The sequence below is a fragment of the Pseudomonas sp. BIGb0381 genome (assembly GCF_024809815.1).
Classification (GTDB): Bacteria; Pseudomonadota; Gammaproteobacteria; order Pseudomonadales; family Pseudomonadaceae; genus Aquipseudomonas.
Map to the genome: position 1 here is coordinate 285,963 of NZ_JANUEN010000008.1, position 56,096 is coordinate 342,058.

Sequence of the window (56,096 nt, forward strand, 5' to 3'; positions counted from 1 at the left end):
TCAGGGTGGTAATCCCGAGGCGCCGTTGCAGCTGGCGCAGCTCGGTGCACAGATGTTCGCGCACGCGGGCATCGAGGGCCGACATCGGCTCATCCAGCAACAGCAACGACGGGGCCGGCGCCAGCGCACGGGCCAGGGCGACGCGCTGCTGCTGACCGCCGGAGAGTTGGCCGGGGTATTTCTTTTCACTGCCCAAAAGGCCGACCAGCTCCAGCATCTGGCCGACACGCTGGCGCACTTCATCGCGACCGCTGCCGGTGAGGCCGTAGCCGATGTTCGCTTCGACGGTGAGATTGGGAAACAGCGCGTAGGACTGGAACAAAATGCCGTAGTCCCGAGCCTGGGGCGGCAGCCGGGAAACATCGCGATCACCCAGGTAAAGTTCGCCGCTGTCCTGGCGTTCCAGGCCGGCGATGCAGCGCAGCAACGTGGTCTTGCCGCAGCCGGAAGGGCCCAGCAGGCACACCAGCTCGCCGGCAGCTACGTCCAGGGACACATTGTCCAACGCAGTAAAAGCGCCGAAGCGTTTCTGGATACCGCGCACGTTCATCGGCGCGCCGGGTTGGGTCAGGGCTGTGTTCATGGTGGCACCTCATCAAACTGATGAAGGCCATGCTAGGCAGGCAATGCGTCCCTCTTGTGGCAGAAAGGCAAAACGCGGCGATAGTGGTATTCGCAGATTTGTGTAGGACTCTAAGAGCTGAGTTGCTGGGTACATCGCCATCGGGGGCAAGCCCCCTCCCACATTTGACCGAGTTCCAACATGGAAATGCGGTCACCTGTGGGAGGGGGCTTGCTCCCGATTGGTCCCCAAAGCCACTACAAGGCTTTAGATCGGCGACATTTCCTGCGCCAACCCCAAAAACGCCGCCGGCAGGCGAGCGCCTTTTCTTTCCTTGAGGCAGTACAGGTACTCCGGAATCTGCGGCGCATTCTCGATGGTCAGCACCCGCAATTGTGGGTCATGGGGCACTTCCTGGCGGGCGATGATGCTGATGCCGATATTGCGCAGCACCGCTTCGCGGATCGATTCACGGCTGCCGATTTCCAGCAGTGGCCCGTAGCTCACGCCCGCACCTTGCAGCATCTCTTCCGTAAGCCGTCGCGTGGTTGAGCCCGCTTCACGCATCAACAACGTATGCCCGGCCAACGCACTGAGCGGTACATGGTCGAGCTTGGCCAGTGGGTGATTGCGGTGCACCGCCAACACCAGGGGATCGGTGCCCAATACGCGGCGGATCAGGCGCGGGTCTTCGAGCAACTGCGAGGACGCGGCGACATCGACGCGGTAATCGTCCAGTGCTTCGAGCACCTGCTGGGAGTTGCCGATTTCCACCGACACTTCCACGTGCGGCAGGCGTTCGCGAAAGGCTTTGACCAAGTCGAGGATGTAGTACGGCGCCGTCGCGGCGATTCTCAGCGCCCCCTGGACCTGGCCGCTGTTACGCAGGAAAAACTCGATGTCCGCTTCCTGCTGTAGCAACGTCTTGACCATCGGCAGCAGGCGCGCACCCTCGTCGCTGACGGTGAGGCGGCGCCCGCCACGGTAGAACAGCTCAACGCCGTACTGGCTTTCCAGGTTGCGAATCTGGGTGGTGACCGTGGGCTGGCTCAGGCCGAGTTTTTTCGCCGCCTGGGTGATGCTGCCCAGGCGGGCAACCATAAAAAACGCCTTCAGCTCGGCACTCAGCACACCACCCTCTCATCCTCTATTTGCGCAACAGGCGCAGGCCATTGAACACCACCAGCAGGGCCACGCCCATGTCGGCGAACACCGCCATCCACATGGTAGCCATGCCCAGGAACGTGACCACCAGGAAGATCGCCTTGATCACCAGCGCCAGGGTGATGTTCTGCTTGAGGATACTCGACGTTTGCCGCGACAAACGAATGAATGCCGGAATCTTGCGCAAATCATCGTCCATCAAGGCGACGTCGGCGGTCTCGATAGCGGTGTCGGTACCTGCTGCAGCCATCGCAAAGCCAATCTCGGCGCGCGCCAGGGCCGGGGCGTCGTTGATGCCGTCGCCGACCATGCCAACCCGGTAGCCTTGGCCGTAGAGGGTTTCGATGGCGTGCAGTTTGTCGGTGGGCAACAGGTCGCCCTGAGCCTGGTCGATGCCGACCTGAGCGGCAATCGCCTGGGCGGTGTGGGTGTTGTCGCCGGTGAGCATCAGGGTCTTGATGCCCAGCTCATGCAATTGCTGGATGGCTTCGCGGCTGCTGTCCTTGACCGTGTCGGCCACCGCGAACAGGGCCAGCGGGCCGGACGTGTCGAGCAACAGCACCACGGACTTGCCTTGTTTCTCCAGGGCAAACAGTTTTTCCTCCAGCTCCGGCGAGCATAAGCCCAGGTCTTCCACGAGGCGGTGGTTGCCCAAGTGGTAGGTCTGGCCATTGATATCGCCGCGCACGCCGCGACCGGCAAGGGCTTCGAAGTTATCCACAACGTGCACCGGCAGGTTTTTATCCACAGCCGCGTTGGCGATTGCCAGGGACACCGGGTGGTCGGAACGCCCGGCCAAACTGGCAGCCAGGGCCGGGGCGCTGTCTTCGACATGGGGGAACAGCGCCAGGTAGTCGGTTTGCACCGGCTTGCCGTGGGTAATGGTGCCGGTCTTGTCCAGCGCCAGGTAGTCCAGCTTGTATCCGCCCTCCAGGTACACGCCGCCCTTGATCAGGATGCCTTTGCGCGCCGCAGCCGCCAGGCCGCTGACGATGGTCACCGGGGTGGAAATCACCAACGCGCAAGGGCACGCCACCACCAGCAGCACTAAGGCGCGGTAGATCCAGTCGAACCAGGCGCCAGCCATGAACAGCGGTGGGATTACGGCCACGCCCAGGGCGAACAGGAACACGGCCGGGGTGTAGATTTTCGAGAAGCTATCGACAAAACGCTGGGTCGGTGCCCGTGCGCCCTGAGCCTGTTCCACCGCATGGATGATGCGGGCCAGGGTGGAGTTGTTAGCGGCCGCCGTGACCTTGTACTCCAGGGAACCGGCCTGGTTGATGGTGCCGGCGAAGACTTTATCGCCCACGGTCTTTTCAATCGGCAGGCTTTCACCGGTGATCGGCGCCTGGTCGATGGTGGATTGGCCGGCGGTGACTTCACCGTCCAGGCCGATACGCTCGCCAGGTTTTACCCGCACGATTGCGCCCAGTTCAATGCTTTTGACCTCCGTTTCAACCCAGCGGCCATCAGCCTGCTGAACCGTGGCCTGTTCCGGGGTCATCTGCATCAAGCCACTGATGGCATTGCGCGCACGGTCCAGGGACTTGGCTTCGATCAACTCGGCCACGGTGAACAGGAACATCACCATCGCCGCTTCCGGCCACTGGCCAATCAGGATCGCGCCGGTGACCGCGATGCTCATCAGCGCGTTGATGTTCAGGTTGAGGTTTTTCAGGGCAATCCAGCCCTTCTTGTAGGTGGTGAGGCCACCGCTGAGGATCGACACCAGTGCCACGATGGCGATGACCCAGGTCGGCGCGGCGTTGGTGAAATGCAGTATTTCTGCGCCCAACGCCCCCACACCGGACAACGCCAGCGGCCACCAATGCTTCTTGGCGGGCGGCTCGGCGGCCGGGGTGCCCTCCACGATCGGGTCGGCCTGCATCCCCAGGGACTTGATCGCATCGATGATCGGCGCGGTGCTCGGCAGATCATGGGTGACGCCGAGGATGCGGTTGATCAGGTTGAATTCCAGCTGCTGCACACCGGCCAGCTTGCCCAGTTTGTTCTGGATCAGCGTCTGCTCGGTGGGGCAGTCCATGGCTTCGATGCGGAAGGTGCTCAGGCGCGAACCGGCGGTGGGCGCCTCGCTCAACTGCACCAGTGCAGGCGCGGGCGTGCCGGAACAGCACGAACCGCCATGACCGTGGTCATGCACAGGCGTGAGTTTCTTCGGGCCATGATCATGTTCGTGGTCATGTTTGTGCGGGGTATGGAGGGATTCGCTCATTCTGTCGCGTCCGTAAAGGTGCCTGTTGCCAAGTAAAGACCCTGTAGCCACTATAGGGTCAAGCACCCATTTGGAGATTGCTGCGATGAAGATCGGCGAACTGGCCAAACTGACCGACTGCCCGGTGGAAACCATCCGTTATTACGAGAAAGAAGGCCTGCTGCCACCCCCGGCACGCACCGAGGCCAACTACCGCGTGTATACCCAGGCGCACACCGAGCGGCTGATCTTCATACGCAACTGCCGCAGCCTCGACATGACCCTGGAAGAAATCCGCAGTTTGCTCGGCTTAAGGGACAGCCCTCAGGACCAGTGTGAAAACGTGAATGCCTTGATAGATGAGCATATCCACCATGTGAAAGCGCGGATTGACGGGCTGTTGGCGTTGCAGGAGCAGTTGCTGGACCTGCGTCAACGCTGTGGCGGCGGGGACCACTGTGGGATTTTGCAGCAGCTGGAGGTCAGCGGAGGTGTTGCCGCCAGCGAGGCCGAGCCTTCACATGTGGGCAGAAGCCACGGGCATTAAACAGGCCAAATGTGGGAGGGGGCTTGTCCCCTTCCACACTGGACACCGTCAGACTCTAGATGGCGACATCGGCCTTGATGCTTGGATCAGCGTCATAGCCCACGATTTCAAAGTCTTCGAACTTGTAATCGTAGATCGACGCAGGCTTACGCTTGATCACCAATTCCGGCAGCTTTTTCGGCGTGCGCGCCAACTGGGTCTGGATCTGTTCCATGTGGTTGCTGTAGGCGTGGGTGTCGCCGGTGGTGACGATGATCTCGTGGGGGATCAAGTCGCATTGCTGGGCCAACATGTGGGTCAGCAGCGCCAGGGCGGCGGTGTTGTACGGCAGGCCGAGGAACACGTCGGAACTGCGGATGTACAACTGCATCGACAGATGGCCGTCATGCACGAACGCCTGGTACAGCAGGTGGCACGGTGGCAGGGCTTGCTTGCCGTTGCGCGCGTTTTCCTGCGGGCTCCTGGTTTCGTCCGGCAGGTATTCGACGTTCCAGCCGTGGAACAGGATGCGACGGCTGTTGGGGTTGGTCTTGAGCGTGTGCACCATGTAGTCGATCTGGTTGATCGTGCCGCCATCCTTGGTCGGCCAGGCGGTCCACTGTTCGCCGTACACCGGGCCCAGGTCACCTTCTTCGGTGGCCCATTCGTCCCAGATTTTCACGCCGTTTTCATTCAACCACTTGATGTTGGTGTTGCCGCTCAACATCCAGATCAGTTCATTGGCGATGCTTTTGAAGTGAAGCTTCTTGGTGGTCAGCAGTGGGAAGCCGTCGGCCAAGTTATGCCGATACTGACGGGCGAACACGGCCTTGGTGCCGGTGCCGGTGCGATCGCCCTTGGTCAATCCATTGGTCACGACGTCGTTCAGTAGTTCGAGATATTGCTTCATGTCATTACCTGTATCGTTGAAGCCGGGACCTCGCAGGCCCCGGCATTCGAATTTAAAGCGCGGTGTTCTTCAGCGGTTGCGGGCGGTTGTACGCCCACCACAGCAAGCCCAGGCCGACCAGGATCATCGGAATGCTGAGCACTTGCCCCATGGTCAGCCAGCCCCACGCCAGGTAGCCCAGTTGGGCATCCGGCACGCGCACGAATTCGACGATGAAACGGAAGATCCCGTAGAACAGCGCAAACATGCCGGAAACGGCCATGGTCGGGCGCGGTTTGCGCGAGAAGAGGTACAGGATAAGGAACAGTGCCACCCCTTCCAACGCGAACTGGTAGAGCTGCGACGGATGGCGAGGCAGTTGCGCCGGGTCGCTGAACGGCGGGAACACCATGGCCCACGGCACGTCGGTCGGCTTGCCCCACAACTCGGCGTTGATGAAGTTACCGATGCGCCCGGCCCCCAGGCCGATCGGCACCAGGGGCGCGACGAAGTCCATAAGTTGGAAGAACGACTTGCCGTTACGACGGCCGAACCACCAGGCGGCGATCATCACGCCGATAAAGCCACCGTGGAATGCCATGCCGCCTTTCCACACTTCAAAGATCAGCGTCGGGTTGGCGATGTAGGCAGAGAGATCGTAAAACAGCACATACCCCAGTCGCCCGCCGACAATAACGCCCATCGACAACCAGAACACCATGTCGGAGAGCTTCTCCTTGGTCCAGGTCGGGTCGAAACGGTTCAGGCGCCGGGAGGCCAGCAGCCATGCACCGCCGATGCCGATCAGGTACATCAACCCGTACCAGTGGATTTTCAGCGGACCGATGGCCAGGGCCACCGGGTCGATCTGCGGGTAAGGCAGCATTGCGACTCCTCGTTAAATCATTCGTTATGGCGACCGGACCATGCCCGGGCGCGATTAAGCCTGCGTTACAGCAAAAAATTCAAACCGACACAAAACAGCAAGCCGGCGAACAACCGCTTGAGCAAGCGCGGCGACAACCGGTGCGCCAGGCGTGCGCCGAAACGGGCAAACACCATGCTGGTCAGGGCAATGCCCAGCAGCGCCGGCAAATACACGAACCCTAGACTATGAGCGGGCAACAGCGGGTCATGCCAGCCCAGAATCATGAAACTTAATGCACCGGCCAGGGCAATCGGCAGGCCACAGGCGGACGAGGTGGCCACCGCCTGTTGCATCGGCACGCTGCGCCAGGTCAGAAACGGCACGGTCAGCGAGCCGCCGCCGATGCCGAAAATCGCCGAAGCCCAGCCGATCACGGTACCGGCCAGGGTCAGGCCAAGCTTGCCCGGCACCGTGCGGCTGGCCTTGGGTTTGACCTCCAGGGCCAGTTGCACGGCGATGATCAGGGCGAATACGCCGATGATCTTCTGCAAGTTGGGGCCGGAAATCGCTTCGGCGGTCAGCGCACCAAAACCGGCGCCGAGCAGGATACCCACGGTCATCCATACAAAGATCGGCCAACGCACCGCGCCACGTCGGTGGTGCTCACGCACGGCATTGACCGAGGTAAAGATGATTGTTGCCAGGGACGTGCCCACGGCCAGGTGGGTCAGCACCTGCGGGTCGAAGCCCTGCAAGGTGAAGCTGAACACCAGCACCGGCACAATGATGATCCCGCCGCCCACGCCAAACAGCCCGGCGAGCACACCCGCACACGCGCCCAGCAGCAAATACAGCAGAAATTCCATGGGAGCCCCCAAACCAAGTCCGGCATGTTAACGGATGGAAGGCATGCGACCCAACTGGATACGATGGAACGCTGCTGCCTGTGTGGGTAGAGTGGCTAAAAACACAAAAGGGAATCGCCTGATGTGCCTGATTGTTTTTGCCTGGCGGCCGGGCCATGCCCAGCCACTGATCGTCGCGGCCAACCGTGATGAGTTCTACGCCCGCCCCAGCCTGCCGCTGGCCCAGTGGCCGGATGCGCCCGAAGTCTACGCCGGCCGCGACCAGGAAGCCGGCGGCACCTGGCTGGGAGTTAATGCCGATGGGCGGTTTGCCGCCCTGACCAACATCCGTGATCCTCACCAGCCGCCTGCACGCAAGTCCCGCGGTGAACTGGTGGCGCGGTTTCTCAGTGGTTCGCTACCGATTGACGAATATTTGGCCGACGTTAACGGCCGTTCGATTGAATATGCCGGATTTAACCTGCTGGTGGGGACGCGGGAAGCGTTGTGGCATTACAACGCCAATCACACCGAGCCGACGCAGTTGAAAGCGGGCGTGTATGGGTTATCCAATGCAGGGCTGGATACACCTTGGCCGAAACTGCTTAAGGCCAAAGCCGCGCTGAGTGAGTTGCTGAACGATCCCCAGCCCGAAGCGCTACTGGAGATTCTGAGCGATCCGCAGATTGCACCGTTTGCCGAGCTGCCGGATACCGGCGTGGGGTTGGCGACCGAGAGCCTGCTGTCGAGTGTGTTTATCGCCAGCCCGAGTTATGGGACACGGGCGAGCACGGCGTTGATTGTGAATGCCGATGGCACGCGGCGGATGGTGGAGCGAAGCTTTGGACCGCATGGTGGGCGGTTGGGCGAGGTAGACATCAACCTGTAGGAGCGAGGGGGACGCCTAGTTCTTGCTCGCGAAAAACCTGAGAACGCCGCGGGGAATCAGGCACCCCGCGTTATCGTTGACGTTCTTCGCGAGCAAGAACCAGGCGTCACCCTCGCTCCTACAAGGTTTTGGCGGAAGCCGGATTGATCATCCGCGTCAGCCCCAGGTTCTTCAGCGCCAATTGCAGCGAGCTGTGGATAACCTGCGGGTTGTCGATGGTCATCAACTCCGCCAGCAGATCCTTGGCCATGCTCAGCTCAACCTGGCGCAGCATCCACTTCACCTTCGGCAGGTTGGTGGCGTTCATCGACAGGCTGTCAAAGCCCATCGCCATCAACAGCACCGCCGCCGCCGGGTCGCCGGCCATCTCACCGCAGATGCTCACCGGCTTGCCTTCGGCATGGGCGTCGCGCACCACGTGTTGCAGGGCTTGCAGCACCGCCGGGTGCAGGTAGTCGTAGAGGTCGGCCACCCGTGGGTTGTTACGGTCCACGGCCAGCAGGTACTGGGTCAGGTCGTTGGAGCCCACCGACAGGAAGTCCACCTGCCGCGCCAGCTCCTTGGCCTGGTACACCGCCGCCGGGATTTCGATCATCACGCCAATCGGCGGCATCGGCACGTCGGCGCCTTCGTCGCGCACTTCGCCCCAGGCGCGGTGGATCAGGTGCAAGGCTTCTTCCAGCTCGTGGGTGCCGGAGATCATCGGCAGCAGGATACGCAGGTTGTTCAGGCCTTCGCTGGCCTTGAGCATGGCACGGGTCTGCACCAGGAAGATTTCAGGGTGGTCGAGGGTGACGCGAATACCGCGCCAGCCGAGGAAGGGGTTGTCTTCCTTGATCGGGAAATATGACAGTGACTTGTCGCCGCCGATGTCCAGGCTGCGCATGGTCACCGGCAACGGGTGGAAGGCGGACAGTTGCTCGCGATAAATCGCCAGCTGCTCCTTCTCACTCGGGAAACGCTGGTTGATCATGAACGGCACTTCGGTGCGGTACAGCCCCACCCCTTCGGCGCCGCGCTGTTGCGCGCGGGCCACATCGGCCAGCAGGCCGGTGTTGACCAGCAGCGGTACGCGGTGGCCGTCGAGGGTCACGCACGGCAATTCGCGTAACGAATCGAGCCCGAGCGCCAGTTGCTTCTCTTCTTCCACCACCTCAGCGTATTGCTTGCGCAGGACTTCGCTGGGGTTGGTAAACACCTCGCCGCGATGCCCATCGACGATCATGTCGATGCCATCGACCTTGGAATACGGCAGGTCGACCAGGCCCATCACCGTCGGAATGCCCATGGCCCGGGCCAGAATCGCGACGTGGGAGTTACCCGACCCCAGGACCGAGACCAGGCCCACCAATTTGCCTTCGGGCACTTCGCCGAGCATGGTGGCGGTCAGTTCTTCACTGATCAGGATGGTGTTGTCAGGGTAGACCAGGTTGGTAGTGCGGTCTTCCTGCAGGTAGGCCAGCAGACGGCGACCGAGGTCACGCACATCCGAGGCCCGCTCGCGCAGGTAGGCGTCGTCCATCAATTCGAAACGGTTGACGTGATCAGTGACCACCTGGCGCAGCGCACCCTGGGCCCACTGGCCGGTCTTGATCACGGTCTTGACTTCGTTCCCGAGGGACGCGTCGTCGAGCATCATCTGGTACACATCGAACAGCGCGCGCTCTTCAGGGCGCAACTGGGTAGCCAGCTTGGTCGACAGGTTGCGCATGTCGGCGCGCACGCCTTCCAGGGCCGTCTTGAACAGTTTGATTTCAGCGTCGATGTCGTCGACGTGCTTGTCCGGCACCACATCGAGGTCGGCCGGCGGCAACATGACCACAGCAGTACCGACCGCCGCACCCGGCGAACCCGGCACGCCGACGAACTTGGCTTCCTGGATACCCTTGCCCTGGCCCCCCAGGCCGCGAATCGAGCCAGTGGCTTCGGCGTGGGCAATAACCCCGGCGAGCTGCGCGCTCATGGTCACGAGGAAGGCTTCTTCACCTTCGTCGAACTGGCGACGCTCTTTTTGCTGGATGACCAACACGCCGACGACGCGGCGGTGGTGAATGATCGGTGCGCCGAGGAACGAGGCGTAACGCTCTTCGCCGGTTTCGGCAAAGTAGCGATAACGCGGGTGATCGGCCGCGTTTTCGAGGTTCAGGGGTTCTTCACGCGTCCCTACCAAGCCCACCAGACCTTCATTGGGCGCCATGCTGACCTTGCCGATGGAGCGCTTGTTCAAGCCCTCGGTGGCCATCAGCACAAAACGGTTGGTCTCTGGGTCCAGCAGGTAAACCGAGCAGACCTGGCTGCCCATGGCTTCCTTGACGCGCAACACAATAATCCCCAACGCCGCCTTGAGATCCTTGGCGGAGTTAACTTCCTGGACGATCTTGCGCAGCGTATTGAGCATGGCTCGGGGTCGAACTCCGTCGTCAGTCGCGCGATAAAAGGCGCGGGGCAAGCTCTTTGAGAGCGCGACGATAAACCTCGCGCTTGAATGTCACCACCTGGCCCAACGGGTACCAATAGCTGACCCAGCGCCAGCCATCGAACTCCGGTTTACCGGTCAAATCCATCCGCACCCGCTGCTCGTTGGAGATCAGGCGCAGGAGAAACCATTTCTGCTTCTGGCCGATGCACAGCGGTTGGCTGTGGGTACGCACCAGGCGTTGCGGCAAACGATAGCGCAACCAGCCCCGGGTACAGGCCAGAATTTGCACATCTTCGCGCTCAAGGCCTACTTCTTCATTCAACTCACGGTACAAGGCGTCTTCAGGGGTTTCATCGGGGTTGATCCCGCCTTGAGGAAACTGCCAGGCATCTTGGTTGATTCGGCGAGCCCATAGCACCTGTCCGGCATCATTCGTAAGAATAATCCCGACATTAGGACGGAAACCATCGGGGTCGATCACGGCAACAACCTCGCAAACGCATGTCGCCGCATTGTTCCACAAAGGTTGTTCCAGCGGCAACGAGGCTTCTTACCTTATGTGCACTCTTGTGAAAAGACCGTATTCTTGACGCCTTTTTACAGACTTTTCAGCGAGTAACTGCAATGCGCCTGGCTTTATTCGACTTGGACAACACCCTTCTCGGCGGTGACAGCGACCACGCCTGGGGCGATTACCTCTGCGAACGGGGGATTCTCGACGCGGTCGCCTACAAAGCCCGCAACGACGAGTTCTACCAGGACTACCTGGCCGGCAAGCTGGACAACGCCGCCTACCTGAACTTCTGCCTGGAAATCCTCGGCCGCACCGAGATGGCACAGTTGGACGAATGGCATAACGACTATATGCGCGACTGCATCGAGCCGATCATGCTGCCCCTGGCCGCTGAACTGTTGGCCAAGCACCGCGCCGCTGGCGACAAGCTGGTGATCATCACCGCCACCAACCGTTTCGTCACCGCGCCAATTGCCGCACGCCTGGGCGTGGAAACCCTGATCGCCACCGAATGCGAGATGGAAAACGGCCGCTACACCGGACGCAGCACCGATGTACCGTGCTTTCGCGAGGGCAAGGTGACGCGCTTGAATCGTTGGCTGGAAGAAACCGGGCATAGCCTGGAAGACAGTTACTTCTATAGCGACTCGATGAATGACCTGCCGCTGTTGGAGCAGGTGACGCATCCGGTGGCGGTGGACCCCGACCCGAATCTGCGCGCTGAAGCCGAGAAGCGTGGTTGGCCGGTGATTACGCTGCGTAGCTGATGGCCCTATCGGGGGCAAGCCCCCTCCCACATTTAACCGAGTACATCCTTTGGAATGCGGTCGAGTGTGGGAGGGGGCTTGCTCCCGATGCAGCCGACGCGGTTTAAAACCCTAAACCGGCTTGGCGCCCATGAGCCCCGCAATCGCCACAAACCCCACCAGGCTCACCACCGCCAGCACCAAGGTGAAATTCAGGCTGCCGCCCTCGCCCTTACGAAGCCGGTTAAGCCGTGCCACCAGCCAGAACCAGGCCAACGCGGCCACGGTATAGAGGATGCTGGAACCCAGGATCCAGGTCTGCCCCAATGGCCAGCCGACCAGATGCACCAGCCACCAGCCGGTAAACGGCATGCTGACCATGCAAACGCCCATCAGCAACCACACGAACGCCCACGGGCGCTGCACAGTCACGGCCGGGCCGGCGCTGCGCTTGCGCCAGGCCAACAGCGCCAGGCCGAGGCCGCTGAGCAGCAGCACCACGGTGGCCGCTATGTGGATAACTTTGAGGGTGGTCAGGGTTTCCATGTGTCGTCTTCCTTAAAGGCCGCCCCAATCAGCGTAGTCGCTCAACCGAGAAACAGTTTGTAGGCCGGGTTGTCACTCTCATCCCAGTACGGGTAGCCAATGGCCTCCAGGGCCGCCGGTACCAGATGGCGCTCGTTCGCCGGCACTTGCAGGCCGGCGACCACACGGCCGTCAGCGGCACCGTGGTTGCGGTAGTGGAACATCGAGATGTTCCAGCGCCCGCCCAATTTGTTAAGAAAGTTGAACAGGGCCCCCGGACGCTCCGGGAATTCGAAGCGAAACACCACTTCATCACTGACCTGGGCCGCATGCCCGCCCACCATATGGCGGATGTGCAACTTGGCCAGCTCGTTCTCGGTCAGGTCCAGCACCGGGAAACCCTGGCTGGTGAGGCTGGCGATCAGCGCACTGCGGGGGTCGTTTTCCGGGTGGGTCTGCACGCCGACAAAGATGTGCGCTTCGCTGCCGGAGTGGTAGCGGTAGTTGAATTCGGTGATCTGGCGCTTGCCCACGGCCTCGCAGAACGCCTTGAAGCTGCCCGGCTTCTCAGGGATGGTCACGGCGATAATGGCTTCGCGACCTTCACCCAGCTCGGCGCGCTCGGCCACATGGCGCAGGCGGTCGAAGTTGACGTTGGCGCCGGAGTCGATGGCTACCAGGGTTTGCCCGGTGATGCCACGGGTTTCCACGTATTTCTTGATGCCTGCCACGCCGAGCGCGCCGGCCGGCTCGGTGATGGAGCGGGTGTCGTCGTAAATGTCCTTAATCGCCGCACAGATTTCATCGGTGCTCACAGTGATCACTTCATCCACATAGTGCTTGCAGATCTCGAAGGTGTGCTGGCCGATCTGCGCCACCGCCACGCCATCGGCAAAGATACCTACGGTGGGCAGCACCACACGCTCGCCGGCGGCCATGGCGGCTTGCAGGCAGTTGGAGTCATCCGGTTCGACGCCGATGATCTTGATCTCCGGGCGCAGGTATTTCACGTACGCCGCAATGCCGGCGATCAGCCCGCCGCCGCCCACCGGTACGAAAATCGCATCCAGCGGCCCAGGGTGCTGGCGCAGGATTTCCATCGCCACGGTGCCCTGCCCGGCAATGGTGTGCGGATCATCGTAGGGGTGAATGTAGACGTAGCCTTTTTCGTCGACCAGTTTCAGCGAGTAGGCCAGGGCCTCCGGGAAGGAGTCGCCATGCAGCACCACTTTGCCGCCACGGGAGCGCACGCCTTCGACCTTGATCTCCGGGGTGGTCTTGGGCATCACGATCGTGGCCTTGACCCCCAGCACCTTGGCCGCCAGGGCCAGGCCCTGGGCATGGTTGCCCGCCGAGGCAGTGACGACGCCGCGCGCACGCTCTTCGGTGGTCAACTGAGTCAGCTTGTTATACGCGCCGCGAATCTTGAACGAGAACACCGGCTGCAAGTCTTCACGCTTGAGCCAGACCTTGTTACCCAGCCGCTCGGAGAGCTGGCGGGCGGTCTGCAGCGGGGTTTCTACGGCAACGTCATAGACGCGCGAGGTGAGGATCTTTTTGACGTACTGTTCAAGCATCGGCGGAAATCACTGGGCGGGTTGGGCAGGGCCAAGGAGTCTAACCCAGCGTTTGGCCGGGCGACCACACGAATCCAGAGGTTTTGTTGGGTTATACTCGCGCCCCTCTTTACTCCCCGCCCGTTCCGGAGCCCGCATGACCCAGGATCAACTCAAACAGGCAGTGGCCCAGGCCGCCGTCGATTTAATCCTTCCTAAACTCGACGACAAGAGCATCGTCGGTGTCGGCACCGGCTCCACCGCCAACTGCTTTATCGATGCGCTGGCCCGGCACAAAGGCGCGTTCGACGGCGCCGTGGCCAGCTCCGAAGCCACCGCCGCGCGCCTCAAGGGCCATGGCATTCCGGTGTACGAGCTCAACACCGTGAGCGACCTGGAGTTCTACGTCGACGGCGCCGATGAAAGCGACGAACACCTGAACCTGATCAAGGGCGGCGGTGCAGCCCTGACCCGCGAGAAGATCGTCGCGGCGGTGGCCAAGACCTTTATCTGCATCGCCGACGCCAGCAAGCTGGTACCGGTGCTCGGCGCGTTCCCGCTGCCGGTGGAAGTCATCCCGATGGCCCGCAGCCACGTAGCCCGCGAACTGGTGAAGCTCGGTGGCGATCCGGTGTACCGCGAAGGCGTGTTGACCGACAACGGCAACATCATCCTCGACGTATTCAATATGCAGATCACCAACCCGGTGGAGCTTGAGACCCAGATCAACGCCATCGTCGGCGTGGTCACCAACGGCCTGTTCGCCGCGCGTCCGGCGGATGTGCTGCTGCTGGGCACCGCTGAAGGCGTCAAAACCCTCAAGGCCTGATGCAAAACCAAATGTGGGAGGGGCGGTGCGACGATTCGACTTGCCCCCTCCCACATTGGGCAGCGGTATTTTCAGGATTCTGGTTTCTTGAACACGTAGAACAGGTTCGGCTCGCTGACGAGATACAACGTGCCCTCGTCATCCATGGCGATTCCTTCGGCCTGGGGCACCCGTTTTTTCAGGCCATGGCGCCCATTGAGCAGAGATAAGCTGCTCAATGGACGACCGTCGATATCCAGCTCCAACACCAGAAACGACTCATCCGACAGCGCCAGCAGATGGCCGCTGCGCTCGTCGTATTGCAGGCTCGACAGGTCGCGCACAAACAACCCGGCATCGCGCTTGGGGTTGTTGATCACGTGCACCGAGTAGGTTTTTTCCGGTTTGAAATGGGGAAAGCCGTGGACCTCGTAGATCAGCATTGGGTCGCGCTCCTTGGCCACGAACAGGCGCTTGCCTACCGAGTCATAGGCCAACCCCTCAAACCCCTTGTTGCCCCCCACATGCAGGCCCAGGGTCATCTGTTCCGCATCGGCGGCGTCGAGGAATTGGGTATCGTCATCCACATGCACCTTGATCAGCCGCTGCTGGCGTTCGTCGGTGATGACGTAAATGTTGTCGCTGATAAATTCCACGGCCTCGGCATCACCAAATCCCACCAACGGGATACGTCGCAGGATCTTGCCCTCAAGGGACAGCTCGATCAGCTCGGCGTTTTTATTGGTAACGGTAAACAGGCTCTTGCGCACCGGATCGTAGGTGAGGGCCGAGACATCGTCGTCGAGCCCTTCGATAACCTGGGCCTCAAGGGTCACTCGGTAATCCGCCAGGCCGATGGAGCGCTCGTCCGCCGGCTGACGCCAGGCCTGCCAGTTGAACCAGGCGCGCTCGAACAGGCGAAAGTGCTGCGCTACAGCCCCGGCGCTGACCAGGGCGATCAGCACAAGCATAAAGAGAATGGGTTTGGGGCGGGCAAATCGACGCATCGGGGGGTGCTCAAAGTCAAAAGTGGCGAATGAATATCACGCCTGTCTGAATTTAAACTTAAACGCGCCCGGATGTCTGGCGAATGCCGCTGATAGAGAAATATCCGACGTAACTGGTCGATTATTTCTGCTTTTCGAAACGATAGAACAGATTCGGCTCACTCACTATGTACAGAGTGCCTTCCTCATCCATGGTCACCCCTTCCGCACGAGGAATGGTTTTGTTGAGACCATTGAAGCCGCCCAGCAAGGTCATGAAGCTGACTTGTTCGCCCTTCTCGTCCAGCTCCAGCAACAGGTGAGAGTCTGCTGAAAGCACAAGCAGGTGACCGGTGCGCGGATCGACAGCCAGGGCCGAGAGGTTGCGCATATCCAGCTCTTTGCTGGCGAGTTTTTGTTTATCACCGTTCAGGATCTGGCTGCCGTCGCTTTTCCAGGTAAACAACGCCGGCGGGCGCTCTTCGCCCAACACCATCTGCTGGTTGCGCTTATCCCAGGCCACGGCTTCGAAGGCTTTGTTCTGATCTTTGGACGGGCCGAGGTCGTAGCTGGAAAAATCCGCCTTGTTCAATTGCTGGGTGGCGGCGTCGACCTTGACGATGGTCAGGCTGTGCTGGCGTTCGTCGACCACCGCCATCAGGCCATTTTCCATCACGGTCACGCCTTCCGGATTGTCCCAGCCATTGAGCGGCATCTTACGCAGCACATCGCCCTGCAGGCTCAACTCAACGAGAAACGGGTTTTTGCCCATGACGGAAAACAGCGTTTTGGTCTGCGGGTTGTAGGCGACGTCCGAGGCTTCGTCCTTCTCCATTCCCGGCAACACCTTGGCGTCGATGACCGCGTGGTAGTCCGGCAGCCATACGCTTTCACTGCGCTCGGTGGGCGTCTCGAAGCGCTCCAGTACCCACAGCACGCCGCGGTCATCCCAATGCAGGGCCCAAGCAACGCCATAGACGATCACCCCCGCCAGAAACAGCCAGGAATACCAGCGCAGGGCAAAACGAGAACGCGGCTTGGGTGTGGCGGAAGGCAGGGGCACGGCCATTGGGGGCTTTTTCCGGAAGATCAGCGGTAGGTGATAGCACAGGATCAACAGGCCCGCGCGCTGGAGGCTGAGGATTATCCGGATGAGGTGTGAAAAAAATGCAAAAGCCAATGCACGAGATGGACTCGGACCCAATGTGGGAGGGAGCTTGCCCCCTCCCACACCAGGTGCTTAGCGAACGCTGCTTTCGAAGCGGTTCACACCTGTCAGCTCCAACACCAGCTCATCACCCACATTCAACGGGCCCACACCGGCCGGGGTGCCGGTGAGAATCACATCACCAGCCTGCAGCGAGAAGCAGCCGGCCATGTGCTGGATCATCGGGATGATCGGGTTGAGCATCTGTGAGCTGTTGCCGTCCTGGCGCACTTCGCCGTTGATGGTCAGGCGAATGCCAATGTCGGTCACGTCCGCGAAGGTGCTGCCGACCACGAATGGCGCAAGCACCGCTGCGCCGTCGAAGGACTTGGCGATTTCCCACGGCAGGCCCTTGGCTTTCAGCTCGGCTTGCTTGTCGCGCAGGGTCAAGTCCAAGGCCGGGGCGAAGCCGGAGATGGCATCCAGCACTTCTTCACGGCTGGGCTTGTTCGACAGCGGTTTGCCGATCAGCACCGCGATTTCCGCCTCGTAGTGCACCGAACCACGCTCGGTCGGAATGCTGAAACCGCCTTCCAGCGGGACGACGCAACTGCCCGGCTTGATGAACAGCAACGGCTCGGTCGGCACCGGGTTGTCCAGTTCCTTGGCATGTTCGGCGTAGTTACGCCCAATGCACACCACCTTACCCACGGGAAAGTGGATGTTGGTGCCGTCGACATACTTGTGCTGGTAGCTCATGAAACGACTCCTTCGGGGGCGGTTAAACAGCGAAGATCTTGCCAGGGTTCATGATCCCGTTCGGGTCGAACACCGCCTTCACTGCTTTCATGTATTCGATCTCAACCGGCGAGCGGCTGTAGGTCAGGTAATCACGCTTGGTCATGCCCACGCCGTGTTCGGCGGAGATCGAACCGTTGTACTTCTGAACGGTTTCGAACACCCACTTGTTCACGGTGGCGCACTTGGCGAAGAACTCATCCTTGCTCAGGTTTTCCGGCTTGAGGATGTTCAGGTGCAGGTTGCCATCGCCGATATGGCCGAACCAGACAATTTCGAAGTCCGGGTAGTGTTCGCCGACGATCGCGTCAATTTCCTTCAAAAATGCCGGCACTTTCGAGACAGTGACCGAAATATCGTTCTTGTACGGCGTCCAGTGGGAAATGGTCTCGGAGATGTACTCGCGCAGTTTCCACAGGTTGTGCAGCTGGGTTTCGCTCTGGCTCATCACGCCGTCCAGCACCCAACCCTGCTCGACGCAGTGCTCGAAGGTTTCCAGGGCGTGGTTGGCGACTTCTTCGGTGGTGGCTTCGAATTCCAGCAGCGCGTAGAACGGGCACTCGGTTTCGAACGGCGCGGGCACGTCACCGCGACCGAGGACTTTGGCCAGCGCCTTATCGGAGAAGAACTCGAAGGCGGTCAGGTCCAACTTGCTCTGGAAGGCGTGCAGCACCGGCATGATCGAGTCGAAATCGGTGGTGCCGAGCACCATCGCCGTGAGGTTTTTCGGCGCACGGTCCAGGCGCATGGTGGCTTCGACCACAAAGCCCAGGGTGCCTTCGGCGCCGATAAACAGTTGGCGCATGTCATAGCCGGTGGCGTTCTTGATCAGGTCGCGGTTCAGCTCCAGTACGTCACCCTTGCCGGTGACGACTTTCATGCCGGCCACCCAGTTGCGGGTCATGCCGTAGCGAATGACCTTGATCCCGCCGGCATTGGTGCCGATATTGCCGCCAATCTGGCTGGAACCGGACGACGCGAAGTCCACCGGGTAGTACAGGCCTTTTTCTTCGGCGACGTTCTGCAATTGTTTGGTGACCACGCCCGGCTGGCACACCGCGGTGCGGTCGGTGAGGTTCACGTCGAGGATCTGGTTCATATAGTCGAACGAAACGACCACTTCGCCATTGGCCGCCACGGCAGCAGCCGACAGGCCGGTACGACCACCGGATGGCACCAGCGCCACCTTATGCTCATTGGCCCAACGGACAATGGCCTGCACCTGTTCGGTGGTCTTGGGGAACACGATGGCGGTCGGCGCGGGCGCGAAGTGCTTGGTCCAATCCTTGCCGTAAGCCTCCAGGGAGTCGGCGTCGGTCAGCACTTTGCCGGGCTCAACCAGGGTCTTTAGCTCATCAATCAGGGCAGGATGGGTCATCGACAGAACTCTCGAACAATTCATGGTCATCCTGAGAACGCTTCACGTCGCAGGAATAGGTGTTTAGCGGGGCGCGTATGCTAGCATACCGCCCCCGCAGGACAGAGCCCAAGGGCGTTTCTGCGGTGACGGCTTTCCTGCCGTCCGGGTCAGCTTGCGCTGCTCGATTCCCTGCCATTTTTCTCCGGGATACAGGTTTACGCAGATGAGCAAGACTTCTCTCGATAAGAGCAAGATCAAGTTCCTTCTTCTGGAAGGCGTCCACCCATCGGCCGTCGACGTACTGAAGGCCGCCGGGTACTCCAGCATTGAGTACATCACCAGTTCTCTGCCGGAAGCCCAGCTCAAGGAAAAGATCGCCGACGCGCACTTTATCGGCATTCGCTCCCGCACTCAGCTGACCGAAGAGATCTTCGACCACGCCAAGAAACTCGTGGCGGTCGGCTGTTTCTGCATCGGCACCAACCAGGTCGACCTCAACGCAGCGCGCGAGCGCGGCATTGCAGTGTTCAACGCGCCGTACTCCAACACCCGTTCCGTGGCGGAGCTGGTGCTGGCCGAGGCCATCCTGCTGCTGCGCGGTATCCCTGAGAAGAACGCCTCCTGCCACCGTGGCGGCTGGATCAAGAGCGCGGCCAACTCCTTCGAAATCCGGGGCAAGAAGCTGGGTATCGTTGGTTACGGCTCGATCGGTACGCAACTGTCGGTACTGGCCGAAGGCCTGGGCATGCAGGTGTTCTTCTACGACACCCTGACCAAGCTGCCATTGGGCAACGCCACCCAGGTGTCGAGCCTGACCGAACTGCTAGGCATGTCCGACATCGTCACCCTGCACGTTCCGGAAACCGCTGAGACCCAGTGGATGATCGGCGAGAAGGAAATCCGCGCCATCAAGAAAGGCGGCATCCTGATCAATGCTGCACGCGGCACCGTGGTCGAGCTGGACGCCCTGGCCGACGCGATCAAGGACAAGCACCTGATCGGCGCCGCAATCGACGTGTTCCCGGTGGAGCCACGCTCCAACGACGACATCTTCGAAAGCCCGCTGCGTGGCCTGGACAACGTGATCCTGACCCCGCACATCGGCGGCTCCACCGCTGAAGCCCAGGCCAACATCGGCCTGGAAGTGTCGGAGAAGCTGGTCAAGTACAGCGACAACGGTACGTCGGTCTCGTCCGTCAACTTCCCGGAAGTAGCCCTGCCGGCTCACCCTGGCAAGCACCGTCTGCTGCACATCCACCAGAACATTCCTGGCGTGATGATGGAGATCAACAAGGTCTTCGCGGAAAACGGCATCAACATCTCCGGTCAGTTCCTGCAGACCAACGAGAAGGTCGGCTACGTGGTGATCGACGTCGATGCCGAGTATTCGGACCTGGCGCAAGAGAAGCTGCAGCACATCAACGGCACTATCCGTAGCCGCGTGTTGTTCTAACGCTGCAAACGCGGCACAAAAAAATGGGAGGCCCGTGTGGGTCTCCCATTTTTTTGTCTGAACACATCTTACTTGACGTTAACCGTGATGACTTTCGAGGCTACCGTCGGGTCGAACTGCATGTGCAGCTTGTCGCCGGCCACCAGTTGCAGGGTGTGTTTGCCTGGGGTGAGGGTCAGCTCGGTCTCGGTCTGGGCCTTGCCGTAGTGAATCACGGTGTCGGTGGCCGGGATCGGCACGCTGGCGTCAGGCAGCGCTTTCTGGTCGATCAGCAGGTGGTGGTGGCCGGTGCCTGCGGTTTGGTCAGTGGCCGGGGCCAGCTTCAGGCCTTCCATGCCGAATTTGACGGTGAAGGTTTTATCGACGGTGGCACCGTCTTTTGGCGAGACGATAAACACTTTGGCGCCTTCGGGTGGAGCGCTGCGCGGGATGCCGTCGGCGGCGGTCGCCAACATCGAGGCACCCAGCAACAGGCTGGCAATCGTTGCACGGGACAATAGGGCTTTCATTCGCTTCTCCAGTTTTTCTGTGAAATCTGTAGGGTTTCGACAACTTCGCGATAAATTGCTGTCCAAGGCACTCACCACCATAGCAAAGCGATGCTGAACGGCGCCTCGCACATTCGAATTCTCTAGGAGTGACCATGCGCTTTTCGCCTGGCCTGTTACTTTTGCTACCCCTTCTGAGCCCCCTGGCTCACGCCGAACTGATCGACGATGTAAATGATCGCGGCGAACTGCGCATCGCCCTTGAAGCCAACACCCCGCCCTACAACTTCAAGGAAGGCGACAAACTCACCGGCTTTGAAGTCGAGCTGGGTGAACTGCTGGCAAAAGAAATGGACGTGCGCCCCTCATTTATCACCACCGATGACGCCGATATGCTGCCAGGGGTCTCAACCGGCAAATACGATGTGGCCATCAACCATATCGCTATGACTGCCGAGCTTAAGGATCGTTTCGATTTCAGCGAGGCTTATCACGAGAAGCCTGAGTTGGTGATCCCGTTCCAGAAGGGCAACCCGGCCTTCAAGACGAGCTTGGACGGGGCACTGAAGCGGGTGAAGGACGATGGCCGATTAAAGGCGCTGTCGCAGAAGTGGTTCGAGGGCGACGCTCCTACAGGCGCGCCAACGCCTGTGCCGCCTCAGGCAACTCCAGCTCACTGAACACCTGCACGCCATGGCGCTTGAGCAGCGCCGCCGTTACACCCTCGCCACTGACCTTTACACCGGTGAAGGTACCGTCATAGGTCAGCAGGTTGCCGCAGGACGGGCTATTGGCCTTGAGGATGGCGATACGGATGTCATGGCGCTGCACCAACGCCAGAGCTTGGCGGGCGCCGTCGAGGAAGGCGGCGCTGAAGTCTTCGCCCTCGGCAGTCAGCACTCGGGCGCGGCCTTCCCACACATCGATGCCCTGCCCGCCCGGAATCTCGGCAGAGGGCCTGGGCGTCGGCAAACCGCCCGACACTTCCGGGCAGATCGCAACCACACGACCTTCAGCCTGCCACGCCGCCAACGGGTCGAACGGCCCGCTGGCCCCGCCGTCGTAGCGCACCTTGTGGCCGAGCAGGCAGCGGCTGATCAGAATCTTTTGCATGGTTAAAACGGCTCGTTGCCGCGCCGGCGAAACCACCCGGTGAGGGACAGGCGTTCGCGCGTGGCTGGCATGACTTCGTGGGGCACCTCGCCCGACAGGAACACCACCAGGCTTCCGCCGGTGGGCACCACATCGTATTCGACGCCGTCCTTGAGGTACATGCGCAACTGGCCACCGTGCTCGGGCAGCCAGGCATCGTTCAAGTAGATCACCGCCGAGACCATGCGCCGGTCGTCGTCGCGAAAACGGTCGAGGTGCCTGAGGTAAAACGCGCCGGGCGGGTACATCGCGAAGTGGCTTTCGAAATCCTCCAGGCCGAGGAACAAACCACGGTTCATCGCCAGGCGCAGGCTGTCCATTACCGCCATATAGCTGTCGCAGACCGCCGCGTCGCCCTCCTCCAGCCACTGGATATGGTCGCCGCGAATGCCCTCGCGAATCTCCTGGGCCGGTCCGCGCCCCACCGCCGCAGGGGCTAATTCACCCTCGGCCGCACGTTTACGGCACTCAGCCGCCAGTTCCAGGGTCAGAGCCTGGGGCAGGAAGCCGTTCTGCTGCGACCAGCCTTTTTCGGCCAGGTCATCAACGATGCGTTGCAGCAGGGGGTGATCGAGGGGTATTTGCATGGCGCGCATAGTATCCATACGCCTGTGAATCCGACAGAGCCGCCGAGCGTCTGAATACACTTTAGTCAGGTGACTGATAGGACTTCTCGACAAATCCTACGCCCGACACGGACAATAGTGGCCGACTGACAGGAGTCCATATGCGTCGTTTGTTTTTTTCCTTGCTGATGTTCTGCGTTTTGCCCGCCTGGGCAGACGGCCATGACCAGTTGTACAAGGTCGCCGGCTGGGCCGAACAACGTGCGCACTTCAATGACGCCCTCAGTGCTGCCCAGCAACGCTACCGCAATAGCCTGCCGCCGGCGGTGTACCAGGCGCTGGTGGACAACAGCAATAAACGCTTTGGCGCCCAGGCCATGGACCAACGTGCCGAGGCGCAACTGCGCAAGAACCTGGCGGACCCCAAGCCCGCCTTGGCGTTCTTCCAGTCGCCGCTGGGCCGCAAGATCGTCGCCGCCGAATTGCTGGCCACGCGCCGTGACCAACTGGCAAAAAATGCCCAGGGCCTGCCCAAGATCGAAGCCGACGCCACCCGCAGCCTGATCATCGGCCACCTGGCCCAGGCCCTGCCTGCCCGTGAAGCCGGGGCCGAAGTGAGCCTGGCGATTGCCGGTGTAGCCGCCGACAGCTTGAGCCAGATGATCCCCGGCCTGCTGGGTGGTGGTCAGGCTCAGGGCATGTTGAATGGCCAGCGTGAGCGGCTGATGCAACAGATCGACAAGGACTTGAACAACACGTTGCTGTACGTCTATCGGGATTTGTCCGACCCCGAGCTGGAGGAGTTCGCGACGTTTGCGGAGTCGCCGGAGGGTAAGGCGTATTACCAGGCGGCGCTGGCAGCGATTCGTGCGGGGCTGGCGGTCGGCCAGAGCACTTCAAGCCTGACGCAGTAGAAAATGTGGGAGGGGCGGTGCGACGATTCGACTTGCCTCCTCCCACATTTGGATTGTGTTATTTCAAATGGTCTGTCAAATACCGGAAATACTCTTCACGAATCTCCGGAATCTCGTTCGCCAGGTGATGCCGCCCACGCGGCAGCATTAACACCTCGGGTTGGTCGAACTTGCCCCGCAGCACCTGCAAGTTGTGCTGCCAATCCACCGTCATATCTTCCTCACCCTGCACAATCACCGGCCGCCGTGGGCTGCGCGGGGCGGCTTCGATGCGTTTGATCCAGCGCGCCAGCGCTCCTACCCAGGCGGTTGGCAATTGGCGCGGCTGAAGCGGGTCGGCCTCCAGGAATGGCTTGAACTGCGGGTCGTTGGTGTTCTCGCTGAAACGCCGGGCGATGCCTTTGACGAACGGGCGCAGCAGGTAATAGCTGACCTGCGACCACCCCCACGCACGCGGCCGCACCAGCGGTGAGAGCAGGAAGGTCTTGCCTTGGGCCGGGCTCTCGGCCCCCTGGTTGAGCAGGTGGTCTACTACCACCGCGCCGCCGGTGCTTTGCCCGAACAAATGCCAGGGCTGCGGCAATTGCAGCGCTTGGGCCTGGACGAACAGCGCCTGCACCACATCCTGGTACACGGCAAAATCATCGATGCTGGCGCGCGCGCCGCTGGACAAACCATGGCCCGGCAAATCGCAGGCGATCACCACAAAGCCCTGGTCCAGCGCCCAGTTCACTACGTGGCGATAAAGGCCCATATGGTCGTAGAAGCCGTGGAACATAAACATCGTCGCCACCGGCACGGGCGGCCACCACACCTGAGCGACCACCTCAAACCCATCCACCTCGAAACGCCCCAGCCGACTCACTGTCGGCACTTTGCGTGTGCTCAGGTCCAGTCCATAGAAACGCTGGTAGACCCGCGCTTCGGCTGAAAGCGGTTGCGCATCCACCAGGGGCCGCAGGCTTTCGCGAAGGTGATCAGGGTCAAAGGTCACGGGCATAAAGGGTTCCAGACTTGCGGCGAAGATGAATATCGAGCTGCGATATTCATCTGTCAGGACAAGCATGGCAAGCTACGCGACCTGCGAGGATAGATCCGAATGCGACAGCCTTACCGTAACGCCCTGTTCGCCAGCCTGATCCTAATCATCTGCGCCGGTGTGCTGTGGGCGGCGTATGACTGGTTCCAGGGCCGCTACCTGCGCGCTTTCAGTGAGCACACGGCAGTGTTTTCCGGCGATGCCCTGCAACTGCCCGCCGAACTCGCAGGCCCCGGGCCGATCCGCCTGGTGCATTTCTGGGATCCGGCTTGCCCGTGCAATGTCGGCAACCAGCAACACCTGGGCGAGTTGATCGAGCAGTACGCGCCCCAGGGCGTCGAGTTCTATGCCCTGCAAAAAGCCAGCAGCCACGGTCAGTTGCCCGATAACCTGCGCCAGATGAAAACCCTCACTGCCCTGCCCGGCGCCGACCAGGTGCCGGCCAGCCCGGCCGTGGGCATCTGGGACCGAACCGGCAAGCTCGCGTATTTCGGGCCGTACAGCGAAGGGCTGACGTGTAACGCCAATAACAGTTTTATCGAGCCGATCCTGAAAGCCCTTGAAGCTGGGCGAGAGGTGAATGCCACGCACACCCTGGCGGTGGGCTGCTATTGTTCGTGGTCGAAAGATTTGTAGCTCGCCACCCACTCTCGGTAAGGAATGTCCATGAAGCGCGTCTTGCGGGTTCTCGCGGTTCTGCTGGTGCTGATCGGCCTCGGTGCGGGCTGGTACGTCTACAGCAAGCAACCCAGCCGCCAGGGCACGGTTGAACTGGCCAACCTGCAAGGCTCGGTCACCGTGCGCTACGACGATCGTGGCGTGCCGCATATTCGCGCCGAGAACGAGACCGACCTGTATCGCGCCCTGGGCTACGTGCATGCCCAGGACCGCCTGTTCCAGATGGAGGTCATGCGGCGCCTGGCCCGTGGCGAGTTGGCCGAGGTGCTCGGGCCGAAGCTGCTGGAGACCGACAAGCTGTTCCGCAGCCTGCGCATTCGCGACCGCGCCGCCACCTACGTGGCGCAGCAGGACCATGAGTCGGCGCACTGGAAGGCCCTGCAAGCCTACCTGGACGGGATCAACCAATATCAGGACAGCCACGCCCGCCCGATGGAGTTCGACGTGCTGGGCATCCCCAGGCGCCCGTTTACCGCCGAGGACACCATCAGCGTCGCCGGGTACATGGCCTACAGCTTTGCCGCTGCGTTTCGTACCGAGCCCTTGCTGACTTACGTGCGCGACCAATTGGGCAGCGATTACCTGAAAGTCTTCGACCTCGACTGGCAACCCAAAGGCGCCCTCAACCTGGCCGACAATGACTGGAAAACCCTCGACGCCCTCGCCGCCCTGAGCGAGCAGGCGTTGGCCGACAACGGCTTGCCGCAATTCGAGGGCAGCAACGCCTGGGCCATCAGTGGCAGCCGCACCAAGAGCGGCAAACCGCTGCTGGCGGGTGACCCGCATATCCGCTTCTCGGTGCCATCGGTGTGGTACGAGGCGCAGCTGTCGGCGCCGGGGTTTGAGCTGTATGGCTACCACAACGCGCTGGTGCCCGTGGCGTTCTTGGGGCACAACCTGGATTTCGGCTGGAGCCTGACCATGTTCCAGAACGACGACCTCGACCTGATCGCCGAAAAGGTCAACCCGGACAACGCCAACCAGGTCTGGTACCACGGCCAGTGGGTCGACATGACCCGCAGCGAGCAACAGATCGCCGTAAAAGGCCAGGCACCGGTCAGCCTCACCCTGCGCCAGTCGCCCCACGGCCCGATCGTCAATGACGTGCTCGGCGAGAACGGCGGCAAGACGCCGATTGCCATGTGGTGGGCGTTCCTCGACACCCAGAACCCGATCCTCGAAGGTTTCTACCAGCTCAACCGCGCCGACACCCTGGCCAAGGCGCGCGCGGCGGCGGCCAAGGTGTCGGCACCGGGGCTGAATATCGTGTGGGCCAATGCCAAGGGCGACATCGGCTGGTGGGCGGCGGCGCAGTTGCCGATTCGCCCGGCCGGCACCAACCCAGGTTTTATCCTCGACGGCAGCACCGCCCAGGCCGACAAGCTGGGCTTCTACCCCTTCAGCGCCAACCCCCAGGAAGAAAACCCGGCGCGTGGCTATGTGGTGTCGGCCAATGCCCAGCCGGTATCGCCCACCGGCATGGAAATCCCCGGCTATTACAACCTCGCCGACCGTGGCCAGCAGTTGAACGCGCAGTTGAGCGACAAGAGCGTGAAGTGGGATGTGAACAACAGCCAGGCCCTGCAACTGGGCACCACCACCGCCTTCGGCCCGCGCCTGCTCGCGCCGCTGTTGCCGGTACTGCGCGAGGTGGTCACGGACCCGGCGCAGTTGAAGCTGGTGGAACAGCTTGCCAGCTGGAAGGGTGACTACCCGCTGGATTCCACCAGCGCCACGCTGTTCAACCAGTTCCTGTTCAACCTCGCCGACGCGGCTTTCCACCCGAAACTGGGCGATGGTATGTTCAAGACCTTGCTCACGACCCGCGTGATCGACGCCGCCCTGCCCCGCCTGGCTGCCGACCCGGCCTCGCCCTGGTGGGACGGCAAGCGCGCCGACAGCGTCAAGCGGGCCTGGGACAACAGCCTCGCGCACCTCAAGGCCACCTTCGGCGATGACCCGACGCAATGGCAGTGGGGCAAGGCCCATACCCTGACCCACGGTCATCCGCTGGGCTCACAGAAACCCTTGGACCTGATCGTCAACGTCGGCCCGTTCCCGGCCCCCGGCACCCACGAAGTGCCGAACAACCAGTCGGCCGTCATCGGCCCCGCGCCATGGCCAGTGACCTACGGCCCGTCCACCCGCCGCCTGATCGACTTCGCCGACGTGGCCCACGCGCTGACGATCAACCCGGTCGGTCAAAGCGGTGTGCCGTTTGACAAGCACTATGGCGACCAGGCAGAGACCTATATCGAAGGCGGTTACGAGCAGGCGCATTTCAGTGATGAGGAAGTCACGGCGAATACGCGCGGCACCTTGAAGCTGCTACCGGCGCGGTAGCCCTATGCAAGCCAACGCCTACAGTTGGTCTACGCCGTTGCTGGGGACGCAAAGTTGAGCCGAAACTGCTGCGGCGTCACCCCCAGGCGGCGATTGAACACACTGCGCATGTGCTGGGCATCGCGAAAACCGCATTGGTACGCCACGGTTTTCAATGGCGCGTGAGTACTTTCAAGCATCACCCGCGCCGCATCCACCCGCGCCCGCTCAACAAATTCCGCAGGCGTAACCTGCGCCTCACGGGCAAACACCCGAGAAAAATTGCGCGCGCTCATATTGGCGGCCCTTGCCAGGTCGGCGATGGTCAGATCCCCGGTCAAATTCGCCAATACATACAGCTGCACCAGCGCTACCGCCGATGTGGTTTCGGCGTGGGGTATAAGAAACGGGCTGAACTGCGACTGCCCGCCCGAACGCTGGGTGAACACCACCAGGCGCTTGGCCACGCTCAAAGCCACTTCCGGGCCGTGGTCCTGGGCCAGCAGGTACAGCGACAAGTCGATGCCCGCCGTGACCCCGGCCGAAGTGTAAAGGTTGCCGTCCTGCACGTAGAGGCGGTCGGCTTCGACCTGAGCCGAAGGACACAGGCGCGCCAGGTCAGCGGCGTCGTTCCAATGAGTGGTGATGGTTTTTCCGTCCAGCAATCCGGCGCGCGCCAGCATGAAGGCCCCGTTACAGATAGAGCCAAACCGTCGCGCCCGGGCGGTGGCGCCACGCAGCCAATCATCGAACGGAGCGCCGAAGTCCTCGAAGGGTAACTGCGGGCCGCCCGCGACCAGCAGCAGGTCATAGGCCTGCAGGGCTTCGCTGTAATGCTTATGGGCCTGGAGTGACAGGCCATTGGAGGCCGCCATCGTGCCGTGGCCTAAACCTATCACTTCCAACTGGTAATGATCTTCGGGTACCAGAAAGCGGTTGGCCTCGCAGAACACATCCATGGGACCGGTCACATCCAGTGACTGGACGCCGGGGAAGATCAGGATCGCGACGGTCTTGTGCATGCTCACAGACACCTTTTTCTAGCAGAATAAAATGCAAACCCTGTGGGAGGGGGCTTGCTCCCGATGGCGCTGTATCAGTCAGCAGATGCAGTGCCTGGTACTCAGCAATCGGGAGCAAGCCCCCTCCCACACTGGGATTTTCGCAGGCTTCCAGAGTGATATCGCCCGCTACACCCTAGTCGATTTCTGCTTGGCACGATGTGTCGGCACATTGGCCGGGATCGCGCCCTCACCGCGATGGTCGCTGCACCGACCAGCGACCAAACTGACTGCTTTCCAGAGGAGAGCCACCATGACCACCACCATCGCCGGCATCAAGATCCCGGACAGCGCCCTGGCCAAGGCCACCACCGAATACATCCGCGACATCGAATCCGACCTGCTCTACCACCACTCGCGCCGGGTGTTCCTCTTCGGCGCCTTGAGCGGTGAGCGCAAGCAGTTGGCCTACAACCCGGAGCTGCTTTACGTCGGCGCCATGTTCCATGACCTGGGCCTGGTGGAAGGCCATCGCAGTGACGACGAACGCTTCGAAGTGGACGGCGCCAACGCCGCCGCGGCCTTTCTCAAGCCTTACGGGCTGAGCGACGACGATATCGAACAGGTGTGGCTGTCCATCGCCCTGCACACCACGCCGGGCGTACCGCAGCACCTGCGCCCGACCGTGGCCCTGGTGACAGCCGGCGTCGAAATGGACGTGCTGGGCATGGACTACGCCGCGTTCAGCAGCGTGCAGCGCGACGCCGTGGTGCATGCGCATCCACGCGGTGAAGGGTTCAAGGAGTGCATCATCTGCGCGTTTGCCGACGGCTTGCGCCATCGCCCGCAGACCACGTTTGGCAACGTGAAGACGGATGTGCTGGTGGATCAGGAGCCGGGGTTCAAGCCGATGAATTTTGTCGAGGTGATTCGCAAGTCGCCGTGGTTGGCGTAGCGGAGTTGAAATGCGATCAAATGTGGGAGGGGGCTTGCCCCCGATTGCTGAGTGTCAGTCACTGCATCTATTGACTGACCCACCGCCATCGGGAGCAAGCCCCCTCCCACCTTTAGACCGGCGCCTGCGCCCGACGCACGTCCGGCTGTTTCCAGCCATCGGCAGCGGCTTCTTCGATGGCTTGCTGGATGGCCTTCTTGCGCATCTCTTCGGCACGTCGGCTGAAGAACCACACCAGGAAGGTCACCAGCGACACCGCCAGCAGAATCAGGCTGGCCACGGCGTTGATCTCGGGTTTTACCCCAAGGCGCACGGCCGAGAACACTTCCATCGGCAACGTCGTAGAGCCCGGGCCCGAGACGAAGCTGGCCAGTACCAGGTCATCCAGGGACAGTGCGAACGACATCATGCCGCCCGCCGCCAACGACGGCGCGATCATCGGGATGGTGATCAGGAAGAACACCTTCCACGGCCGCGCACCCAGGTCCATCGCCGCTTCTTCGATCGACAGGTCCAGCTCACGCAAGCGCGCCGATACCACCACCGCCACATACGCCGCACAGAACGTGGTGTGGGCGATCCAGATGGTGACGATGCCACGCTCCTGGGGCCAGCCGATCATCTGCGCCATGGCCACGAACAGCAGCAGCAGCGACAGACCGGTGATCACTTCCGGCATCACCAACGGTGCGGTCACCAGGCCGCCGAACAGCGTGCGGCCCTTGAACTGGCTGATGCGCGTCAGCACAAACGCCGCCAACGTACCCAGCGCAACAGCAGCCACTGCCGTGTAGCAGGCGATTTCCAGGGAGCGCGCCACCGAGCCCATCAACTGGGTGTTGTCCAGCAGGCCCACGTACCACTTGATCGACCAACCGCCCCACACCGTTACCAGCTTGGATTCGTTGAACGAGTAGATCACCAGGATCAGCATCGGCAGGTAGATGAACAACAACCCCGCCACCAGCATGAAGCTTGAGAAACTGACGCGCTTCATATCTTGCCCTCCATCTCTTTGGCTTGGCTGCGGTTAAACAGAATGATGGGCACGATCAGGATCGCCAGCATCACTACCGCCAGGGCAGACGCCACCGGCCAGTCACGGTTGTTGAAGAACTCTTGCCACAACACTTTACCGATCATCAGGGTTTCCGGGCCACCGAGCAGTTCCGGGATCACGAACTCGCCCACCACCGGGATAAACACCAGCATGCAGCCGGCGATGATGCCGTTCTTGGACAGCGGCACGGTGATTTTCCAGAAGCTGTTGAAGGTGCTCGAACCCAGGTCCGATGCGGCTTCCAGCAGGCTCTGGTCATGCTTCACCAGGTTGGCATACAGCGGCAGGATCATGAACGGCAGGTACGAATAGACCACGCCGATATACACCGCGATGTTGGTGTTGAGGATCTGCAGCGGCTCGTTGATCAACCCCATGGACATCAGGAAGCCATTGAGCAAACCGTTGTTGCTGAGGATGCCCATCCACGCATACACGCGGATCAGGATCGCGGTCCAGGTCGGCATCATGATCAGCAGCACCAGCACGGTCTGCATCTCTTTGCGTGCGGTGGCAATGGCGTAGGCCATCGGGTAGCCGATCAGCAGGCACAGCAGCGTGCTGAAGAACGCCATTTTCAGCGAGCCCAGGTACGCCGCGATGTACAGCTCATCACCTGCCAGCAAACTGTAGTTGGCCAGGTTCAGCACCACCTGCAGCTTCTGTTCGACGTAGGTGTAGATCTCGGTGTACGGCGGGATCGCTACGTCGGCTTCGGCGAAGCTGATTTTCAGGACAATGAAAAACGGCAGGGCGAAAAACAGGAACAGCCACAGGAACGGAATCCCGATGACCACCTGCTTGCCACTGGGGACGATGCGGTGCAAGCGCCGCTTGAGCTTCTTCATGTTCATGTGCGCAGTACCACGCCGCTGTCGTCTTCCCACCACACGTACACCTGGTCACCCCAGGTTGGACGCTGGCCACGGCGTTCGGCGTTGGCGACGAAGGACTGCACCAGCTTGCCGCTTGGCAGCTCGACGTAGAACACCGAGTGGCCGCCCAGGTAGGCGATGTCGTGCACCTTGCCGCTGGACCAGTTGTGCTCGCAGGTCGGCATTTCGGTGGTGACCAGCAGTTTTTCCGGGCGGATGGCGTAGGTCACCGACTTGTCTTCCACCGAGGTGGCGATGCCGTAGCCCACGTAGATATCGCGGTCCAGGTCCGGGCACTTGAGCACCGCGTGGCCTTCGGCGTCGTCCACCACCTGGGTGTCGAAGATGTTGACGTTACCGATGAATTCGCACACCAGGCGGCTGGTCGGCGTCTCGTAGATGTCGATCGGGCTGCCGATCTGGGCGATCCAGCCCAGGTGCATGATCGCGATGCGCTCGGCCATGGTCATGGCCTCTTCCTGGTCGTGCGTCACCATCACGCAGGTCACGCCGACGCGCTCGATGATCTCTACCAGTTCCAGTTGCATCTGCGAGCGCAGCTTTTTATCGAGGGCGCCCATCGGCTCATCGAGCAGCAGCAGTTTCGGGCGCTTGGCCAGGGAGCGGGCCAACGCCACACGCTGACGCTGGCCACCGGACAACTGGTGCGGCTTGCGTTTGGCGTACTGGCTCATCTGGACCAGCTTGAGCATTTCGGCTACGCGGGCATCGACCTCGGCCTTGGGGATCTTGTCCTGTTGCAGGCCGAACGCAATGTTCTGCGCCACGGTCATGTGTGGGAACAAGGCGTAGGACTGGAACATCATGTTGATCGGCCGCTCGTAGGGCGGCATATCGGTGATGTCCACACCGTCGAGGTAAATCCGACCTTCAGTCGGGCGCTCGAAGCCTGCGAGCATACGCAGCAGGGTGGACTTGCCCGAACCCGAACCGCCGAGCAAGGCGAAGATCTCGCCTTTCTTGATTTCCAGGGACACATCGTCCACGGCAATCGTCTCGTCGAACTTCTTCGTGACCCGGTCGATTTTGACCAGCACCTTTTTCGGTGTCTGGTCGCCCTCGAGGGCTTTCTTATAGGCGCCGGAGGCAACTGCCATTTACGAAACTCCCAAAAAAGAGTGCAGTTCGCCCGAGGCGGGCGAACCCAGGATAGTGTGAGCCTTACTTACCCGTCTTGACCTTGGTCCAGCTACGGGTCATTAAACGCTGCACTTTCGGGGGTAGCTCGAAGTTGACGAATGTCCTGTCGAGAACCGCCTGCGGTGGGTAAACCGCTTCGTCGGTGCGTATCGATTGCTCCATCAGCTTGTCCGCCCCTGGGTTAGGGTTGGCGTAGCCGACGATGTCACTGACCTGAGCGATCACCTCAGATTTCAGCAAATAGTTGATGAAGGCGTGGGCTTCCTTGACGTTGGTGGCATCCTTGGGAATCGCCAGCACGTCAAACCACAGGTTGCCGCCTTCCTTCGGAATTGCGTAGGCGATGTTCACGCCTTTGCCCGCTTCGCTTGCGCGAGCCTTGGCCTGGAACACATCGCCGGAGAACCCGGCGGCCACGCAGATGTTGCCGTTGGCCAGGTCGGAGATGTATTTGGAAGAATGGAAGTAGGTCACGTAGGGCCGCACTTTGAGCAGCTTTTCTTCAGCCTTCTTGTAGTCGTCCGGGTTGGTGCTGTTAGGGTCCAGGCCCATGTAGTTAAGCACTGCCGGCAGCATTTCGTCCGCCGAGTCCATGAACGACACACCGCAGGTGGCCAGCTTCTTCATGTTTTCCGGTTCGAACAACACGGCCCAGGAGTCGATCTTGTCGACGCCCAGCAGTTCCTTCACTTTGTCGACGTTGTAACCGATGCCATTGGTACCCCACAGGTACGGCACGGCGTACTGATTGCCAGGGTCGTTCTTCTCCAGGCGCTTGAGCAACACCGGATCCAGGTTGGCGTAGTTCGTCAGCAGCGACTTGTCGAGCTTCTGGAACGCACCGGCCTTGATCTGCTTGCCGAGGAAGTGGTTGGACGGCACCACCACGTCATAGCCGGTACGCCCGGCCAGTAACTTGCCTTCCAGGGTTTCGTTGGAATCAAACACGTCATACACGGGTTTGATGCCGGTGGCCTTTTCGAAGTTGGCCAGGGTGTCGGGGCCGATGTAATCCGACCAGTTATAAATATGCACAGTCGGTGCAGCCTGCACGCTGACAGCCAGCGTGATACCTGCACCTACCAGCAAGGCTTGGCGAAATAAAGAAATTGGCAAGTGGAGGTCCTCTTAAATAGTTGGGCCTTAAAGTTGTTGCCCGGCAACAAAACCGGCGCGCAACTTACCCTCGATAAACCGATCCGGCAAAACTTTCTGTCATTTATTTGTTTCATTAACCACCGCGGGCTGCGCGGTGGTTAACAAAGACCGGTTTATTTACCGGACTTGATCTTGGTCCAGCTGCGTGTCATTTCACGCTGGGTGGCAGCCGGCAAGTCTGCAATGGCGTAGAGCTTGGCTTGCACATCCGCTGGCGGGTAGATGCCCGGGTCATTGGTGATGTCTTTGTCGACCAGTGCGGTGGCCTTCTCGTTACCGTTCGGGAAGCGCACGCTGTTGGTGATCGAAGCCATGACTTCCGGCTTGAGCAGGTAGTTCAAGAACTTATAAGCAGCGTCGACGTTTTCGGCATCTTTAGGGATGGCGACCATGTCGAAGAAGCTACCGGCGCCTTCTTTCGGAATGTCGTAGGCCACCTTGACCTTGCCACCGGCTTCAGCCGCGCGGGACTTGGCCTGCTGGATGTCACCCGAGTAACCCACGGCTACGCAGATGTTGCCGTTGGCCAGGTCGGAGATGTACTTGGACGAGTGGAAGTAGCCGATCGAAGGACGGATTTTCAAGAAGAGCGCTTCGGCCTGCTTGAGGTCTTCTTTCTTCTGGCTGTCGGTTGGCAGGCCTAGGTAATGCAGCGCGATCGGCAGCATTTCGGTCGGCGAGTCGAGGAAGCTCACGCCGCAGCTCTTGAGCTTGGCGATATTTTCAGGCTTGAGCAACACGTCCCACGAATCGATCTTGTCCACGCCCAGCGCGGCCTTGACCTTGTCCGGGTTGTAGCCGATGCCGATCGAACCCCACATGTACGGGAAAGCATGCTTGTTGTCCGGGTCGCTGACCGACACGGCTTTAAGCAGGGAGGTGTTCAGGTTGCCGTAGTTGGACAGTTTGGACTTGTCCAGCTCCTGGTAGACACCGGCCTTGATCTGCTTGGCGAGGAAGTTGTTCGACGGTACGACGATGTCGTAACCGGACTTGCCTGCCAGCAACTTGGCTTCGAGTGTCTCGTTGCTGTCAAAAACGTCGTACACCACTTTAATGCCCGACTCTTTTTCAAAGTTGGCGATGGTGTCCGGTGCAATGTAGTCGGACCAGTTGTAGACGTGCAGCACTTTATCGTCTGCCTGGGCCGCGCCCGCCATTGCGCCCATCAGGGACAAGGCCAGGAGGGTCTTGCCAGCGTTCTTCAAACCTAATGCCTTCATTTGGTGATGCTCCAATTTTTCTTTTTTGGGCCACGTTCTTTTATGTTCAGCGACCCTTCCAGAGGGCAACAAAACAGGGCGACAGTCTGGCAAGTTCAGGGGCCGGCTTTCAACCAAAGCCCCTACATTTATAACTGCCCGGTGCGCTGCGCACTGAGCCTAGCACTTAGCCCTGCAATGCCGCCAAAGTCAGGTCCAGGCAATGACGAGCCTTGGTCACCAACTCGTCGATTTCAGCCTTGCTGATCACCAGAGGCGGCGAAATGATCATGGTGTCGCCCACGGCACGCATGATCAGGCCATTCTCGAAGCAGAAGGTTCGGCAGATCATGCCTACGCCCCGGCCCTCGTAACGCTTGCGCGTCGCCTTGTCCTGAACCAGCTCAATTGCACCGAGCATGCCGACACCGCGCACTTCCCCCACCAACGGGTGATCCGCCAGCTCCCTCAGACGTTTCTGCAAATACGGTGCCGTTTCGTCGTGGACGCGGTTAACGATTTTTTCATCGCGCATGATGCGGATGTTTTCCAGGGCCACTGCCGCAGCCACCGGGTGGCCGGAGTACGTGAAGCCGTGGTTGAAATCACCGCCTTCGTTGAGCACGGCCACCACGTCGTCGCGCACGATCAGGCCGCCCATGGGGATGTAACCGGAGGTCAGGCCCTTGGCGATGGTCATCATGTGGGGCTTGAGGTCGTAGAAATCGCTACCGAACCACTCACCGGTACGGCCGAAACCGCAGATCACTTCGTCGGCAACAAACAGGATGTCGTACTTGGCGAGGATTTCCTTGATGCGCGGCCAGTAGCTGTCTGGCGGCACGATCACGCCACCGGCGCCCTGGATCGGCTCGGCAATAAAGGCACCGACGTTGTCCACGCCCAGTTCCAGGATCTTCTCTTCCAGCTGGTTGGCGGCCCAGATCCCGAACTCTTCGGGGCTCATGTCGCCGCCTTCGCCGAACCAGTACGGCTGGGCGATATGGACGATGCCCGGGATCGGCAAGTCGCCCTGTTCGTGCATATAGGTCATGCCGCCCAGGCTGGCGCCAGCCACGGTGGAGCCGTGGTAGCCATTCTTGCGGCTGATGATGGTTTTCTTGTTCGGCTGGCCCTTGATCGCCCAATAGTGGCGGACCATACGCAACATGGTGTCGTTGCCTTCGGAGCCGGAACCGGTGAAGAACACGTGGTTCATGCCGGCAGGCGCGATGTCGGAAATCGCCTTGGCCAACTCCAGTACAGGTGGGTGAGCGGTCTGGAAGAACAGGTTGTAGTACGGCAGTTCTTTCATTTGCTTGGCGGCGGCGTCGGCCAGTTCAACGCGACCGTAACCGATCGCCACGCACCACAGGCCGGCCATGCCGTCGAGGATCTTGTTGCCTTCGCTGTCCCACAGGTAAACGCCGTGGGCTTTGGTGATGATCCGTGGGCCTTTCTCTTTCAATTGCTTGAAGTCGCTGAACGGCGCCAGGTGGTGATCACTGCTCAAGGCTTGCCATTCACGGGTTTGCGGGTTGTTGCTGGACATACCAATCTCCTAGACTTTTCAGTGAAGGGCGCACAGGTTTCCCCGTGCGCCCGGCGCATCAGACGGCGAAGAGCAGGAATTCCCGCTCCCACGAACTGATCACGCGCTTGAAGTTTTCATGCTCGGCCCGCTTGACCGCGACGTAGCCTGTGATGAATTTCTGACCCAGGTATTTCTCGATGGTCTTGCTGTTTTCCATACGCTCCAGGGCGTCTTCGATGGTCAACGGCAGGCGCAGGTTGCGGCGCTCGTAACCACGCCCCACCACCGGGGCGCTCGGGTTATGGCCTTCGACCATACCGATGTAGCCACACAGCAGGCTGGCGGCAATCGCCAGGTACGGGTTGGCGTCGGCGCCCGGCAGGCGGTTTTCCACGCGACGGTTCTGCGGGCCGGCATCCGGGACGCGCAGGCCGACGGTGCGGTTTTCTTCGCCCCACTCCACGTTCACCGGCGCCGAGGTGTCGGGCAGGAAGCGACGGAACGAGTTCACGTTGGGAGCAAACAGCGGCAGCAATTCAGGGATGAACTTCTGCAGGCCGCCAATGTGGTTGAGGAACAGTTGGCTCATGGTCCCGTCTTCGTTAGAGAAGACGTTCTTGCCGGTGGCGATGTCGATGATGCTCTGGTGCAGGTGCATCGCGCTGCCGGGCTCGCCGGTCATCGGCTTGGCCATGAAGGTGGCCGCCACGTCGTGCTTGAGCGCGGCTTCACGCATGGTGCGCTTGAACACCAGGATCTGGTCGGCCAGGGACAAGGCATCACCGTGACGGAAGTTGATTTCCATCTGCGCCGTGCCGTCTTCGTGGATCAGGGTGTCGAGGTCCAGCTCCTGCAGCTCGCACCAGTCATAGACGTCTTCGAACAACGGGTCGAATTCGTTGGCTGCTTCTATAGAGAAGGACTGGCGGCCGGTCTCCGGACGCCCGGAACGACCGATCGGCGGTTGCAGCGGGAAGTCAGGGTCTTCGCAGCGTTTGGTCAGGTAGAACTCCATCTCAGGCGCCACGATGGGCTGCCAGCCTTTGTCGGCGTAGAGCTTGAGGACTTTCTTGAGTACGTTGCGCGGCGACAGCTCGATCGGGTTGCCTTGCTTGTCGTAGGTGTCGTGGATCACCTGGGCGGTCGGCTCGATGGCCCAGGGCACCAGGAACACCGCGTTCTGGTCGGGGCGGCAGATCATGTCGATGTCCGCCGGGTCGAGCAATTCGTAATAGATGTCGTCTTCGACATAGTCGCCGGTCACGGTCTGCAACAGAACGCTCTCGGGCAGGCGCATGCCTTTTTCGGCGATGAACTTGTTGGTCGGCGAGATCTTGCCCCGGGTGATACCGGTCAGGTCGCCAATCATGCATTCGACTTCTGTGATCTTGTGGTCTTTCAACCAATCGGTGAGCTGGTCGAGGTTGTTACTCATAAATGCCTCTGGGCTGGGTTTCCTGGCATCCATTAAAGGCCAGGCGTTGGTTGACGCAGCATCCGCGTCGTTTTTTCGTTCAGGGTAGGAGCTTACCTGCCATTTGCTGCAGCGTTGCATTCCTCAAGCCAAAGTCGTGCAGAATCATGAGCGGCCGCGCAGAAGAGAGCCGGTCAGTGGCAGTCGAAATGGCAAAGAGGAGAGCGGATGGGCCGTCAAGAATATTGGCCGGTGCGTGGGCACTCACGCGGGACGAACGGACTGCGGACAAAGCCTGGCTGAAGCAGGCTGAGACGCCGAGTGGCGGCAGGCGAGACATGAAGCACCCCGGTATTATTGCTGTTATGGGTTTGAATCGAGCTTAGCCTTGTTCATTTTTTTACACAACACCCCCGTAAAAAATACAACACGGCCCGCTCAAGCCTGCGAGTCCCAAGCCCGTCAACCCGAAAAAACCGCCCCAAAAAGCCCCAAAAATGCCGCCACGGCGCTTTTTTAGGGCAAAAAAGGCCTCGCTTGACTTCGGCATGCCGTTCGGGTTGACTGAAACCAGAAAAGATCAATGATTGATATTTTTAACAACAAAGGTGTTGCATCATGTCGGTACCCCCGCGTGCCGTTCAGCTTAACGAAGCGAACGCGTTCCTTAAGGATCATCCTGAGGTTCTGTACGTAGACCTTCTAATTGCGGATATGAATGGTGTGGTGCGCGGTAAGCGCATCGAACGCACCAGCCTCCACAAGGTTTACGAGAAGGGCATTAACCTGCCTGCCTCTTTATTTGCCCTGGATATCAATGGCTCGACGGTGGAAAGCACCGGCCTGGGCCTGGACATCGGTGATGCTGACCGAATCTGTTATCCGATCCCTGACACCCTGTGCAATGAACCCTGGCAAAAGCGCCCTACCGCGCAACTGCTGATGACCATGCACGAACTTGAAGGTGAACCTTTCTTCGCCGATCCGCGCGAAGTGCTCCGCCAAGTTGTAAGCAAGTTTGACGACCTCGGTCTGACCATCTGCGCCGCCTTCGAGCTTGAGTTCTACCTGATCGACCAGGAGAACGTGAACGGCCGCCCACAACCGCCCCGCTCGCCGATCTCCGGCAAACGCCCGCACTCGACACAGGTCTACCTGATCGACGACCTCGACGAATACGTCGACTGCCTCCAGGACATCCTGGAAGGTGCCAAAGAGCAAGGCATCCCGGCCGACGCCATCGTCAAGGAAAGTGCCCCGGCGCAGTTCGAAGTGAACCTGCACCACGTGGCCGACCCAATCAAGGCCTGCGACTACGCAGTACTGCTCAAGCGCCTGATCAAGAACATCGCCTACGACCATGAGATGGATACCACCTTCATGGCCAAGCCTTACCCAGGCCAGGCAGGTAACGGTTTGCACGTACACATCTCGATCCTGGACAAGGACGGCAAGAACATCTTTGCCAGCGAGGATCCCGAGCAGAACGCCGCATTGCGTCACGCGATCGGCGGTGTGCTCGAGACCCTACCCGCCCAAATGGCGTTCCTGTGCCCTAACGTCAACTCCTACCGTCGTTTCGGCGCACAGTTCTACGTGCCGAACTCGCCGTGCTGGGGCCTGGACAACCGCACCGTGGCGATTCGCGTACCGACCGGCTCGTCCGACGCCGTACGGATCGAACACCGTGTGGCCGGTGCCGACGCCAACCCTTACCTGCTGATGGCTTCGGTCCTGGCAGGCGTGCACCACGGTCTGACCAACAAGATCGAACCGGGCGCACCCGTGGAAGGCAACAGCTACGAGCAGAACGAACAGAGCCTGCCGAACAACCTGCGCGATGCCCTGCGCGAGTTGGACGACAGCGAGGTGATGGCCAAGTACATCGATCCTAAATACATCGATATCTTCGTCGCCTGTAAGGAAAGTGAGCTGGAGGAGTTCGAACACTCCATCTCCGACCTTGAGTACAACTGGTACCTGCATACCGTGTAAGCGGTTGCTGCATTGAAAAAACGCTGCGGGCCTTTGGCCTGTGGCGTTTTTTTATGGGTTTCTTCCGGTAGATCGAGTTGGCCTCATCGGGGGCAAGCCCCCTCCCACATTTGAATGTATTCACAGATCAAAGTGTGGGAGGGGTCTGGAAGACAACACTCCTTCCTGCTCATACAATGCCCGCTGCCTTGTAGGAGACTTCCATGCCCACCCGCCCCGCTGCCCCTCGCAAACCCCGTGCCCGCAGCCAGGCGCGGATCGACGCGATTCTCGATGCCGCCCGCACCTTGCTGGCCGCCGAAGGCGTGGCGAGTTTGTCGATCTACAGCGTGGCCGAGCGCGCGCAGATTCCGCCGTCGTCGGTGTATCACTTTTTCGCCGGTGTGCCGGCGCTGCTGGAGGCGTTGACGGCGGATGTGCATGCCGCATTTCGTGCGGCCATCCAGGCGCCCATCGACCACGATTCACTCAAGCATTGGCGCGATCTGTCCTACATCGTCGAACAACGCATGCTCACCATCTACGATCAGGACGCCGCCGCGCGCCAGTTGATCCTGGCGCAGCATGGCCTCACCGAAGTGACCCAGGCCGACCGCCAGCATGATCTGGAACTGGGCGATCTGATGTTCAAGGTGTTCAACCGCCATTTCGAAGTGCCGACACTGCCCAGCGATGTGGATGTGTTCGCCCTGGCGCTGGAGCTGAGCGACCGCGTGTATGCGCGCTCGGTGCATCAGCATGGGCTGATCACGCCGCGTATGGCGGAGGAAGGGATGCGGGTTTTTGATGCGTATGTGGGGCTGTATTTGCCAGCGTATCTGCCTAAGCGCTGAATCCTGGGTTGGCTGGGCCGGCCTCATCGGGGGCAAGCCCCCTGCCACATTTTGAATGTGTTCACAGATCAATATGTGGGAGGGGGCTTGCCCCCGATGACGGACTCAAGAGCGACGCAAATCACAACTTGGCGATCGACACCTCGGTGGACTTCACGAAGGCAATCACTTCACTGCCGATCACCAGCTCCAGCTCTTTGACCGAGCGGGTGGTGATCACGGAAGTGACGATACCGGACGCGGTCTGCACGTCGATTTCCGACAGCACATCGCCGACTACGATTTCCTTGATGGTGCCTTTGAACTGGTTACGCACGTTGATGGCTTTAATAGTCATGGTGTTCTTCCTTCTCGGGACAAGTGAGTTATTGAGCCCAACGCAATTGCGTAGGCAGCGGTGAAACAGGTTCGGGGTCCGGCGGGGTACCGGGCAACGACAGCACACGGTTGAGCACTTCGGCTTCCAGCGCGGCCAGGCGATATGAACCACGGGCCCGTGGGCGCGGCAGATCGACGATCAGGTCGAGGCCGATTTCGCCGTCTTCGATCAGGATTACACGGTCGGCAATGGCCACGGCTTCGCTGACGTCATGGGTCACCAGCAACACGGTGAAACCGTGCTTTTGCCAAAGGTTTTCGATCAGTTGCTGCATCTCGATGCGGGTCAGGGCGTCCAACGCACCCAGCGGCTCATCCAGCAGCAGCAAGCGCGGCTGGTGGATCAGCGCGCGAGCCAGGGCCACGCGTTGCTTCTGGCCACCGGACAAGGCCGCCGGCCACTCATTGGCACGTTCGGCCAGGCCGACCGCTTCCAGGGCTTCCAAGGCTTTAGGGCGCCAGTTGCCTTTGAGGCCCAAGCCGACGTTGTCGATGATCTTTTTCCACGGCAGCAGGCGCGCTTCCTGGAACATCAACCGCGTGTCTTCAATCGCCTCGCTCAGCGGCGCCGAACCGGCCAGCAGCTCGCCGCCGCTGGCTTTGTCCAGGCCGGCCAACAAGCGCAGTAACGTACTTTTACCGCAGCCACTGCGACCGACCACGGCCACGAACTGGCCCGCCGGAATGTGCAGATCGATTTCCTTGAGCACTTCCCGCGCGCCGAAGGCCTTGCGCAATTTGCGCACCGCCAGGGGAATCCCTTTCAGCAGGCGCGGAGGTTGTTGAGCGGTCATGCCGCACCTCCTTTATGGACTTGATACGCCGGGTGCCAGCGCAGCCAAACACGTTCCAGACCGCGAGCGGCCAGGTCGGCCAGTTTGCCGAGGATGGCGTACATCACGATGGCCAACACCACTACGTCGGTTTGCAGGAATTCGCGGGCGTTCATCGCCAGGTAACCAATGCCGGAGCTGGCAGAGATGGTTTCCGCCACGATCAGCGTCAGCCACATAAAGCCCAGGGCAAAGCGCACGCCCACCAGGATCGAAGGCAGCGCGCCCGGCAGGATCACTTGCCAGAACAGGCTGAAACCGGACAAGCCATAGTTGCGCGACATTTCCACCAGCGCCGGGTCGACGTTGCGGATGCCGTGGTAAGTGTTGAGGTAGATCGGGAACAGCGTGCCGAGGGCCACCAGGAAAATCTTTGCGGTCTCATCGATGCCGAACCACAGGATCACCAGCGGAATCAGCGCCAAATGCGGCACGTTGCGGATCATCTGCACCGAGCTGTCCAGCAGGCGTTCGCCCCACGTCGACAGGCCGGTGATAAATCCCAGCGCCAGGCCGATGCTGCCACCGATCACAAAGCCCAGGCCCGCCCGCCAGCCACTGATAGCCAGGTGCGTCCAGATTTCGCCGCTGCGCACCAGGTTGACCCCGGCCTCAATCACCGCGCTGGGCGCCGGCAGAATACGCGTCGACAACCAGCCCGCCGACACCGATAACTGCCACACCGCCAGCAATAGAATCGGCAGCACCCAGGGCGCCACGCGATGGCTCAATTTTTCAAAGTTCATGGCGCCGCCTCAGCTCTGTGACGCAGCTTTGGGAAGGATATCGTTGGCGACCATTTCGCCGAACGGGCTCACGTAACCGGCGCTTTTCGGCAACTCTGGACGTTCGATATCCAGGTGCGGGAACAGCAGCTCGGCAACCCGATACGACTCTTCCAGGTGTGGATAACCGGAGAAGATGAAGGTGTCGATGCCCAGCGCTGCGTACTCCTTGACCCGTTCTGCAACCGTCGGACCATCGCCCACCAGCGCGGTGCCCGCACCGCCACGCACCAGGCCGACGCCGGCCCACAGGTTGGGGCTGACTTCCAGGTTGTCGCGATTACCGCCATGCAAGGCCGCCATACGCTGCTGGCCGACAGAATCGAAGCGCGCCAGGGAAGCCTGGGCACGGGCGATGGTGTCGTCGTCCAGATGGGAGATCAGTTTGTCGGCGGCTTTCCAGGCTTCATCGTTGGTTTCGCGCACGATCACATGCAGACGAATGCCGAAGCGCACGGTGCGCCCAAGTTTCGCCGCCTTGGCCCGCACCTGTTCGATCTTCTCGGCGACCGCGGCCGGTGGCTCGCCCCAGGTCAGCACCATCTCCACTTGTTCGGCGGCCAGGTCCTGGGCCGCTTCGGAGGAACCGCCGAAGTACAGCGGCGGGCGTGGTTGCTGGATCGGCGGGTAGAGCAACTTGGCGCCTTTGACGCTGATGTGCTCGCCGTCGTAATCCACGGTTTCGCCTTCCAGCACGCGGCGCCAGATGCGGGTGAATTCCACCGAAGCCTGGTAGCGCTCTTCATGACTGAGGAACAAGCCATCGCCGGCCAACTCTTCCGGGTCACCACCGGTCACCAGGTTGAACAGCGCGCGGCCGCCGGACAGGCGGTCCAGGGTCGCGGCCTGGCGCGCCGCCACCGTCGGGGAAATGATCCCGGGGCGCAGTGCGACAAGAAATTTCAAACGCTGGGTCACCGGGATCAGCGAGGCGGCCACCAACCACGAGTCTTCGCAGGAACGACCGGTGGGGATCAGCACCCCGCCGAATCCCAGGCGGTCAGCGGCCTGGGCCACTTGCTGCAGATAACCGTGATCAACAGCGCGAGCGCCTTCGGCGGTGCCAAGGTAATGGCCGTCGCCGTGGGTAGGCAGGAACCAGAAAATAGTGAGGCTCATGGAGTTGTCTCCTGAAGAAATCGGATTACGGCGCTTTAGCCACGGCAGCAGGTGGCGTCCAGATCACGTCCTTGATGCTCAAGGGCTTGGGGATCAATTTGAGTTGGTAGAAGCTGTCGGCGATTTTCTGCTGGGCCGCCACCACTTCCGGGGTCAGGAACAGCGCGCCGTAGCCCTGGCGTTTTACCGAGGTCAGGGTGATGTCAGCCGGCAGGCCGAGCAGTGGTGCGACCTGCTCGGTCACTTCCTGAGGGTTGGCCTTGGACCACTCGCCCACCGCACGCACTTCTTCGATCAGCGCCTTGACCACTTCAGGGTGCTTTTCGGCGTACGGCTTGGTGGCCAGGTAGAACTGATGGTTGTCGGCGATGCCGGTGCCGTCACGCAGGGTGCGCGCTTGCAGTTGTTTCTCGGCGGCGGCCTGGTACGGGTCCCAGATCACCCACGCATCCACGCTGCCACGCTCGAAGGCGGCACGGGCATCGGCGGGCGGCAGGAAGACGGTCTGCACGTCGGTGTATTTCAGGCCGGCGTCTTCCAGGGCACGCACCAGCAGGTAGTGCACGTTGGAACCTTTGTTGAGCACGACTTTCTTGCCCTTGAGCTCGGCCACCGATTTGATCGTCGAGTCTTTCGGCACCAGGATCGCCTCACTGGTGGGCGCTGGCGGCTCGTAGGCCACGTAGAGCAGGTCGGCACCGGCGGCCTGGGCGAAGACCGGCGGGGTTTCCCCGGTGACACCGAAGTCGATGGAGCCGACGTTCAGGCCTTCGAGCAGTTGCGGGCCGCCGGGAAACTCGGTCCATTGCACCTGCACACCTTGGGCGGCCAGGCGTTTTTCCAGGGTGCCCTTGGCCTTGAGCAGCACCAGGGTGCCGTATTTCTGGTAACCGATCCGCAGGGTCTCGGCGGCTTGAGCCTGAACGATGGCGCCGAAGGACACAGCCGCAACAAACAGTGCGACCAGACCACGACGCAAGATGACAGTGCGCATGGCGCTCTCTCCAAATAGTGCGATGAGGGGGTTGGCTGCACCTGCTTGGCCGTTGGCGGCTGAGTAAGGTGAGTACATCTATATAGCGGTGAGGCTTACTTAAATGCTCCAGCGAGCACTCAACAAACGTTCATTCAACACATGCGGGTCCAGCGGTTTCGGACGACGGGCCATGGCGCCATAAAGCGTCTCCAGGGCTTCGTGCAAACGGTGTTCGAGGACCGGCACCAGTTGCGCCTGGGCACTGCCTTCGCCGTAGGCGATCTGGCTGTCTTCGGCGAAAATCCCGTGGAGCAGTTCCTGGGCTTTGAGGGCCGACAATACCGGCTTCAAGGCGTAATCCACCGCCAGCATGTGGGCGATGCTGCCGCCGGTCGCCATCGGCAGCACAACCTTGTGGGCCAGGGCGCGTTCGGGCAGCAGGTCCAGCACGGTTTTCAACGCGCCGGAGAACGACGCCTTGTACACCGGCGTGGCGATCACCAGGCCATCCGCGTTAGCCACCTGTTGCAGCAGGTCAATGACCTTGGGGCTGTCGAAGCGCGCATGCAGCAAGTCTTCAGCCGGGAAGTCCCGTATCTGGTAACTCACCACTTCAACGCCTTTGTCTTGCAACCACTGACGGGTTTTTTCCAACAAGACCCCGGAGCGGGAACGCTGGCTGGGACTGCCTCCAAGTGTTACGACCAACATGCAGGAATTCCTTGAGCAAGTGCCGGCGGTTCGCTGTGTGGCGATGGCGCCAAGATGGACAGACCTTATCAGCAGATCAATATATCTATAAATTTTATTTTTTCATTTGTTTATTCTTTAAATGCATATCAGATTTGTAAGTCGCCAGGCGAAAAAAAGGCCGTAGAAACGGCCTGAAAACCCCTGCTGTGATTCAGTTTCACCGATTGGGTTGTGGAGTAAGCCGCAAGTAGGGCTTCACCGCCCGATAACCCTTCGGAAAGCGCTTCTTGATCTCTTCCTCATCCTTGAGCGACGGCACGATCACCACTTCATCACCGTCCTGCCAGTTGGCGGGGGTGGCGACTTTGTAGTTGTCGGTCAGTTGCAGCGAGTCGATGACCCGCAGGATTTCGTGGAAATTACGGCCGGTGCTGGCCGGGTAGGTGATGGTCAGGCGGACCTTCTTGTTCGGGTCGATCACGAACAAGGAACGCACGGTGAGGGTGTCACTGGCGTTCGGGTGGATCAGGTCGTAGAGGTCCGAAACCTTGCGGTCGGCGTCGGCCAGGATCGGGAAATTGACGACGGTGTCCTGGGTTTCGTTGATGTCTTCGATCCACTTGTGGTGCGAGTCCACCGGGTCCACCGACAGGGCGATGGCCTTGACGCCGCGCTTGGCGAATTCGTCCTTGAGCTTGGCGGTAAAGCCCAGCTCAGTGGTGCACACCGGGGTGAAGTCCGCCGGGTGGGAAAACAACACACCCCAGCTGTCGCCCAGCCATTCGTGAAAACGAATCTTGCCGGCGCTGGAATCCTGTTCGAAGTCGGGGGCGATGTCGCCCAGTCTTAGGCTCATGGTGTGGCTCCTGGTGAGTGCTTATGGAGCCCACTGTGCATGGATTACGGGTTATTTAAAAAGAATAAATATCGATTTATCTAGACGATAAAGGAATATTAAAAATGTGTTCATTGGACGTGGGAAATGGGGAGGCGCATCATCGGTTCCAAGGTTCGAGAAGGCCTTGAGACGCTGTAAAAAGAGGGATTCAGGAAGGGCTTGCGGGGGTTGAGCCCGACTTGATTGAACGTGAGAAAAACCTCGCGATAACGCGAGGTTTTCCTTATCCAGCCTTACAAGAAGCTGTAAGTGTAGTTGAAGATCAGACGTGTCTGATCCTGGTCCTGGATACCGGTACCGCTGCCACGGTACGCACCGTGCCGCAGAGTGGTGCCAAAACCTTTGAGTGCGCCTGCCTGAATGGTGTAGTCGATACGCATATCGCGCTCCCACTCGGACTGATCACTGCCACCGCCCACGGCTTTGATGTTGTCGCCGTGCAAGTAGGCAATCGAGGTTCGCAGGCCTGGAACACCCAGTGCAGCGAAGTCATAAGAGTACTGACCGAAGGTGGTGTTTTCACCCGCACGGACGAAGGAGTTGATCATGCTGTCGGTGAACAGGTAGAAGCTCGCCCCGCCAGCACCTTCGTTACGACCATTACCATCCAAAACGTTACCCTGGTTCACCCAGACGAAACCACCGTCATCGCTGACACGCTGATGGCCGAGCATAACGGCGCTGCCACCCAGGGTGTAAGTGAACATGGCACTCCAGGTTTTGTTATCAACCTCACCCGTGTTCTTCGCGTAGCCACCGTTGTTGTTGAAGCGATACCCAGCCTGACCGTTCTTGCCATCAGAACTGCTGTCGAAGTAGCGCAGGTCGGTCTTGAATGACTGACCTTCGCTGATCGGGTATACGTGCAACAAGCCCAGGAAGTGCTGCTTATAGTAGTCTTCGAGGTTTGCGTAGTAGTACTGCAGGGTCAAGTCTTTGGTGACTTTCCAATCAGCGCCACCAAAACGGAACTTATTGCTTTCCTCGGTACCGCCGGCGACGGCCAGGCCAGTGCTGTTGCTTGAAGCACGACCAGTGGCATGTTCGAGTTGACCGGCGTTAAAGGTCACGTTGTCGATTTCTTTGGAAGTGACAGTGCCGCCTTCAAAGCTTTGCGGCAACAAACGGCCGTCGCTCGCGATCAGGATTGGAAGGTTCGGCGCCAGGGCACCACCCAAGTGTGCCTCGGTCTTGGAGAAGCGGGCCTTGGCGTTGGCACTCGCACTGCTCCAACTGCTTACCGCAGAACCGTCGGTGTCACTTGGAACGAAGGAGTTGCTGTTTGGGTGATGACCGCGGCCACCATCCAGGTGAACACCTACCAATGCCTGGGCGTCGATACCAAAACCAACGACACCTTGAGTGAAGCCAGACTTGTAATCGAACTTCAGACCGGTAGCTGTTTCGCGTTGATCAGCACCGCCATCACGCTGATCGTTATCGAAATACAAGGTACGCGAGCTGACACTGGCCTTACTGTCTTCAATGAAACCGGCTGCTGCAGCTTGCTGGGCGACTGCCGCCAACGCTATAGCCAACGCCAAGGTGGACTTCTTCATGTACCGCTCCTCTCATTTCTAATTTTTGTATTTCTTTGGTCTCGGGTCTGACGCCCTTGATCCACAGATGCGCGATTAGCACCGGATAGTGACTGCCAAGTCAATCGTAACCTTGTGTGTCTACTACCTTCGTCTAACCACCGTTGATTTGGTCCCTGCAGGGTAATGAGTTTTTCATACACCCAAAAAGAATTATTTCATTCTTTTTAATACGATTCAGGAATAAGCCATTCCGTGATGCGGACAGGCGAGCATAGACCATCTGCTCCACAAGCTAATTCCTAAAGGGTATTTATTAGCGCTTTTTTAGAACGATTAGTGTTGACGCTCTGCCGCATACGTCACCCACGATCAAAAAGGCGACGCCATCATGGCCAAAGGCACATCCTCTCGTCAATTTGTTACAGTTTTTGTGTCACTAATAGTTTCTTTTGCTGTCCAAGCCGCCCCTTCTACGATTCAGGTGTGTGTGGAGCTCCCACAATCTACCCATAGCCGCCATCCTGTTATCGGCGTCAGATCAAGAATGCTTAAACTTTAGTCGTGCGTGACGGCACGCCAGATTGGCCTGCGACGCGGGCAGGCTCTTACACGAGCCTGCTCATTGACTTGGGAGGTAGGGCTTTACAAGGCCTTCTCGAAAATCTTCGAGTTACGCTGGTAGTTGTACAGCGAGGCCCGCGCCGACGGCAGGCGATCAACGCTGCTCGGCACAAAGCCGCGCTCACGGAACCAGTGGGCAGTCCGCGTGGTAAGTACGAACAAGGTCTTCAAACCCTGCGCCCGGGCACGGGTTTCGATACGCTCCAGCAGCTCATCACCACGCCCGCCATGGCGGTACTCCGGGTTCACCGCCAGGCACGCCAGCTCACCCGCGTCCGAATCGGCGATCTGATACAACGCCGCACAGGCGATGATCATGCCTTCGCGCTCCACCACGCTGAACTGCTCGATCTCACGTTCGAGCACTTCCCGCGAACGGCGTACCAGGATGCCCTGCTCTTCCAGCGGGCTGATCAGGTCGAGCAAACCGCCGACGTCTTCAATCGCCGCCTCGCGCACCAGTTCGAATTGCTCCTGAGCCACCAGCGTACCGCCGCCATCGCGGGTAAACAGCTCGGTGAGCAAGGCGCCATCTTCGGCGTAGCTGACGATATGGCTGCGCCCTACCCCACCCCGGCAGGCCTGGGCGGCCGCATCGAGCAATTCGGACTGGTAGTTGCTGCTGCCCAGGCGTTGCAGATGCGCCGGTACTTGTTGCGGGCGCAGTTCGCGCACCAGACGGCCGTTTTCATCGATCAGGCCGAGATCGGCGCCGAACAGCAGCAGCTTGTCGGCCCCCAAGTCGATGGCGGCGCGGGTGGCGACGTCTTCGCAGGCCAGGTTGAAGATCTCACCCGTAGGCGAATAGCCCAGGGGTGACAACAGCACAATGGAGCGCTCATCCAGCAGGCGGTTGATGCCCTTGCGGTCGACCCGGCGCACTTCGCCGGTGTGGTGGTAATCCACACCTTCAAGCACGCCAATAGGCCGCGCGGTCACCAGGTTGCCGCTGGCCACCCGTAGGCGCGAGCCCTGCATCGGCGACGAGGCCATGTCCATCGACAAGCGCGCTTCGATGGCGATACGCAGGTGGCCAACCGCGTCGATCACACACTCCAGCGTCGCGGCATCGGTGATGCGCATGCCTTCGTGGTAAGTCGGGATCAGGCCGCGCGCTTCAAGGCGCGCTTCGATCTGAGGGCGCGAACCGTGCACCAGCACCAGGCGCACGCCCAGGCTGTGGAGCAGCACCAGGTCGTGGACGATATTGCCGAAGTTCGGATGATCCACACCGTCGCCGGGCAACATGACCACAAAGGTGCAGTCGCGGTGGGCGTTGATGTAGGGCGAAGCGTGACGAAGCCAATTAACGTAGTCGGGCATGGAACCTGGGCCTGTAATAAAAAGCAGCCGAAAAAGGATGAGTCGTGAAAACGCACAGCGGGCTGATGGTTATCGTCGGAACAGGCTTGGCGACACGCTCGCTCTCCTTATGTACGAATGGACAGGGGTTAATTTACGCAGGTTTCAGGCAGTAATGTTCGATCAGTTCCCGCAATAGACGCACTGTAGGCGTCAAGCGTGACATTTCGAGGTACTCGCCCGGTTGATGGGCACAGGCGATGTCGCCAGGCCCCAGCACCAGGGTTTCACAACCAAGGCGCTGAAGATAAGGCGCTTCGGTGCCGAACGCTACTGCTTCGGCACGATGACCGGTCAATCGTTCCGCGACCCGCACCAACTCGGCGTCTTCGGCCTGTTCGAACGGCGGCACTGCGGGGAACAACGGCGCGTAGTCGATCTTGACTTTATGGCGCTCGGCCAGCGGTTCGAGCTTTTGCCGGATAGCCGCACGCAGCACTTCGGGATCCATGCCCGGCAAGGGCCGCAGGTCGAATTCCAGGGAGCATTGGCCGCAGATGCGGTTGGGGTTGTCTCCGCCATGGATACAGCCGAAGTTCATGGTCGGTTGCGGCACGCTGAATTGTGCATTGCGGTACTCGCGCTGCCAGGCCAGGCGCAGGCCGCGCAGCTCACCGATGGCGTCATGCATGGCTTCCAGGGCGCTGTGGCCCAGGCTTGGATCAGACGAATGGCCACTTTGGCCGAGAATGTCGATGCGCTCCATCATCACGCCTTTGTGCAGGCGGATCGGCTTGAGACCGGTCGGTTCGCCGATAACCGCCGCGCGGCCCAGCGGGCGACCCGCTTCGGCCAATGCCCGGGCACCGGACATGGAGCTTTCTTCATCGCAGGTGGCGAGGATCAGCAACGGCTGCTTGAACGGCTGATCCAGCAGCGGCAACACCGCTTCAATCGCCAGCGCGAAAAAGCCCTTCATGTCGCAACTACCCAATCCTACCCAACGGCCGTCGACTTCCGTCAGCTTGAGCGGATCGGTCTTCCACAACGCCGCGTCATAAGGAACGGTATCGCTATGGCCGGCCAACACCAGACCGCCGGGGCCAGTGCCGAAACTGGCCAGCAGGTTGAATTTGCCGGGGCTGACGGACTGGATGTCGATGGAGAACCCCAGGTCGCCCAACCAACTGGCGAGCAGATCGATCACCGGGCGGTTAGTCTGGTCGAGAGACGCTTGGGTGCAACTGACCGAAGGCGCGGCAATCAGCGCGGCGAACTGCTCTTTCATGGACGGTAACGGCATGCGCGGTCTCCCTACTTCCCGGACGAGCCCCCACTATAGAGCCATCTGCACGACACAATAAACCGTTGCGGCGCGTTGCCGGGCTCAGTCCTGTACACTGCACGACCTTGGCAGCCACTCTTTTTCCCGGCTGCGCTCCCGATCCTGGATTTTCCGGCCATGCAGAAAGAAACCGAAATCAAGCTCCGCGTCAGCCGCGAAACACTCGCCGCGCTGCGTGAGCACCCGTTACTGAAAAAACGCAACAAAAGTGGCTGGGAACGCCGTGAGTTGATGAACCAGTACTTCGACACCCCCGAGCGCGACCTGGCCCAGGCCAAAGTCGCCCTGCGCCTGCGCAAGGACGGTGACGACATTATCCAGACCCTCAAGACCCGTGGCCAAAGCGTCGCCGGTTTGTCGGAACGCAACGAGTACAACTGGGACCTGCCCAAAGCCAAGCTCGACGTAAAGAAACTCGACGGCGAGTGCTGGCCCGAGCAGCTGGCCGAGTTGGACAAAAAGACCCTCAAGCCGATCTTCACCACCGACTTCGTGCGCGAACGCGCCGAAATCGCTTGGGGCCGTGGCAAGGCCAAGGTGGTGATCGAAGCCGCCCTGGACCTGGGCCATGTGGTGGTCGGCAAGCAGAAAGAAGAAATCTGCGAGCTGGAACTGGAACTGCGCGAAGGCGAACCGGCTGCCCTGCTGGAGTTGGCCGCCGAGCTGGCCGCCACCCTCGCACTGATGCCGTGTGACATCAGCAAGGCCGAGCGCGGCTACCGCCTGTACGACGCCAGCAGCTACTCCTTGAGCCTGCCGGCCCCGCAGATCCACGCCGAAATGCCGCTGGACGACGCCTTCGCCGCAATCATGTGGCACCTGCTCGGCAGCAGCCAGCGCCTGGCCGAGCAATACCGCTTCAATGGCCACTGGCGTCTACTGCAGGACTGGGTCGACAACCTCGGCGAACTGCGCGCCCTGATCGGCAGCCTTGGCCAGGCCGCACCGCGTCAATCCACCAGCGAACTGCGCAGCGCACTCGATGCACTGCTGGAAGACTGGCGCCCGCTGGTCCAGGCCGGTGACGACGACGAAGACATTCGCAAAGCCGCGCCCGAGCAATTCGCCGAAGAATTGGATGACGTACGCTGGGGCTTGTTCTCGCTGAACACGTCGCGCTGGCTAATGGCCCGCACCTGGACCGCCGACCGCAACGTGCGCGGCAACCGCCAGGGCGCCGCGCAAATCACCAACTGGCTGCCACGCCTGCTGGCCGACGATGCCGTCGCCCTGCAACTGCCGCGCTACCAGCAGCAGCCGGAAGACCTGGCAGAGCAACTGCCGCGCATCGAACGCATCCAGGCCTGGCTGCACCATGCGCGTAACGTGGTGGATATTCCGGAACTGGATCGTTTGTACGGCGAGCTGAACAAGCTGGTGCAACTGGCCAACCAGCCGATCACCGACGAGTCGCTGGATGCGCGTATGCATCAGGCGATTGCGGTGTACCAGAACCGTGCCTGGAAGACCCTGCTGCGTCTGTAATATCGCCATCGGGGGCAAGTCGAATCGTCGCGGTACGACGATTCGACTTGCCCCCGATGAGGCCGGTCAGCGCAATACTGGCAGGCTGGTGGTCGACTTGATCTCAGACAGCGCCACAATCGAGTTGACCTCCTGAATCCCCGGCACCATCGACAGCTTCTCGAAAAAAAACCGCTCGTACGCCTCAATGTCCGACGTCACGATGCGCAGCAGAAAATCCACCGCCCCCATCAGCACATAGCACTCCAAGACTTCCGGAAACCCACGAATCGCTTCGGTGAACTCGGTGAAGTTGGATCGGCCGTGGGCGTTGAGTTTGACCTCGGCGAAGATCTGCGTATTGAGGCCGATCTTCTTGCGATCCAACAGGGTGACCTGGCCGCGAATCACCCCTTCGTCCTTGAGCCGCTGGATGCGCCGCCAGCACGGCGACTGGGACAGGCCCACTTGCTCGGCGATCTGCGCGCTGGACAGCGAGGCGTCCTCTTGCAACAGGGCCAGGATGCGGCGGTCATAGGCGTCCAACTCGCTGTGCATAGAAATACCTTTAATTCTGGCTATTCTGAATTGATTGATTCGATTAATCGCAAATCAGGCTCATCTTAGATAAGAAATCTCCCGAGGCGAATGTAAAAATTTCTCCAGTCGAATCTGGAGAATCAGCATGCATGTCGTCGAAACCACCCACCCCCTGACCCGCGTCGATGTGTGGGCCGCCAACAGCGCCCATTGCCGAGCGCATTACCAGATCGTCGCCGAAGCGGAGCCCGATGTGTTGTGTCGGATACTCAACTATTTTGCGTTGCAGTTCTTAACACCGAGTCAGGTCACCGTGAGCCGCCAAGAAGACCTGCTGAACATCGATATCGTGATGGAAAGCCTGAGCTGGCATCGCGCCCAAGTGATCGGTGAAAAGATTCGAAACCTGATCAGCGTGTGCACGCTGCACGTGTGGCCGGTTGATTCCGTAGAGCCCGCAGCAGTGGCGGCAGCAGCTCAGTAAAGGCCTGCAACATACGCTGGGAGGAGGATCTTCGAGGGCCGGCTAGCCTGAAGTTTCGTCCGAGGCTACCCAGGAAAACCTTCATGTCTGTTGATCACCGATTGGAACTGCATCAGTTGCTCCCGGCATTGGTCGAGGGCGGCTTGATCACTGCCGACATCGCGCAGCGCTTATCGGCGCTGCCAGGCGGTAACGCCCAGCACCCGCTGGAGTGTATCGCCGCCTATGGGCCGGCACTGGAAACCCTGACCCAGTGGCTTGCCCAGCATGCCGGGCAACCTTATTGGCGTATCGACCCACTGCAAATCGATGTCGCGGCGGTGGTGCAGCTGATGTCCCAGGCGTTTGCCCAGCGCCACAGCATCCTTGCAGTGGCCGTGGACGCGCAGACCGTCACCGTTGCCAGCGCCCAGCCCCATGTCACCAGCTGGGAGTCGGGACTGGCACAGGTACTCAAACGCTCGATCAAGCGCGTGGTTGCCAACCCCCAGGACATTCAGCGTTGTATCAGCGAGTTTTACCGGTTGGCGAAGTCCGTCAGCGGGGCGGATCAAAAGGTCGCGGCGCCTGGCAACTTCGAGTTGCTCAACCTCGGCGCCGGTGACCAGGAGCCGGATGCCAACGACGCGCATATCGTCAATATCGTCGATTGGCTGTTGCAGTACGCCTTTGCCCAGCGGGCCAGTGATATTCATATCGAGCCGTGCCGTGAACAGGGGCGCATGCGCTTTCGCATTGATGGGCTGTTGCACGACGTCTATCAATTTCCACCCCAGGTGACGATGGCGGTGGTCAGCCGCCTGAAAAGCCTGGGCCGCATGAACGTGGCGGAAAAACGCAAACCCCAGGACGGCCGGATCAAGACCAAAAGCCCCACAGGCGCAGAAATCGAGTTGCGCCTGTCGACCTTGCCCACCGCCTTTGGCGAAAAACTGGTGATGCGGATTTTCGATCCGCAGGTGCTGCTCAAGGACTTCGACCAGCTCGGTTTGTCCGCTGAGGACCAGCAGCGATGGCACGCCATGACCCGCCAGGCCAACGGCATCATCCTGGTCACGGGCCCTACCGGTTCAGGCAAGACCAGTACCCTCTACACCACGCTCAAGCAACTGGCGTCCCGAGAAATCAACCTCTGCACCGTGGAAGACCCGATCGAGATGGTCGAGCCGGCCTTTAACCAGATGCAGGTGCAGCACAACATCGACCTGACGTTCGCCAGCGGCATCCGAGCCCTGCTACGCCAGGACCCGGACATCATCATGATCGGCGAAATCCGCGACCAGGAAACCGCCGAAATGGCGATCCAGGCCGCACTGACCGGACATTTGGTGCTCTCGACGCTGCACACCAACGATGCGCCCAGCGCCATCAGCCGCTTGCAGGAACTGGGCATTGCTCATTATTTGATCAAGGCCACATTATTGGGGGTAATGGCGCAGCGCCTGGTGCGGCTGCTGTGCCCTCATTGCAAGCGGGCGGCAGGCGATGTCCACGAGGCGGTGGGGTGTGCGGAATGTCGAAACAGCGGATTTCAGGGGCGTGCAGGGGTCTACGAGATCATGGTGTTGAATGAATCGCTCCGTGCGCTGATCACCCCAGGCACCGACGTGCAGTCCCTGCGCAGAGAGGCGGTTGCGCAAGGCATGTGCAGCCTGCGCCTGGCCGGTATGGGAAAAGTAAAGGCGGGGCTGACGACGATGGCCGAGGTGTTGCGCGTGACACCTGGGGATTCGGTAACAAATGCTTTGATTACCGCGGGCTGAAACCGTTCTTATCGGTGACAAGACCGTTACAATCGGCCGAACGTCGTTTAACTGACACCATCAGATAGGGAATCGCTATGCAGATCGGAACCGTACTGCTTCTTTTCGTGGGTTTGGCCATTGCCATCCTGTTCATGGGCTTCAAGGTGGTACCCCAGGGCTATCAGTGGACCGTCGAGCGCTTCGGCCGTTACACCAACACCCTCAAGCCGGGTCTCAACATCATCATCCCGGTCATGGACCGCATCGGCCGCAAGATCAACGTGATGGAAAGCGTGCTGGATATTCCGCCCCAGGAAGTCATCACCGCCGACAACGCCACCGTGCAGATCGATGCCGTGTGCTTCTTCCAGGTGGTCAATACCGCGCAGGCCGCCTACGAGGTCAACAACCTCGAACACGCTATCCGCAACCTGCTGCAAACCAATATCCGTACCGTGCTCGGCTCCATGGAGCTGGATGCCATGCTCAGCCAGCGCGACGGCATCAACGAAAAACTGCTGCGTACCGTCGATGAAGCCACGGCGCCGTGGGGCATCAAGATCACCCGGATCGAAATCAAGGACATCAGCCCGCCCGCCGACCTGATGGCCGCCATGTCCGGCCAGATGAAAGCCGAGCGGATCAAGCGCGCACAGATCCTGGAAGCCGAAGGCCTGCGGGCATCGGCGATCCTGACGGCCGAAGGCAAGAAGCAGGCACAGATTCTTGAAGCCGAAGGTGGACGCCAGGCCGCG

At 60.5% G+C, this 56,096-nt stretch carries 53 protein-coding genes (2 of these 53 cut by a window edge); 16 read left to right on the plus strand and 37 right to left on the minus strand.

Going from position 1 to position 56,096, the window contains the following annotated elements; genetic code table 11:
* From M2397_RS21725 to M2397_RS21735, 3 genes are all read right to left on the minus strand, one after another.
* Positions 1-583, minus strand: partial view of a putative 2-aminoethylphosphonate ABC transporter ATP-binding protein gene (locus M2397_RS21725; RefSeq protein WP_131697536.1) — the 5' portion only. 482 nt of this gene lie to the left of the window's left edge; 583 of the gene's 1,065 nt are visible here — the first part of the coding sequence; it begins with the start codon at positions 581-583; its stop codon lies off the left edge, out of view.
* Between the two features lie 246 nt (positions 584-829).
* Positions 830-1,693 (minus strand): LysR family transcriptional regulator, encoded by an 864-nt coding sequence (locus M2397_RS21730; RefSeq protein WP_145336922.1) that lies wholly within the window; start codon positions 1,691-1,693, stop codon positions 830-832.
* Between the two features lie 16 nt (positions 1,694-1,709).
* The gene (locus tag M2397_RS21735; protein ID WP_259244383.1) at positions 1,710-3,962 is read right to left on the minus strand and encodes a heavy metal translocating P-type ATPase; all 2,253 of its coding nucleotides are present in this window, start codon (positions 3,960-3,962) and stop codon (positions 1,710-1,712) included.
* An 85-nt stretch (positions 3,963-4,047) separates the two neighbouring features.
* Here M2397_RS21735 and cadR point away from each other — a divergent pair, with 85 nt between their 5' ends.
* Entirely contained in the window at positions 4,048-4,488 is a 441-nt protein-coding gene (cadR, locus tag M2397_RS21740; RefSeq protein WP_131697539.1) for a Cd(II)/Pb(II)-responsive transcriptional regulator, read from the plus strand.
* A gap of 55 nt (positions 4,489-4,543) precedes the next feature.
* Here cadR and M2397_RS21745 read toward each other — a convergent pair whose 3' ends face one another.
* The 3 genes from M2397_RS21745 to M2397_RS21755 all read right to left on the minus strand — a co-directional run bounded on the left by M2397_RS21745 (position 4,544) and on the right by M2397_RS21755 (position 7,090).
* Complete coding sequence (locus M2397_RS21745) at positions 4,544-5,377, minus strand: thymidylate synthase (RefSeq protein WP_131697540.1); 834 nt, start codon at positions 5,375-5,377, stop codon at positions 4,544-4,546.
* Between the two features lie 52 nt (positions 5,378-5,429).
* On the minus strand, positions 5,430-6,242 hold the full coding sequence (gene lgt, locus M2397_RS21750) for a prolipoprotein diacylglyceryl transferase (RefSeq protein WP_090401608.1): 813 nt from the start codon (positions 6,240-6,242) through the stop codon (positions 5,430-5,432).
* A gap of 65 nt (positions 6,243-6,307) precedes the next feature.
* The gene (locus tag M2397_RS21755) at positions 6,308-7,090 is read right to left on the minus strand and encodes a sulfite exporter TauE/SafE family protein (protein ID WP_131697541.1); all 783 of its coding nucleotides are present in this window, start codon (positions 7,088-7,090) and stop codon (positions 6,308-6,310) included.
* Between the two features lie 121 nt (positions 7,091-7,211).
* Here M2397_RS21755 and M2397_RS21760 point away from each other — a divergent pair, with 121 nt between their 5' ends.
* Positions 7,212-7,958, plus strand: coding sequence for an NRDE family protein (locus tag M2397_RS21760; protein ID WP_131697542.1), 747 nt, complete (start codon positions 7,212-7,214; stop codon positions 7,956-7,958).
* Positions 7,959-8,076: 118 nt separating this feature from the next.
* On the opposite strand, the gene ptsP is transcribed toward M2397_RS21760, so the two are convergent.
* Both ptsP and M2397_RS21770 read right to left on the minus strand, forming a co-directional pair.
* Positions 8,077-10,356, minus strand: coding sequence for a phosphoenolpyruvate--protein phosphotransferase (ptsP, locus tag M2397_RS21765; protein ID WP_092489401.1), 2,280 nt, complete (start codon positions 10,354-10,356; stop codon positions 8,077-8,079).
* A 22-nt stretch (positions 10,357-10,378) separates the two neighbouring features.
* Entirely contained in the window at positions 10,379-10,858 is a 480-nt protein-coding gene (locus tag M2397_RS21770; protein WP_053128161.1) for an RNA pyrophosphohydrolase, read from the minus strand.
* A 143-nt stretch (positions 10,859-11,001) separates the two neighbouring features.
* Here M2397_RS21770 and M2397_RS21775 point away from each other — a divergent pair, with 143 nt between their 5' ends.
* Entirely contained in the window at positions 11,002-11,658 is a 657-nt protein-coding gene (locus M2397_RS21775; RefSeq protein WP_131697543.1) for an HAD family phosphatase, read from the plus strand.
* 111 nt (positions 11,659-11,769) lie between these two features.
* Here M2397_RS21775 and M2397_RS21780 read toward each other — a convergent pair whose 3' ends face one another.
* Positions 11,770-12,183: a DUF2269 family protein gene (locus M2397_RS21780; protein ID WP_131697544.1), complete on the minus strand. Its 414-nt coding sequence runs from the start codon at positions 12,181-12,183 to the stop codon at positions 11,770-11,772.
* A gap of 41 nt (positions 12,184-12,224) precedes the next feature.
* Positions 12,225-13,739, minus strand: a complete 1,515-nt coding sequence (ilvA, locus tag M2397_RS21785) for a threonine ammonia-lyase, biosynthetic (protein ID WP_131697545.1) — start codon at positions 13,737-13,739, stop codon at positions 12,225-12,227.
* Between the two features lie 136 nt (positions 13,740-13,875).
* Between ilvA and rpiA the strand changes: the two genes are divergently transcribed.
* The gene (gene rpiA / locus M2397_RS21790; RefSeq protein WP_131697546.1) at positions 13,876-14,547 is read left to right on the plus strand and encodes a ribose-5-phosphate isomerase RpiA; all 672 of its coding nucleotides are present in this window, start codon (positions 13,876-13,878) and stop codon (positions 14,545-14,547) included.
* A gap of 71 nt (positions 14,548-14,618) precedes the next feature.
* Here the strand turns inward: rpiA and M2397_RS21795 are convergent, their stop codons facing one another.
* The 4 genes from M2397_RS21795 to M2397_RS21810 form a co-directional block, all read right to left on the minus strand.
* Positions 14,619-15,533, minus strand: a complete 915-nt coding sequence (locus M2397_RS21795) for an SdiA-regulated domain-containing protein (protein ID WP_131697547.1) — start codon at positions 15,531-15,533, stop codon at positions 14,619-14,621.
* A gap of 121 nt (positions 15,534-15,654) precedes the next feature.
* Positions 15,655-16,581, minus strand: a complete 927-nt coding sequence (locus M2397_RS21800; protein ID WP_259244385.1) for an SdiA-regulated domain-containing protein — start codon at positions 16,579-16,581, stop codon at positions 15,655-15,657.
* 171 nt (positions 16,582-16,752) lie between these two features.
* Complete coding sequence (locus M2397_RS21805) at positions 16,753-17,418, minus strand: fumarylacetoacetate hydrolase family protein (protein WP_259244386.1); 666 nt, start codon at positions 17,416-17,418, stop codon at positions 16,753-16,755.
* A gap of 22 nt (positions 17,419-17,440) precedes the next feature.
* Complete coding sequence (locus M2397_RS21810) at positions 17,441-18,835, minus strand: FAD-binding oxidoreductase (protein ID WP_053127893.1); 1,395 nt, start codon at positions 18,833-18,835, stop codon at positions 17,441-17,443.
* A 205-nt stretch (positions 18,836-19,040) separates the two neighbouring features.
* Here M2397_RS21810 and serA point away from each other — a divergent pair, with 205 nt between their 5' ends.
* Positions 19,041-20,270 carry a phosphoglycerate dehydrogenase gene (serA, locus tag M2397_RS21815; protein WP_010167810.1) on the plus strand — a complete coding sequence of 410 codons (1,230 nt, stop codon included), beginning with the start codon at positions 19,041-19,043 and terminating at the stop codon, positions 20,268-20,270.
* A gap of 68 nt (positions 20,271-20,338) precedes the next feature.
* Here the strand turns inward: serA and M2397_RS21820 are convergent, their stop codons facing one another.
* Positions 20,339-20,779, minus strand: coding sequence for a DUF4399 domain-containing protein (locus M2397_RS21820; protein ID WP_131697550.1), 441 nt, complete (start codon positions 20,777-20,779; stop codon positions 20,339-20,341).
* A 134-nt stretch (positions 20,780-20,913) separates the two neighbouring features.
* Here M2397_RS21820 and M2397_RS21825 point away from each other — a divergent pair, with 134 nt between their 5' ends.
* Positions 20,914-21,438 (plus strand): transporter substrate-binding domain-containing protein, encoded by a 525-nt coding sequence (locus tag M2397_RS21825; RefSeq protein WP_145336930.1) that lies wholly within the window; start codon positions 20,914-20,916, stop codon positions 21,436-21,438.
* Here the strand turns inward: M2397_RS21825 and M2397_RS21830 are convergent.
* Complete coding sequence (locus M2397_RS21830; protein ID WP_259244387.1) at positions 21,389-21,871, minus strand: DUF523 domain-containing protein; 483 nt, start codon at positions 21,869-21,871, stop codon at positions 21,389-21,391. The genes M2397_RS21825 and M2397_RS21830 overlap by 50 nt on opposite strands.
* Before the next feature lie 2 nt (positions 21,872-21,873).
* Positions 21,874-22,506, minus strand: a complete 633-nt coding sequence (locus M2397_RS21835) for a 2OG-Fe(II) oxygenase (RefSeq protein ID WP_131697741.1) — start codon at positions 22,504-22,506, stop codon at positions 21,874-21,876.
* Between the two features lie 131 nt (positions 22,507-22,637).
* Here M2397_RS21835 and M2397_RS21840 point away from each other — a divergent pair, with 131 nt between their 5' ends.
* The gene (locus tag M2397_RS21840; protein WP_131697553.1) at positions 22,638-23,390 is read left to right on the plus strand and encodes a DUF2059 domain-containing protein; all 753 of its coding nucleotides are present in this window, start codon (positions 22,638-22,640) and stop codon (positions 23,388-23,390) included.
* A 58-nt stretch (positions 23,391-23,448) separates the two neighbouring features.
* Here M2397_RS21840 and M2397_RS21845 read toward each other — a convergent pair whose 3' ends face one another.
* Entirely contained in the window at positions 23,449-24,390 is a 942-nt protein-coding gene (locus M2397_RS21845; protein WP_259244388.1) for an alpha/beta hydrolase, read from the minus strand.
* 99 nt (positions 24,391-24,489) lie between these two features.
* Here M2397_RS21845 and M2397_RS21850 point away from each other — a divergent pair, with 99 nt between their 5' ends.
* Complete coding sequence (locus M2397_RS21850; protein ID WP_259244389.1) at positions 24,490-25,065, plus strand: DUF6436 domain-containing protein; 576 nt, start codon at positions 24,490-24,492, stop codon at positions 25,063-25,065.
* Between the two features lie 30 nt (positions 25,066-25,095).
* The gene (locus M2397_RS21855; RefSeq protein WP_259244390.1) at positions 25,096-27,450 is read left to right on the plus strand and encodes a penicillin acylase family protein; all 2,355 of its coding nucleotides are present in this window, start codon (positions 25,096-25,098) and stop codon (positions 27,448-27,450) included.
* 29 nt (positions 27,451-27,479) lie between these two features.
* On the opposite strand, the gene M2397_RS21860 is transcribed toward M2397_RS21855, so the two are convergent.
* Complete coding sequence (locus M2397_RS21860; protein ID WP_259244391.1) at positions 27,480-28,451, minus strand: GlxA family transcriptional regulator; 972 nt, start codon at positions 28,449-28,451, stop codon at positions 27,480-27,482.
* 292 nt (positions 28,452-28,743) lie between these two features.
* On the opposite strand from M2397_RS21860, the gene M2397_RS21865 reads away from it, so the two are divergent.
* A complete protein-coding gene (locus M2397_RS21865) occupies positions 28,744-29,385 on the plus strand; it encodes an HD domain-containing protein (protein WP_131697558.1) in 642 nt (213 codons plus the stop codon).
* A 112-nt stretch (positions 29,386-29,497) separates the two neighbouring features.
* On the opposite strand, the gene M2397_RS21870 is transcribed toward M2397_RS21865, so the two are convergent.
* The 7 genes from M2397_RS21870 to M2397_RS21900 form a co-directional block, all read right to left on the minus strand.
* The gene (locus M2397_RS21870) at positions 29,498-30,382 is read right to left on the minus strand and encodes an ABC transporter permease subunit (protein ID WP_095185162.1); all 885 of its coding nucleotides are present in this window, start codon (positions 30,380-30,382) and stop codon (positions 29,498-29,500) included.
* Positions 30,379-31,299, minus strand: a complete 921-nt coding sequence (locus M2397_RS21875; protein ID WP_027608406.1) for an ABC transporter permease subunit — start codon at positions 31,297-31,299, stop codon at positions 30,379-30,381. The genes M2397_RS21870 and M2397_RS21875 overlap by 4 nt, the downstream gene beginning before the upstream one ends.
* Positions 31,296-32,438, minus strand: coding sequence for an ABC transporter ATP-binding protein (locus M2397_RS21880; RefSeq protein WP_027608405.1), 1,143 nt, complete (start codon positions 32,436-32,438; stop codon positions 31,296-31,298). Before M2397_RS21880 ends, M2397_RS21875 begins: the two co-directional genes overlap by 4 nt.
* Positions 32,439-32,502: 64 nt before the next feature.
* Entirely contained in the window at positions 32,503-33,597 is a 1,095-nt protein-coding gene (locus M2397_RS21885) for a polyamine ABC transporter substrate-binding protein (protein ID WP_259244392.1), read from the minus strand.
* Positions 33,598-33,752: 155 nt separating this feature from the next.
* On the minus strand, positions 33,753-34,847 hold the full coding sequence (locus M2397_RS21890) for a polyamine ABC transporter substrate-binding protein (protein WP_131697742.1): 1,095 nt from the start codon (positions 34,845-34,847) through the stop codon (positions 33,753-33,755).
* A gap of 181 nt (positions 34,848-35,028) precedes the next feature.
* The gene (locus M2397_RS21895; protein ID WP_131697560.1) at positions 35,029-36,393 is read right to left on the minus strand and encodes an aspartate aminotransferase family protein; all 1,365 of its coding nucleotides are present in this window, start codon (positions 36,391-36,393) and stop codon (positions 35,029-35,031) included.
* Between the two features lie 58 nt (positions 36,394-36,451).
* Complete coding sequence (locus tag M2397_RS21900) at positions 36,452-37,810, minus strand: glutamine synthetase family protein (protein WP_003176780.1); 1,359 nt, start codon at positions 37,808-37,810, stop codon at positions 36,452-36,454.
* 597 nt (positions 37,811-38,407) lie between these two features.
* Between M2397_RS21900 and M2397_RS21905 the strand changes: the two genes are divergently transcribed.
* On the plus strand, positions 38,408-39,784 hold the full coding sequence (locus M2397_RS21905; RefSeq protein ID WP_003213894.1) for a glutamine synthetase family protein: 1,377 nt from the start codon (positions 38,408-38,410) through the stop codon (positions 39,782-39,784).
* Between the two features lie 203 nt (positions 39,785-39,987).
* Positions 39,988-40,617, plus strand: a complete 630-nt coding sequence (locus tag M2397_RS21910) for a TetR/AcrR family transcriptional regulator (RefSeq protein ID WP_131697562.1) — start codon at positions 39,988-39,990, stop codon at positions 40,615-40,617.
* Positions 40,618-40,738: 121 nt separating this feature from the next.
* On the opposite strand, the gene M2397_RS21915 is transcribed toward M2397_RS21910, so the two are convergent.
* From M2397_RS21915 to argE, 10 genes are all read right to left on the minus strand, one after another.
* On the minus strand, positions 40,739-40,954 hold the full coding sequence (locus M2397_RS21915) for a molybdopterin-binding protein (protein WP_003176783.1): 216 nt from the start codon (positions 40,952-40,954) through the stop codon (positions 40,739-40,741).
* Between the two features lie 28 nt (positions 40,955-40,982).
* Positions 40,983-41,789, minus strand: a complete 807-nt coding sequence (gene ssuB, locus M2397_RS21920; RefSeq protein WP_167656843.1) for an aliphatic sulfonates ABC transporter ATP-binding protein — start codon at positions 41,787-41,789, stop codon at positions 40,983-40,985.
* Entirely contained in the window at positions 41,786-42,574 is a 789-nt protein-coding gene (gene ssuC, locus M2397_RS21925; RefSeq protein ID WP_259244393.1) for an aliphatic sulfonate ABC transporter permease SsuC, read from the minus strand. The genes ssuB and ssuC overlap by 4 nt, the downstream gene beginning before the upstream one ends.
* A 9-nt stretch (positions 42,575-42,583) precedes the next feature.
* Positions 42,584-43,732, minus strand: coding sequence for an FMNH2-dependent alkanesulfonate monooxygenase (gene ssuD, locus M2397_RS21930; protein ID WP_065874422.1), 1,149 nt, complete (start codon positions 43,730-43,732; stop codon positions 42,584-42,586).
* Between the two features lie 25 nt (positions 43,733-43,757).
* Positions 43,758-44,726: a sulfonate ABC transporter substrate-binding protein gene (locus M2397_RS21935; protein ID WP_259244394.1), complete on the minus strand. Its 969-nt coding sequence runs from the start codon at positions 44,724-44,726 to the stop codon at positions 43,758-43,760.
* Positions 44,727-44,825: 99 nt separating this feature from the next.
* Positions 44,826-45,419, minus strand: coding sequence for an NADPH-dependent FMN reductase (gene ssuE / locus M2397_RS21940; RefSeq protein ID WP_027608396.1), 594 nt, complete (start codon positions 45,417-45,419; stop codon positions 44,826-44,828).
* Positions 45,420-45,618: 199 nt separating this feature from the next.
* Complete coding sequence (locus tag M2397_RS21945) at positions 45,619-46,257, minus strand: peroxiredoxin (RefSeq protein ID WP_053127857.1); 639 nt, start codon at positions 46,255-46,257, stop codon at positions 45,619-45,621.
* A 275-nt stretch (positions 46,258-46,532) separates the two neighbouring features.
* The gene (locus M2397_RS21950) at positions 46,533-47,858 is read right to left on the minus strand and encodes an OprD family porin (RefSeq protein WP_259244395.1); all 1,326 of its coding nucleotides are present in this window, start codon (positions 47,856-47,858) and stop codon (positions 46,533-46,535) included.
* 624 nt (positions 47,859-48,482) lie between these two features.
* Positions 48,483-49,784: an amino-acid N-acetyltransferase gene (gene argA / locus M2397_RS21955; RefSeq protein ID WP_090401578.1), complete on the minus strand. Its 1,302-nt coding sequence runs from the start codon at positions 49,782-49,784 to the stop codon at positions 48,483-48,485.
* Between the two features lie 133 nt (positions 49,785-49,917).
* On the minus strand, positions 49,918-51,066 hold the full coding sequence (gene argE / locus M2397_RS21960; protein ID WP_131697565.1) for an acetylornithine deacetylase: 1,149 nt from the start codon (positions 51,064-51,066) through the stop codon (positions 49,918-49,920).
* Positions 51,067-51,225: 159 nt separating this feature from the next.
* On the opposite strand from argE, the gene M2397_RS21965 reads away from it, so the two are divergent.
* Complete coding sequence (locus tag M2397_RS21965) at positions 51,226-52,593, plus strand: inorganic triphosphatase (protein WP_184745149.1); 1,368 nt, start codon at positions 51,226-51,228, stop codon at positions 52,591-52,593.
* Positions 52,594-52,659: 66 nt separating this feature from the next.
* Here the strand turns inward: M2397_RS21965 and M2397_RS21970 are convergent, their stop codons facing one another.
* Positions 52,660-53,130 (minus strand): Lrp/AsnC family transcriptional regulator, encoded by a 471-nt coding sequence (locus tag M2397_RS21970; RefSeq protein WP_069558544.1) that lies wholly within the window; start codon positions 53,128-53,130, stop codon positions 52,660-52,662.
* A gap of 127 nt (positions 53,131-53,257) precedes the next feature.
* Here M2397_RS21970 and M2397_RS21975 point away from each other — a divergent pair, with 127 nt between their 5' ends.
* From M2397_RS21975 to M2397_RS21985, 3 genes are all read left to right on the plus strand, one after another.
* Entirely contained in the window at positions 53,258-53,596 is a 339-nt protein-coding gene (locus tag M2397_RS21975; RefSeq protein ID WP_259244396.1) for a hypothetical protein, read from the plus strand.
* An 83-nt stretch (positions 53,597-53,679) separates the two neighbouring features.
* A complete protein-coding gene (locus M2397_RS21980) occupies positions 53,680-55,359 on the plus strand; it encodes a GspE/PulE family protein (protein ID WP_131697568.1) in 1,680 nt (559 codons plus the stop codon).
* A gap of 77 nt (positions 55,360-55,436) precedes the next feature.
* On the plus strand, positions 55,437-56,096 hold the 5' portion of the coding sequence (locus tag M2397_RS21985) for an SPFH domain-containing protein (protein ID WP_027608388.1). The gene runs 261 nt beyond the window's last position; only the first 660 of its 921 coding nucleotides appear in the window; it begins with the start codon at positions 55,437-55,439; its stop codon lies beyond the right edge, outside the window.

Excerpts from the sequence above, each read along its gene's own strand:
- M2397_RS21865 (WP_131697558.1), top strand. The coding sequence starts at position 28,744 with ATGACCACCACCATCGCCGGCATCAAGATCCCGGACAGCGCCCTGGCC.
- cadR (WP_131697539.1), top strand. The coding sequence starts at position 4,048 with ATGAAGATCGGCGAACTGGCCAAACTGACCGACTGCCCGGTGGAAACC.
- M2397_RS21880 (WP_027608405.1), bottom strand. The coding sequence starts at position 32,438 with ATGGCAGTTGCCTCCGGCGCCTATAAGAAAGCCCTCGAGGGCGACCAG.
- M2397_RS21855 (WP_259244390.1), top strand. The coding sequence starts at position 25,096 with ATGAAGCGCGTCTTGCGGGTTCTCGCGGTTCTGCTGGTGCTGATCGGC.
- M2397_RS21830 (WP_259244387.1), bottom strand. The coding sequence starts at position 21,871 with ATGCAAAAGATTCTGATCAGCCGCTGCCTGCTCGGCCACAAGGTGCGC.
- M2397_RS21755 (WP_131697541.1), bottom strand. The coding sequence starts at position 7,090 with ATGGAATTTCTGCTGTATTTGCTGCTGGGCGCGTGTGCGGGTGTGCTC.
- ssuE (WP_027608396.1), bottom strand. The coding sequence starts at position 45,419 with ATGTTGGTCGTAACACTTGGAGGCAGTCCCAGCCAGCGTTCCCGCTCC.
- M2397_RS21870 (WP_095185162.1), bottom strand. The coding sequence starts at position 30,382 with ATGAAGCGCGTCAGTTTCTCAAGCTTCATGCTGGTGGCGGGGTTGTTG.
- lgt (WP_090401608.1), bottom strand. The coding sequence starts at position 6,242 with ATGCTGCCTTACCCGCAGATCGACCCGGTGGCCCTGGCCATCGGTCCG.
- M2397_RS21900 (WP_003176780.1), bottom strand. The coding sequence starts at position 37,810 with ATGAGTAACAACCTCGACCAGCTCACCGATTGGTTGAAAGACCACAAG.
- M2397_RS21975 (WP_259244396.1), top strand. The coding sequence starts at position 53,258 with ATGCATGTCGTCGAAACCACCCACCCCCTGACCCGCGTCGATGTGTGG.
- M2397_RS21895 (WP_131697560.1), bottom strand. The coding sequence starts at position 36,393 with ATGTCCAGCAACAACCCGCAAACCCGTGAATGGCAAGCCTTGAGCAGT.
- M2397_RS21910 (WP_131697562.1), top strand. The coding sequence starts at position 39,988 with ATGCCCACCCGCCCCGCTGCCCCTCGCAAACCCCGTGCCCGCAGCCAG.
- M2397_RS21780 (WP_131697544.1), bottom strand. The coding sequence starts at position 12,183 with ATGGAAACCCTGACCACCCTCAAAGTTATCCACATAGCGGCCACCGTG.
- M2397_RS21970 (WP_069558544.1), bottom strand. The coding sequence starts at position 53,130 with ATGCACAGCGAGTTGGACGCCTATGACCGCCGCATCCTGGCCCTGTTG.
- ptsP (WP_092489401.1), bottom strand. The coding sequence starts at position 10,356 with ATGCTCAATACGCTGCGCAAGATCGTCCAGGAAGTTAACTCCGCCAAG.
- M2397_RS21805 (WP_259244386.1), bottom strand. The coding sequence starts at position 17,418 with ATGAGCTACCAGCACAAGTATGTCGACGGCACCAACATCCACTTTCCC.
- M2397_RS21845 (WP_259244388.1), bottom strand. The coding sequence starts at position 24,390 with ATGCCCGTGACCTTTGACCCTGATCACCTTCGCGAAAGCCTGCGGCCC.
- M2397_RS21760 (WP_131697542.1), top strand. The coding sequence starts at position 7,212 with ATGTGCCTGATTGTTTTTGCCTGGCGGCCGGGCCATGCCCAGCCACTG.
- M2397_RS21835 (WP_131697741.1), bottom strand. The coding sequence starts at position 22,506 with ATGCGCGCCATGCAAATACCCCTCGATCACCCCCTGCTGCAACGCATC.
- M2397_RS21795 (WP_131697547.1), bottom strand. The coding sequence starts at position 15,533 with ATGCGTCGATTTGCCCGCCCCAAACCCATTCTCTTTATGCTTGTGCTG.
- argA (WP_090401578.1), bottom strand. The coding sequence starts at position 49,784 with ATGCCCGACTACGTTAATTGGCTTCGTCACGCTTCGCCCTACATCAAC.
- M2397_RS21860 (WP_259244391.1), bottom strand. The coding sequence starts at position 28,451 with ATGCACAAGACCGTCGCGATCCTGATCTTCCCCGGCGTCCAGTCACTG.
- ssuB (WP_167656843.1), bottom strand. The coding sequence starts at position 41,789 with ATGACCGCTCAACAACCTCCGCGCCTGCTGAAAGGGATTCCCCTGGCG.
- M2397_RS21840 (WP_131697553.1), top strand. The coding sequence starts at position 22,638 with ATGCGTCGTTTGTTTTTTTCCTTGCTGATGTTCTGCGTTTTGCCCGCC.
- rpiA (WP_131697546.1), top strand. The coding sequence starts at position 13,876 with ATGACCCAGGATCAACTCAAACAGGCAGTGGCCCAGGCCGCCGTCGAT.
- M2397_RS21950 (WP_259244395.1), bottom strand. The coding sequence starts at position 47,858 with ATGAAGAAGTCCACCTTGGCGTTGGCTATAGCGTTGGCGGCAGTCGCC.
- M2397_RS21825 (WP_145336930.1), top strand. The coding sequence starts at position 20,914 with ATGCGCTTTTCGCCTGGCCTGTTACTTTTGCTACCCCTTCTGAGCCCC.
- M2397_RS21965 (WP_184745149.1), top strand. The coding sequence starts at position 51,226 with ATGCAGAAAGAAACCGAAATCAAGCTCCGCGTCAGCCGCGAAACACTC.
- M2397_RS21810 (WP_053127893.1), bottom strand. The coding sequence starts at position 18,835 with ATGACCCATCCTGCCCTGATTGATGAGCTAAAGACCCTGGTTGAGCCC.
- M2397_RS21915 (WP_003176783.1), bottom strand. The coding sequence starts at position 40,954 with ATGACTATTAAAGCCATCAACGTGCGTAACCAGTTCAAAGGCACCATC.
- M2397_RS21775 (WP_131697543.1), top strand. The coding sequence starts at position 11,002 with ATGCGCCTGGCTTTATTCGACTTGGACAACACCCTTCTCGGCGGTGAC.
- M2397_RS21875 (WP_027608406.1), bottom strand. The coding sequence starts at position 31,299 with ATGAACATGAAGAAGCTCAAGCGGCGCTTGCACCGCATCGTCCCCAGT.
- M2397_RS21745 (WP_131697540.1), bottom strand. The coding sequence starts at position 5,377 with ATGAAGCAATATCTCGAACTACTGAACGACGTCGTGACCAATGGATTG.
- M2397_RS21935 (WP_259244394.1), bottom strand. The coding sequence starts at position 44,726 with ATGCGCACTGTCATCTTGCGTCGTGGTCTGGTCGCACTGTTTGTTGCG.
- M2397_RS21735 (WP_259244383.1), bottom strand. The coding sequence starts at position 3,962 with ATGAGCGAATCCCTCCATACCCCGCACAAACATGACCACGAACATGAT.
- M2397_RS21800 (WP_259244385.1), bottom strand. The coding sequence starts at position 16,581 with ATGGCCGTGCCCCTGCCTTCCGCCACACCCAAGCCGCGTTCTCGTTTT.
- M2397_RS21850 (WP_259244389.1), top strand. The coding sequence starts at position 24,490 with ATGCGACAGCCTTACCGTAACGCCCTGTTCGCCAGCCTGATCCTAATC.
- ssuC (WP_259244393.1), bottom strand. The coding sequence starts at position 42,574 with ATGAACTTTGAAAAATTGAGCCATCGCGTGGCGCCCTGGGTGCTGCCG.
- M2397_RS21820 (WP_131697550.1), bottom strand. The coding sequence starts at position 20,779 with ATGAAAGCCCTATTGTCCCGTGCAACGATTGCCAGCCTGTTGCTGGGT.
- ssuD (WP_065874422.1), bottom strand. The coding sequence starts at position 43,732 with ATGAGCCTCACTATTTTCTGGTTCCTGCCTACCCACGGCGACGGCCAT.
- argE (WP_131697565.1), bottom strand. The coding sequence starts at position 51,066 with ATGCCGTTACCGTCCATGAAAGAGCAGTTCGCCGCGCTGATTGCCGCG.
- M2397_RS21905 (WP_003213894.1), top strand. The coding sequence starts at position 38,408 with ATGTCGGTACCCCCGCGTGCCGTTCAGCTTAACGAAGCGAACGCGTTC.
- ilvA (WP_131697545.1), bottom strand. The coding sequence starts at position 13,739 with ATGCTTGAACAGTACGTCAAAAAGATCCTCACCTCGCGCGTCTATGAC.
- M2397_RS21945 (WP_053127857.1), bottom strand. The coding sequence starts at position 46,257 with ATGAGCCTAAGACTGGGCGACATCGCCCCCGACTTCGAACAGGATTCC.
- serA (WP_010167810.1), top strand. The coding sequence starts at position 19,041 with ATGAGCAAGACTTCTCTCGATAAGAGCAAGATCAAGTTCCTTCTTCTG.
- M2397_RS21980 (WP_131697568.1), top strand. The coding sequence starts at position 53,680 with ATGTCTGTTGATCACCGATTGGAACTGCATCAGTTGCTCCCGGCATTG.